The organism is Psychrobacter sp. NG27 (genome assembly GCF_016106655.1).
Classification (GTDB): domain Bacteria; phylum Pseudomonadota; class Gammaproteobacteria; order Pseudomonadales; family Moraxellaceae; genus Psychrobacter.
In genome coordinates this window covers 1-57,671 of record NZ_JADGIN010000002.1, presented here as the reverse complement: position 1 = coordinate 57,671, position 57,671 = coordinate 1, and the positions used below count along the sequence as shown (strand labels likewise).

Below are 57,671 nucleotides of genomic sequence, written 5' to 3'. Positions count from 1 at the left end.
TTACGGCTGGCATCTTGTGCTGAAGACAATGCACCTCTCACACCCAAAGGTGCGGCTTTACAGATCTCTTGTGCCAGCGTCAATGCACGATCGTACTCAGTACCATTAGCTACTACTTCGCTGACTAAATTCAGTCGATCAGCCGTTTGTGCATCAAATGCTTTACCAGTAAGCAGATACGGCATGGCTTTTTGCCAACCTGCTGCCGCGACAAAGCGTACCGTCGCGCCGCCAAAAGGCATGATACCGCGCTGGACTTCCATTTGTGCAAAGTTGCAGTTGTCACTGGCGATGACCACATCACTGTTTAGCATCAGCTCGATAGCTACCGTAAAGCAAGTGCCTTTGACCGCCACGACCACAGGTTTGGTACGCAGCTTTCCACTGATGCCCCATGGGTCAATTTGGTTACCATCAAACTCAAACACACCATCGTTTAGCTTGTCTTGCAGCTCGACCAAATCTAACCCGGCGGTAAAGTGATCACCATGCGCAAATATCAGCGCGCAGCGTAAGTTGTCGTCTTGCTCATAGCGAGTCATCGCATCAGACAACTGACCAATCATATGACTGTCAAAGGCGTTACGTTTATTGGCACGATTGAGTCCGACAAGGCAAACATGGCCTTGCGTGTTATAAGTGATGCGGTTTTCTGTTGCGTTGCTGTCCGTAGTCATGGTTCTGTCCTTGTTGAAATAATCATTATTATGTAATGGGTGGTTATGTCGTTGCGCCTCGATATCCTTGATATATCCTCAGTCGCAGCAATCGGCTATCTTCAATGTAGTTCTGACCAATACAAGTCTTGTAAATGAAGATAAGAATGCAGTAGTGGATTCATAGAAATTTGTCGATAAACCCACTTTTAATATAGACACCCTCGCGCGATAACACAAGCAGTAGAACTGCTACGAATAAAGCTCATATCAATATCAGTTGACCCGATTCATGTTAAGTGTAACCATAAGGAAAATATAGGCATTACTCAGAGCATTTTATGGAATTTTGGCACGGTTTTTTGCTGATTACTACAGTCCACTTACTGGCTGCAGCCTCTCCGGGGCCTGATTTTGTCTTGGTATCGCAGCAAACATTGGCAAAAGGTCGGCGCACTGGTTTGATCTGTAGTCTCGGTATTACTTTGGGCCTTGCCGTACACATTATATATTCGGTATTAGGACTGGCGACGGTCATCGCACATTCGCAGCCGCTATTGACTACTATCAAATGGTTGGGCGGCGGTTATCTGATTTATCTCGGTTGGCAAGGTATCCAAGCCAAACCTAAAAAGCCATCAGATTTAGCCAACTTAACAAATGCAGCAGACTCAGAAGTAAATTCAAGCGCTCACGTTTCACAGGATGCGATTATTAGCCAAACCACATCCCCAGCTAAAAACACCCCTACCCAAAAGTTACCTAGCAATAGCGAATCCACCTTTGCTACGTTGCGTCGCGGATTCCTTTGTAATGTCTTTAATCCAAAAGCACCCGTATATTTCGTCGCGATATTCACTCTCGTATTGTCACCTGATATACCGCTATGGCAGTTGGCCATTTATGGCGTATGGATGATGGTCTTACAAATGGCATGGTTTAGTACGGTCGTAATGCTGCTGTCTATCCCTGCTATTCATCGCCGCTTTCAGCGTTTTGAGCATTGGATCGACCGCGTATTGGGTACAGCGATGATAGTATTGGGATTAAATCTGATTTTACGTAGTCGATAAGACATTCGTTACTCGTGAAATCTGCTAAAATGGTTGATTATATTCAAACATCAAAGCCACACACTATGACCCGTATTCCAGCAAATAGTACACACAGAAACAGATCACCGGCGACCGCCAAAAAACTCGGTCAGCTACATCCGCGTAACCCGCATCAAGGTCGTTATGACTTTGCGGTATTGACTCGCGCGTTGCCTGAGCTTGCCAACCATACGATTACCAACCCTAAAGGCGAGCCGACGATTAATTTCTCGGATCACCAAGCTGTGCGTGTTCTCAATCAGGCGCTATTGGCCCATTATTATGGCGTGAAGTTTTGGGACATTCCAGAAGGCTATTTGTGTCCGCCTATCCCAGGACGTGCTGATTATATTCACTATATCGCTGATTTGCTTGCGCAAACCACTCATGTGAATGCAGATAACACACCGCCGACAGGTAAAGAAATCCACGCCTTAGATATTGGAACGGGTGCCAGTGCCATCTATCCAATTATTGGTAGCCAGAGCTATGGTTGGCGCTTTACCGCTAGCGATATCGATCCAATTTCGGTCAATACCGCTGCCCTTATTTGTGATGCCAATCCAAAGCTAAAAGGTGCGGTAAAAGTCAAATTGCAAACCAATCCTAAGCATATGTTTGCAGGCATCATCGGTCGTCAAGACTACTTCGATGTGGTGGTCTGTAACCCTCCATTCCATGCATCATTAGAAGAAGCGATGGAGTCTAACAGCCGCAAGCAACATAACTTGCAAAGACATCGCGGCAAAAATGAAAACGAGCAAATAAGCCGTAGTTCGTCGAAGACAGGTAACGCTGCACAAAACCTAAACTTCGGTGGTCAGCATAAAGAGCTATGGAGTGAAGGTGGCGAGATTGCCTTTTTGACTAAAATGGCAAAAGAGAGTCAAGATTTTGCAGAGCATGTCGGTTGGTTTACGACACTAGTCTCAAAGTCTGAAAACGTAAAGCCTCTACAGCTATTATTAAAGCAACTTGATGTCGCCCAAATGCGTATTATCGAGATGAGTCAGGGTCAAAAGAGTACCCGTGTATTGGCATGGCGCTTTGGCACTGACGAAGAGTAATCGTTAGCAGCTTCTCTGTTTAAGTTTCACGTGAAACAAAAAAGCACCGCTCTAAAGTTTAGGGCGGTGCTTTTTATTGAGAATAATAAATTTGGAAAACAACTGATAGTCAAAGAAATCTAAAATAGATACAAGGCAGCCGACTGCAGATAGTACAATTCGTACATCTAAGGATGGGTAACGCCGTAGCAATTTAGTAATTCTTTGACTATATTAACTAAAAAACATCACCTTTAACCCAATTAATATAAGCACCAACCCACCTAGCGCTTCTGCTTTATCCTCTAACCATGTGCCAGATCGCCAGCCTAAATAAACACCAAACAAACTAAATCCAGCAGTGATTAACGCTATTATCAAACAGGCTAGCCATGCATTTAGCTCTAGCAGATTGAGTGTAAATCCTGCTGCCATCGCATCGATACTTGTCGCAATGGCGAGTGTAAATAAAGTACGGTGATTGATAGTTTTATGACCGTTATGAATAACTGACATTGCCTCACTATCAGCATTTATAGCGTTACCCTTTGTGTGAAGCGCACTATCCACAGCATCTTCTTCATCCGCAGTAAATATTTCGTAAAGCATCTTTGCGCCGAGAGCGATCAGAATAAATCCACCAATCCAAGGTGCAGCTGCTGCCAACCAACCCAAAAGTGCTGCCCCTAATAGATAACCAATAAGTGGCATCACGCCCTGTGCAATGCCAAAATATAAGGCAGCATAAATAGCCAATCGCAGCAGATAAGACTTACTCTGTTTTTGTGACTTAGCACCCAGACCAATAGCTACAGCGAATGCATCCATTGCTAATGCAATAGCGAGTAATACGACTTCAATCATTTTATTTTTCTCATAAAATAGTCAGTTTTCCGTTTCACGTGAAACAAAAATACCGCTTTGGCATCCAAAGCGGTATTTTTATATCTTATTGACAGCCAACTCTAAATTTATATATCTAGGTTAGAAACAGTCAACGCATTCTCTTCGATGAAGATACGGCGCGGCTCAACATGATCACCCATTAGGCACGTAAACATATGGTCAGCGGCGATAGCATCTTCGATAGTGACGCGTAGCATACGACGGTTTTCAGGATCCATCGTTGTGTCCCAAAGCTGATCAGCGTTCATCTCCCCTAGCCCTTTATAGCGCTGAATGGCTAGACCGCGACGTGCATCGACCATCATTTGCTGCCAGAGATAATCGAAGTCACGTACTGGGATATCTTTCGTCGTACCTGCTGTTGCTTCACGGCGGATAAAGGCATCACTTTCAAGCAACGTGTTCCATTCAGCAGACAAGCGCAACAGCTTGCTGTATTCACCTGAACTAATGAAACTCGCATCCAGTAGATAATGATGAGCCAACTGATGCACATAAACCGTGATACGTGGTAGCCACTGTGCTTTGGTAGATAATGCCTCGCCATCAATAGTGTCTTCAGCCACCACTTCTGGCTTCATACCCAATAGATCAGCTGCTGCTGCATCCATATTTTTTGGCTGTGGTGCATGAATATTGATCAGTTCAATCTCAGGGCTTAGATCGCTACCGAAATGGTCTAACTGCGTTTGCATAGCGTCTTTCCATGCTTGCATAGCAGATTTATCATAAGTCATATCCGTCGTCAGCTTTGGTGTATGCGTCAATGCATCCAAAAGCACCGCTGGGAAACGAATCTGCAAACGGGCTTTGATCAGCTGCGTTTGGTTATAGTCATTCAGTAGTGTCTCAAGCGCTTGGCCAGTGATCGCAGGCGCATCGGCACTGATATGCAGCTTGGTATTGTCAATTGTCGATGAAAGTAAATACGCTTTAAGTGCTTCATCGTCTTTTAGGTATAACTCTTGACGACCTTTTTTGACTTTGTATAGCGGCGGCTGAGCGATATAAACATAGCCACGTTCGATTAATTCAGGCGTTTGACGGAAGAAGAAAGTCAACAGCAACGTACGAATATGCGATCCATCAACATCGGCATCGGTCATGATAATGATTTTATGATAGCGTACTTTGTCAGGATTATATTCATCAGGGCCAATGCCACAGCCAAGCGCCGTAATCAGGTTGCCCACTTCTGCAGAAGATAGCATCTTATCAAAACGAGCACGCTCAACGTTCAAGATTTTACCTTTTAATGGCAAAATGGCTTGGGTTTTGCGACTGCGGCCCTGTTTGGCTGAACCACCTGCAGAGTCACCCTCCACAATATATAGCTCTGATAATACTGGATCTTTTTCTTGGCAATCAGCCAACTTACCTGGCAAGCCTGCGATATCCAAAGTTGTCTTGCGACGCGTCATCTCACGCGCTTTACGAGCTGCATCACGCGCACGTGCCGCATCGATTATCTTACTCGCAATCGCTTTACCCGCACTTGGGTTCTCTAGTAGATAGTCATTAAACTTATCATGCATTGCTGATTCAACAGCTGATTTTACTTCGCTTGATACGAGCTTATCTTTGGTCTGACTCGAGAATTTTGGATCTGGTACTTTTACAGAGACGATAGCAGTTAGACCTTCACGGGCATCATCACCCGTTGCAGCGACTTTTTCTTTTTTGAATAAATTTTCACGATCCATATAGCTATTCAGGCAGCGCGTCAAAGCTGAGCGAAAACCTGATAGATGCGTACCACCATCTTTTTGAGGGATGTTGTTGGTGAAACACAGTACTTTTTCGTTATAAGTATCTGTCCACTGCAGTGCGACTTCAACGCTGATACCGTCGTCTTGTTGACTGGTAAAATGGAAGACTTCGTTGACACCGTCTTTGCCAGCATTGATATAACTAACGAACTCTAGCAACCCACCTTTATGTTCAAACTCGTGACGCTTATCAATGCGCTCATCAGTCAATACAATACGCACGCCAGAGTTCAAAAACGAGAGCTCACGTAAGCGTTTTGCCAAGATGTCATATTCAAAAATCGTACCGGTGAACACATCACTGCTCGGGTAAAAACGAATTTGCGTACCCGTCTGATTCGTGGCTTCCATCTGCTGAATATCGCTATCTGGTACACCATCAGTATAAGTTTGATTGTAATGATAGCCTTCTCGCCAGATATTCATCTCTAACTTTTTAGATAAAGCATTGACCACTGAGATGCCTACGCCATGCAGACCACCTGACACTTTATAACTGTTATCATCGAACTTACCACCGGCATGCAGTACCGTCATGATGACCTGTGCTGCAGATACACCCTCTTCTGGATGGATATCGACAGGGACACCACGACCGTTGTCCATCACACTGACAGATTCGTCTTCATGGATAATGATGTCAATCTGATCACAATGACCCGCAAGCGCTTCGTCAATAGAGTTATCCACTACCTCAAAGACCATGTGGTGGAGGCCTGTACCATCATCGGTATCACCGATATACATGCCAGGACGTACACGTACCGCCTCTAACCCACGTAATACGCGAATATCTTTAGAGCTATAATCAGAGGGTAATACTCCAGGCGCCACAGCTGGCACCGTCGTTGCAGCAATACTATCTGATGTCAGTTGCTCGTGGTCGGTAGGTAATGAATCACTCATGTGTCTTCCTTAATCTAGCCATAATCAGCCGTTTGCTATGGACTCACCACTACGATGATGCCTCATAACTTATTTTAGACTCAACTGTTGTAGTAAAAATCTTCGATACGCATCATTGGCTAAAACATAATTAACCAAAATTTCGTCAGAGATGATATTGACTTAGCGAACACAAAGTCAGTGCTTTATGACTTCACAATCAGCTTCTTTTTTTTAAACATTATTAAAGCTAGCAGAATCAATTAAACACATACTTATCAAACACTTAGAAACCTATAGATAATAAAAAATATCTACATAACACTATTAAACAACTTGCTGAAAACAGGATAAAAATAAAGCCTAATTTTAGCATTTTTTTGCTTCTAAGTCACTGTTTACTGACAGTTTTCTTAGTATGAGTGGCTCTCAAAAAATAAACGATATTGTAGGAAAATAATGGTAGGTACAAAAGAGTTACGAGGTAATAAGTCAGGGTAAAATAGGTAGTATAGGAACATTACTAAAGAGGTTGAATGTTGCCCTGTTTCACATGAAACATATTAGGGTTCGACCATAATTCTTTGACCAACGGTACGATATCATCGGTCAAACTGCTCATAAATACCTGACAGGGTAACTGCGATAAAGTTGATAATAAAATCTCTATTGCCTTACCATCAAGCTCTGCCGTTATGTCGTCTAGTAATACGACTGGCGTAGCTCTAGTATTAAATCCGTCTCTCTGTGAATCAGTATTCTGTTCAGCATTGAGCAATAGCGGTAACTGAGACAACCGTAGTGCTGTGATTAACAACTTTTTTTCGCCACGAGATAACACATTAGCCGCTTGCTCTTTTAGAGTCGGCAATTTAGCACTGACATCGTTTTTTAGCGCTATGCTTGCAGACTCACTACTCACCTCTACTGAATCATCAGAATGCCAATGCACATGAACATCCGCTCGATGGTTGCCGATACGAGTGTATCCCAGCTGCAGATCCTGCTCTAGTCGCTCGTTAAGCTGCACATCTAACGCAATACTCGTATCATAGCCAGCGTTATAGCTTAAGCTCAGCTGTTCAGCATAAGATGGCAGTAACTGCTCAATGCTCTCAGCAAAGTAAGGCTGCCATTCGGTAAATATTCGCTCGCGATAATGATGAATGAGTGCTGCATGGCTACTCAATCCTTTATCCCATGATTTCAACTCAGAAAGCTGCACTTGGGTTAAATGGCGTGATTTTTTTAGTAAACTATTGCGCTGTTTTAGCAGTCGTTGATAAGCAACCCATTGCGGATGAAAGCCTTGTTTCATGTGAAACACTAGCCAATCCAATAGCTGACGACGACTGGCGCTACCTTGTTCTAACATATCCATCGTTGAGGGATCTATCAATAATGTTGGCAGTTGCTCAGTTAGGATACTTTGATTGTAGACAGTCGTCTGATTAAGACGCAAGAGTGTGGTAGCATCAGCTTGTTTTTGGATAGCTAATGTACTGCTATCGTTAAGCTTAGCATGTACAGTAACTGTATTGTGATGATGTTGAATATAGCGCTTGGGCTGGTGATGACGGAAGCTTTTGCCTCTAGATAGAAGAAATATGGCTTCAAGTAATGAGGTTTTGCCACTACCGTTTTCGCCAATAATAACGTTACAAGCAGCATACTGTAGATTGACTTGCGTTAGGTTGCGAAGGTGTGAAATTTGTAGACGTTCAATCATAATACCGATAACCGCCTATTAAAATAGCATATAAAAAGTAGGCATAAGTTGAATAAAAAATATAAGTATAGGAGGCTAAACTCTAAAAATGCAAATCCACTCTAAGAGTAAATTTGCACTTAAATACAGCTCCAATACCCAACTTTACCGCTTTTGTAAAACAGATATCACTATATTCGCATTGGCATAATGACATACTGATGGAATTCATCATTCAGTTGATTGACCAACACTGAAGCGTTTGATTGGCTCATATGCATTTGCAAATCACCTTGGATAACGCCCAGTACATCTTGCAAGTAAGCAGCGTTAAACGATAGCTCCATGGGCTCACCTTGATACTTAGCTTGTATCATTTCCACCGCTTCGTCTTGCTCAGCATTATTAGCACGTACTTCTACCATACCGTCACTGGCAAAGTTAAAGACCACACCGCGAGATTTTTCATTGCTCAAAATCGCAACACGGCGTAACACATCAGTCATTTTTTCTTGGTTAAACAATGCTAGCTTATCCGTATTGCTTGGCATGACACGGCGATAATCTGGGAACTTACCATCGATCAGGCGTGCCGTAAAAGTGACCATTAAATTATCACTCACCTGCCCTGCACTATCAACATCACCGAACGGTAAGCTGACTTGCAGAAACTCACGACCAAAGCTTAAGGTAACTGGATTATCTTTATCTCCGAGCATTTTACCGAGCTCAGAAGCCAAACGCTCAAGTTCAATCACCGCTTTGCGTGGCAAGATAGCCTGCATATTAAGATCAGCGCTCACATCGATGACACTACGCGCTAAAGCCAATCTATGCCCATCAGTTGCAACCGTGGTTAGCTGCTGCTGTGATACATCAAACAACATGCCAGTTAGATAGTAACGCACATCTTGAATGGCCATCGCAAACTGAGTTTTGTGAATCAAATCTGTCAAACGGTTACGGCTGATAGTCAATGGTGTGATATTTTCAGGATTGCCTAGACTTGGATAGTCGTCACTAGGCAAGGTACCCAGTGTAAAACGACTCTTACCACTGGTCAGCAAACAACGCTCATTAGCTTGGGTGGCTAGATTAACTTGCGCTTGCGCAGGTAGAGACTTACAAATATCTTTTAATTTGGTTGCCGGTAACGTCGTTTTACCTGCTTCTATACAAGCACCTGCAGGCAGTTTCAATGTCGATGTCAGTTCCACCTCTAAATCTGACGCGGTTAAGATAAGCTCAGACTCTGAGAGTTGTAGCTTAATATTGCCCAAAATCACCATGTTATGGCGTTTATCAGCGGCTTTGGCGATCAGATTAATAGCTTTTAATAACGACTCTCGATTAATCGATAATTGCATGCTTAGTTACTCTTAATTGAATGATTTTATTATAAAAATGCTAAGTAATGATTTAATAATACTCTGTCTGATAACGATAATCTACAAAGCAGTGATTTGCTTATGTTTTCAATATTATAAACGATATCTATCGACTAAAACACATCACAAAAAGCGCTTTAACCTGCCTGTAACATCAATGCTAACGTCTTGTAGTCTTTATCAAATGCAGGATCTGCCGCTCGTAATTCGTTTATCTTATCACACGCATGCATCACCGTTGTATGGTCGCGTCCGCCAAATGACTGACCAATTTCAGGGAAACTATCACCTGTTAGCTCACGCGACAAAGCCATCGCTATTTGACGTGGTCTGGCGATGCTTCGAGTGCGTTTGCGTCCCATCATATCTTTGATAGTAATATCATAATATTCAGCGACTATCTTTCGAATATTATCCATATTGACGGCTTGCACACGCATGGCGACGATATCTTTTAGCGCATATTGCACCATCTCAAGGGTAATCTGAGCGCCAGTTAAGTTAGCATTAGCAAATACTTGATTTAGCGCACCTTCTAGACGTCTCACATTAGAAACCACATTCTGTGCGATAAATAGAGCACACTCTTTAGGCAACAGCATGCCGTACGAGGCTGCTTTCTTCTGCAAGATTTGTACACGAGTATCAATTTCGGGAGGGTCAACGGCGACTGTTAATCCCCAAGAAAACCTAGATCTAAAACGCTCATCGAATTCCGTCATTTGTGATGGATGACGATCAGAGGCCAAGATAAGTTGTTTATCGCCACTGGTAAAATCTGCAAATAAAGTCAAAAACTCATTACTACTTTTTGTCTTTCCTGCTAATACATGAATATCATCTACAATTAATAAATCCACTTTTTTTATTTTCTTTTTAAAATCTTCTATTTTATTATTTCTTAAAGAATAAACCAATTGATTAATAAATTTTTCAGAAGTGAAATAATAAAAACTTTGATTATTTTTTAAATAGCGATGAGCTACCGAATGCATTAAGTGCGTTTTTCCTAAACCAGAAGGGCCATATATGAATAAAGGATTATGACGATTTTTTGATTGCTTCTTACCAAGCTCATAACAAGCTTTATAGGCCAAATTATTAGACTTACCAGTAACGAATGTCTCAAATGTAAAATCAGGATTTAGGTAACTTAAGGACTTGGCATCAGTAGAATCGAGTAATTCTGCATGACGCATATTGGCATCAACATCTGCTCTAGAATTATGATGATGGATAGATTCAAACTTGTGCTCAGATGGGGTAGGGGCGTGCTCATCTTCTCCAAACAGTGACCCTGACGTTGTTTGGTTATTGTCCTCTACATTACGTCCCGCATTATCGACACGTACAATAACTTCCTCAATACTCCCTTGACTGTGCTTAGTTACTAATTGCTGAATATCTTGTAGATGATTCTTTTTGATGTACGTCACAAAATAATCATTAGGAGCAAGGATGATGAGGGTTTGTGCTTCTTGATGAGCCGATAAAGGCCTCAGCCACATAGTAAATACATTGTCTTTGACGCTGTAACGCAAATCGTTTAGACATTTATCCCAAATATTTGCTGTTTCTATCATGAAAAGTAGTGACCCTATAATCTAAAAAAATAATCGTGTTTTAGTCATATAGACTGTAAATTAACCCTTGATACTGATTGTAGGTATCTGCATAAAAAGCCACACTTTTAAATACTACAAGCTAATATATCAACTAGCGGCTAATCTAACACAAATAGCCTGTGGATAAAACCTTGTTTTTTGTGGATAAGACTGTGGATAGTTTTGTGGATAAATACAAATAATGACTTATCCATATTTAATGCACAGGTTATCCACAGGTTTACCCATAGCGTAGTCATTTGATAATAAAAAGGAAATAGAAGTTAGCCACAGAAAAACAGGCTCCCAATAACAACAATATCTATATATATTAATCAATTATTATTATAGGAATCGCTAAAATCTGTGGATAACTATGGAAACTCACTCACGTTGACTAGCTATAATTTGCAACTGAAGTGACAATTTTTATTGAGATATAATTCATCTGTAAACAAGGGAAATTGAATACCTAGACACTCATATAATTAGTTTATTGACCAGAACTATGCTGAATGGTATAATCCTCCGTTATTACGAATTTAGTCCATTATTTTGATAGGTGAGTTATGAAACGTACATTCCAACCAAGCGTGATCAAGCGTAAACGTACTCACGGTTTCCGTGCTCGTATGGCAACTAAAAAAGGCCGTCAGGTCTTAGCACGTCGCCGCGCTAAAGGACGTCATCGCCTTACTGTATAATCAGTAGATTGCGATGAGCATGGCTAATTGTGCTTGTTGTGTTCTTATTGTTTATAGATTGCGATAGTCGATCCTCACAACTGACACTTAGCCATATATTAAAAGCGCCCGCATCGGCGCTTTTTTTGTCTCTATATTTTGCTATTATTTCTCATATTATCATTCGCTATCCTACTAGGTTGTATTATGCCCAATTCTCTTTTAGCTATACCTGTACCTACCGCTAGATTCACCAAAGAGCAGCGCTTGCTTACGCCTGTAGCCTTTCGTGAAGTATTCGATGCGCCTGAGCGTAAGATACACCAGAGTCATCTAATGGCTTTTGTGAGATCTAATGTTCATGATAAGCCTAGGGTCGGTATGGCTATTACTAAGCGTAAGGTGCCTACTGCTGTTGTTCGAAACTTGATTAAAAGACATATACGTGAGCAGTTTCGTACAAAGTCTTTGGAAATGGAAAATAAAGACATTGTCTTTATTGTTAAAAAATCAATAAAGGATATAAATAAAGAAGAATTAAAAAACCAAATTAATAATATATTTAAAAAAATAGAAAAAAAATAAAATGATTTTTTTATTTAATTCTTTTAAAAAAATATTTTTAATATTTTTATTAAATACCGTTTTGTTCTATCAAAAAATAATAAGTCCCCTGATTCCTGCGCGCTGTCGTTACTATCCAACTTGTTCAAATTATGGTAAACAAGCTTTGACATGGCATGGTCCCCGTGTAGGTAGTTGGTTGCTATTAAAACGTCTTAGTAAGTGTCATCCTCTCGGTGGGCACGGTATTGACTTTGTACCTCTTCCTTTATCTTCTTATAGCTATCAATACTTATCTTCTACTGATATACCAAATAACGTTGTTAAAGGATTGGGTATTTACCGAGACAATAATAGCTATGTTTCACAGCTTAACTATCTGATGAAGTCAGAGTAAAAATGACTATCTTTGGGTATGGATCTTATCCCCAGTGAGTTACCCACAAGTTATCCACACTCTTGGTATCATTTGGGGCAGATTTTTAGTAAAATGATGCACATTTTATGTAAATGACGACGTTTACAGTTTCCTGTATGAGGATAACTGCATAGTGGAGTCATGACACATGCCCTAATTTTTCATTCCCTAATTTTTTAATCTAGGAAAGGTTTATGCAAAAGATATTTCGGGTGATGATCATCATTGCGATGTTAATTACCGCTTATCTGCTGATTTTGGCATGGCGAGATGATTATGCCGATGCACCAGCTGTTGATGCGGTGCCAGAAACTACAAATTCAGTAGGTGCTGACATTCCTTCTACAACGGGTGGAGCAGGCGATATCCCGGTTCAAACATTACCTGTTGATAATGCAGCTGTGACAGCAGCACCTGCCAAAAATGCAGGTCTAATCACAGTAACGACCGATCGCTATGATATAAAAATCAATCCAGAAGGCGGTGATATTGTTTATGCTGCGCTTAAACAGTATGACGCGACGCTCGATAGCGATAAGCCTTTCGTATTGTTAGAAAATAACAGTAATCGTGTATATGTGGCACAGTCTGGACTGATTGGTCAAGATGGTATTGATACAGCAGAAGGTCGAGCGACTTATAACCACACTGCCAATAACTATGTTATGGAAGATGGTCAACAAACGCTGTCTGTACCACTTACTTATAAAAAAGATGGCGTAACAATCACCAAGACCTTTACCTTTACTGAAAACAAATATCCGATTGATATTAGCTACAAAATTCAAAACGCCTCTACCAGTGCTTGGCAAGGCCAGATGTTTGCACAGCTAAAACGTGATGATAGTAAAGATCCTGGTATGTCTGATAAAGGCGCGCTAAGCATGGCGACTTATCTTGGTGGTGCTTGGGGTACCCCAGATGATCCTTACAACAAGCTGAAATTTAAAGATTTTAGCGACGGCGAGTTGACGACGACCAGTGATGAAGGTTGGGTCGGCATTGTGCAGCATTACTTTGTATCGGCATGGACACCTCAAAACTTTACTGGTAAGTTCTTTAGCCGTGAAACTGGTGATGATTATTTTATTGGTTTTAATAGTCAGACTGTCAATGTTGCACAAAATAAGCAGATTACTTTAAATGCGACGCTATATGCAGGTCCAAAAGTCCAGTCTGAACTCAAAGACGTTGCGGTAGGTCTGAATAAAACGGTCGATTACGGTTTGTTATGGCCAATATCGAAGGTCTTGTTTGCTATCTTGGAAGGTGTGCATAAAGTTGTGGGTAACTGGGGTTGGTCAATTATTCTACTGACTATCTTGGTTAAAATTGCACTCATGTGGTTCTCTAATAAGAGTTACTACTCGATGGCGAAGATGCGTGCTATTGCGCCAAGACTAAAGTTGCTCAAAGAAGAGCATGGCGATGATCGTATGAAGATGTCGCAAGAGATGATGGCGATATACAAAGAAGAAAAAGTCAATCCAATGGCCGGTTGTCTGCCTATTTTGATGCAGATGCCTATTTTCTTAGCCCTATACTGGGTACTGGTCGAGAGTGTTGAGCTGCGTCATGCACCGTGGATTTTGTGGATTAATGATCTCTCAGCGATGGACCCGTGGTTTATTTTGCCACTGTTGATGGGTGCATCGATGTTTGTACAGCAGCAGCTGAACCCGCAACCAGCAGATCCAATGCAAGCAAAAGTTATGAAGTTTTTGCCGATTATCTTTACTGCATTCATGCTGTTCTTCCCAGCAGGTTTGGTTCTATATTGGACAGTGAACAACTTGTTTAGTATGACTCAGCAATATATCGTCAATAAGAAAGTCGATGAAGAACAGAAGCGTCGTACAGTAAAAGTGGTCGACTAACTGATTCTGTATTAAAAACGTGATAGCAAAAAAACCATCGATAAACTCGGTGGTTTTTTTATGGGTAGTAAATTGTTATCCACAACTTATCAACATTCAAAAGAAAATTCTACTGATGAGACAGGCTTTCAAAGTTTGCTTTGTCAGTATGAGTTTAGCCGTCTATAATGGGGTTTTTGGCTATTGAGAGTAATTGTGGATTCCTTAGCGATGGCATCAGCCACACCTAATTCTTCTGAAAAATCTAATATATTTGGATCGACCACGATTGCTGCGATTGCGACGCCGCTCGGGCGAGGGGGTGTGGGTGTTATACGCCTGTCTGGTACGCGTGCTTATGATATGGCATGTGCTTTAACAGGTAAATCTGGCTTTACACCACGAATGGCCAGTTTTTGCCGTTTTTATCAAGCAGATGGTACGGTTGTTGATGAAGGCTTGGTGTTGTACTTTAAAGGCCCCCATTCGTTCACTGGCGAAGATGTGATTGAGCTGCAAGGTCATGGGGGCGTGATATTACAAAACCAGCTACTCGCACGTGTGTTTGAACTGGGTGCCAAACAAGCAAGTGCCGGAGAGTTCTCTTATCGTGCTTTTGACAACGATAAATTGGATTTGGTGCAGGCAGAAGCGATAGCTGATGCCATTGATGCGACCAGTGCTGCCGCGGCTAGTAGTGCCATTCGCTCATTAAGTGGTGAATTCTCACAAAAGATAAATCAACTACTCGAGCAATTGATTCATCTTCGCCTGCATGTAGAGGCTGCTATAGACTTCCCTGACGAGGAGGACGTGGATTTCTTATCTGATGGCGTGATACAGAGTAAACTTGAGCAAACACAAGATAAAATCCAGCATGTGTTGGAGACTGCAAAACAAGGCCAGCTCCTACGTGATGGTATCCATGTGGTTTTAGCAGGTAGGCCTAATGCAGGCAAGTCGAGCCTACTCAATCGTCTGGCAGGACAAGAGCGTGCTATCGTAACTGATGTCGCAGGCACTACGCGTGATACGCTACAAGAAACCGTGGTACTCAATGGGCTGACGTTGCATCTTACGGATACGGCAGGATTACGTGAGACAGAAGATACCGTAGAGCGTATTGGTATTGAGCGTGCTCGAACTGCAATTGCACAGGCTGATATGCTACTCATGGTCTACGATGTCACGCGTGATGTTGAAGAAGAAAGCACACCGTTGCAACTGGCAGAGCAGTTATTTGGTGAATTACCACAAGCTAAGCGCCTATTAATCATTGCTAATAAAAGCGATTTATTGAGCGATGATAGTAGCGAGGAGATTGCTGCTGTGACCCAAATTGAAATAAAAAATAGAGGTTATGAGCAAGTTAATGTTTCATGTGAAACAGGTGTTGGCATTGATAATTTAGTCGAAGCACTATGTGATAAAGTAGGGTTTCACCCACCAGAGAATAGCTTGATTGCTCGTACCAGACATCTAGATGCGCTCAGACGGACTGCTAATTTCCTAATAGAAGCACATGAGCAATTAACGGTGTTTGAAGCAGGTGAGTTGGTTGCTGATAGCTTACGTCAAGCACAGCAGAGCTTGGGTGAAATCACGGGTGAGTTCAGCGCTGATGATTTACTAGGCAAGATATTCGGCAGCTTTTGTATTGGTAAATAGACAAAGTATCTACTCAGATCCAATAATAGTTATTGATTTTTTATACCAACTACTCTGTTAGATTTGGCTGTGATAGATAACGACGTTCGCTTTCGATATTAAGATAAGGAAATGCCATGCACTGCCCATATTGTAATGCATCAGAGACTAAAGTTATTGATTCACGTCTGGCTGCTGAAGGGGCTCAGGTTCGCCGCCGCCGCTCGTGTAATAGCTGCCAAGAGCGTTTTACGACTTTTGAGATGGTTGAAGTTGTGATGCCACGAATCATCAAATCAAGTAACAAAATTGAACCCTATGACAATGAAAAGCTGCGTCGCTCCATATTGCTGCCATTGCAAAAACGTCCCATTACTATTGATGAGCAGGAGGCGATGATCAGCCGTATCGAAAAGCGCGTCAGACAGATGGGTGAGCGTGAGATTAGTAGTAAAGTTTTGGGTGAGATTATCATGAGCGAGTTAAAAACGTTGGATGATGTCGCTTATGTGCGTTTTGCCAGTGTCTATCGCGACTTTCAGGACATTGATGCTTTTCATCAAGAAATTGCCAACATCCGCCCAAATGATAAATGAGTTTAATACTCTTATTTGATGAGAGGATGTTGAATAGGCAATAGCATGCTATGTATAGAAACTTCCGCTATTATTGTTAATTACTGATTAAGTCTACTGTTATGCCAACCAAAAACCATTCTCAAAATGCGCAAGATCGTTATTATATGATGCTTGCCATCGAACAAGCCAAAAAGGGCTTGTATACCACCAGACCAAACCCAGCCGTGGGTTGCGTCATCGTTCAGGCAGCAGAGATTGTCGGTCAAGGGTTTCATCCCAAAGCAGGTGAGCCTCATGCAGAGGTTTTTGCACTCAAAGCAGCAGGTGTTGAGACAGTAGGGGCCACGGCTTACGTGACGCTAGAGCCATGTAGTCATACAGGTCGCACGCCGCCTTGTGCGTTGGGTCTCATCGATGCAGGTATAAAACGTGTGGTGGTGGCTGGCCTCGATCCTAATCCACAGGTTGCAGGCCGTGGTGTTAAGCTATTAGAGCAAGCAGGAATTGATGTGACTGTTGGCATACTGAAAGCGCAAGCAGAGTCATTGAATCGCGGGTTTTTAAAGGCCATGCGTACTCAAATGCCTTATGTGAGGCTTAAGATAGCCACCAGTTTGGACGGTCGTACCGCTATGGCATCTGGTGAGTCCAAGTGGATTACCTCGGCAGCTGCCCGTGAAGATGTGCAAAAGCTAAGAGCACAAAGCGGGGCGATTATTACGGGTAGCCAAACAGTGATGACTGATGACCCAAAACTCAATGTGCGCTCAACCCAATTAGGAGTGCCTGCAGAACGTATACCAGCCCCTAAGTTAGTCGTTCTTGATAGACGTGAGCGTCTAGCACATAGTGCGCAGTCTGATTATCAGTTGTGTCGACGTACAGAGACGCTTTACTGGCGCGAGGATAATTTAACGGCGTTGTTAGCAGAGTTGGTCAGTGAGCACCAATGTTATGATGTCTTAATCGAAGCAGGGGCTGGTGTGGCTGGTAGTTTTTTAAGTCAGCAGCTGGTGGATGAGTTGGTTGTTTATCAAGCGCCTTGTCTACTTGGTGCCCAAGCACGGCCCATGGTGGATTTTAATCCATTATCTCTGTCTCAGCAGCTACGTTTTAACATTGATAGCTATGAGCAGTTAGGGTCAGACCTCAAGCTAACCTTGCTTCCCTTGTAGCACTATCTATCACAGAGTTTTTATCCACAATTTATGTTAACTGTGCACTATGTGGGGATAAGTCACTCAGGTTATTAGTGGTTTCATGTGGAACTGTGTATAACTCTGTTTCACATGAAACAAAGAACAGCTAAACTTTTTATTTATTTATAATTAAGTTGATATAAATCAGCTACTTATATTAATAAGCTTAGAAATATATATACTGTGCTAAGTTAAAGTGTATTGTGGATAACTTTATGATTGATAAGGTTTTTAGGTACCTTTGGGTTGACTTATACTTACTTATCCACAATCTATCCTATAGTGGTTTAAAACAAGTAGATGTTTCATCTTTATAGAAAATTTGAATAAGCCACACTAAGTCATAAACTTGAGCCCTTAATAAACCAAAATACGTTGTCCGTAAAGGCAACATAATAATGAGATAAAAGCCTTATGTTTACTGGAATTATAGAAAGTGTTGGAAAGGTTAAATCTATGCAGCCGACAGGCGGTGACATACGTTTGACAGTAGAGTCTGATGATTTAGATTTCAGTGATGTGAAACTGGGAGACTCCATTGCGTCAAATGGTATTTGTCTGACGGTTGTAGCGCTTGGGAGTAATTACTACTCTGTAGATGTTTCACGTGAAACTATTGCTCGAACGGCTTTAGCGACATTGAAGGCAGGTCATACGGTCAACTTAGAGAAAGCCATGCTACCGACGACTCGTTTCGGTGGTCATATCGTAGCGGGTCACGTGGATGGCGTAGGGGTGGTCAGTAAGTTACAACAAGATGCTCGCTCAATTTATATTGAAATTGAGATACCACAAGAGCTGGCGCACTATACGGCGACTAAGGGCTCTATTACTGTGGATGGCATTAGTCTAACGACTAACCTAGTCAGGGATAATATTGTTTCGTTAAATATCATTCCGCATACGGCTCAGGTTACCAATATTGCCAAGCATTGGTTGGTTGGCAATTCGGTCAATATTGAAGTAGATATCGTGGCGCGTTATCTAGAGCGTTTATTAACCAAGTCACAATCTGGAGGTATGAACGCACCGGGCCCGCAGAGTCAAATTACGGAGGCGTTTTTAGCAGACAATGGTTTTATGAAGTAATTGGCTGAATTAGAGAGGATTAAACCTATCTTAACGTTTAATAACTATTTCACTAGGGCACGCTCTAGATAAGCCAGTATTTGTCAGTTTAAATGGTTTGTAGGTTTTGCTAGATACTAAGATAACGAATTTAAGCCTCATCGTTTAAACGGTGAGGCTTTTTAGTGTGATAACCATCAAGAGAGAGATATAAGGCTTTGTAAAACCGTTTCTAGCTCTTTCTTGTTGATCGGTTTTGACAAAAATTCATCCATACCCACTTGCATACATGCCTCTCGATCTTCTTCAGTGTTATTTGCAGTGAGTGCGACGATAGGAATATCATCCTCTTGAGCACGAATTGCTTGGGTGGCCTGTAACCCATCCATTATAGGCATTCTGCAGTCCATCAAAATCAATGAAATATCTTCACGCTGCTCTTTTAATGTATCGAGTGCTTGCTGACCGTCTTCTGCGACAATACTGCGATAACCCAATTTGCTGAGCATTTTGCAGGCTATTTTCTGATTGGTTAAGCTGTCTTCAACCACTAAAATCAGTGGTGACACCATTTGCGTGGTATCTTCTGAGATGATGAGTTCGCTCACGCTTTCCTCGATATTTTTTGTTTGGGTGAACGTCCGTGTCACGGGTAGCGTTAAGCGCATCAGCTCCGAGAGTAGTAGTGCACTGTCTAACGGTTTTGTCAAAAACCCATCACATTGATCCAGCAATAATGAAGGAATGCGGCGTTCATGCTTTGTACTAAACAGAATTTTAGGTAGTGATGTGTTTGCAAGTAAACTGCTCAATGCTTGACGTCTATCGATACTTGTCACTATTTGGTTACTACCGGCTAAGATGGCTCTGGTTGCATCAAATGACGTTAGGGCAAAGGGTTTCTTATCGCTGCTTGAGATATTAAATTTGGCGTCATTACCGACAACGATGGTACTGGTATCATAGTATTCGTAATCCAATAGTAATAAAGGTGCTAGGTTTTTTGCATCGCGCTCGAGTTGCTCTGTAATTTGTTTAATGGCAGCGAGGTCTATAGAAGTATAAATAGCGGCAGTGATAGATAGATGATTACACAGCTGCTGTAAGTGCTCTGCTACCAGTGGTTGGTTCACGACTGCGATAAGATAAATCTGACTCAAATGTGGACTTTGATGATAGACCGGTTGGTAATTTGGGCGACGACAAGGCAAATAAAGATTGAAAATACTGCCTTCATCGACCGTACTGGTTAGCTCGATAAATCCGCCCAACAGTCTTGCAAAGCTATTGACGTTTTTTAAACCCAGTTCTGTCTCAATGGTATTTTGCTCTACCAAGGTATTTTCTTGATGTTGAGATTTGTTCAAAGAAGCCAGTAGCTGATGCTGCTTGGCAGTCGTTATGCCTATACCGGTATCCTGTATGCTAAAGCGTACCCAACAGTCGGCGTCTCCTACTGTAAGGTTATTATCAATAAACTGTAAGGTATTTTGACTACTCTCTGGCATTTGCTCTTGAGTGACTGTTTCAACAATCAGGGCAACGTGACCGAGTGGTGTGAACTTTATGGCATTGTGTAATAAGTTCAATAAAATCTGGCGAAGACGGACATCGTCTGTGTCGATATAGCGTGGACAATTTGGCTCAAAAAAGTAAATCAGCTCAAGACTTTTTTGCCGTATGTCACCTATCAGCATTTCATTGACGTCTTGCCCTAGCTTATAAATATCGATAGGTTCAATATTTAAGCGCGTTTTTCTGACTTCAATATTGCCGATATGTAGCGTATCATTCAGCGCCGTTAGCATGTTTTGACTGGTTCTGATCAGAGTATCTAAGATCTTGCTTTGTCTGTCATCTAACTTATTAGGATCGAGAGGTTCAAGAATATCGATCATGGCTTCTAGCGGTATGCGCAGCTTATGACCAATAACGAATCGAAGTTTATTGAGCTCATCCAGCTTGTGCTGTAGTTTTTTGTTTTGTCGCTGCAACTGCTCATTCTGATTGACAATTTCATTGACGTCGTTAAAAAGAACTGTAAAACCGTGTACTTGTCCATGTTCACCAAACCATGGGGTAATATGCAGTTGGTAAGCTTGTTTGTTTTCTAGTCCATAGACTGTCAGGGTGCGAGCGACTTGTAGACTAGATAAGGTTTGTAATAGTTGCTGAGTGGGCTCATCTCTACCCACGACAAAATCAGTCAGCTCATAACTGTGCTCACTCGTGGGGGAAGGGGCAAATATTTGCTCAAAGCGCTGATTATAAAAACTGATCCGACCACGGCGTACACTCATTAGCATGGGTAGCGGTGCTTGGTCAACCAAACGCTCTAAACGATGCTTTAGCGTCTTGATACGTCGATAGTCATTGTGGAGCTGATAACTGACACGGCTCAAGGCATGACCTAACAACATAAATTCAGCGGTAGATTTTTTTCGCAAGAATGGCGGCGGTGTGTAGGCTTCTTTTGCGTGACTGCTCAAGCTGTCAGTGTATAGCAGCAACTGCTCCCAATTGGCTCGACGACCGAGCATATAAAGTAAAGCCATGATAAAAAGGATGATCGCAGTCATCAGTGGCAGCCAGTAACGATAAGATACCCAGCTAATGACAAGGGGCGCATGCGTTAAGATAATACAAATCTTATGACCGCTTTTGAGGTTGATCGTCCCTTTTAAGTCACTGCTACTGATGACATAGGCACTCTGACCCTTACTATTGGTAGGTATGGTTTTCGTAGCAGGAAAGGTGACAGCCGCAAAGGCTGATTCATCGGAGCGTATATTCTGATGAATATAAGTTTGTCCCGATGGGGTCATCAAAATAAGCTGATAACTGACATCATCCAAAAAAGGCCGCGCCAGAATCTTTTTTATTTCACTATTCACAGGGTCTGTATGTTCAATAATACTGTGCTGTAGTGAGTAGAACGTATCTATGCTGTGTTGTTCGCTATGTTTTTTCATCCCATCAAACAGTGTGGCATAGTACAGTACTAGCATGACCAATAAGGACAAGACATAAAAAATCAGTAAGCGCTGCAATGACTGAAACTGTTGCATGAAAGCGTGGCCCTATATCGACATAATAGAATATAGTAAAATTATAATACCTTTTTATGAGCGCTCAGTGGTCTACAATTTTTAGTGAGTATATTGTTAGGCCAGTGCTTCCCTCAGAATAACAATGGGCTGCCAGTCAGCAGCCACTATCCATATATTATTACTCTATGATAAAGCCAACAGACTGAACAATTCGGGTATTTTCTATTATAGAGATAAATACCATCGTTAGTCATACTCGATTGCCACCATTACAATCATGGCACAACATCGTAAACTCACCTATAATGAGCAAATCAACCTTATATATTGCACCATTATGACGACGATTGCCTCCACTTTTGATCCAGCCAGTTTTTCTACTAAAAATAATAATCCAGCTACTGCCCCAATGAGAGTGGTATTTGCTGGAACGCCTGAGTTTGCAGCGATTAGTCTGGAGTCACTAATCAGTCAGCAAGACGTACTAAATATAGAGATTGTCGCGGTGTACACCCAGCCTGATCGTAAAGCAGGTCGTGGCCAAAAGTTGGCGGCTTCTGCGGTGAAAGAGGTTGCCCTCGCAAACGATATCCCTGTAGAGCAACCACTCACTTTTAAAAAATCTAGTACTGAAGGATTGGCTGCTAGGCAAACTCTGCGAACTTACCAGCCTGATGTCATGATTGTCGCCGCTTACGGATTGATTTTACCTATCGGTGTATTAGAGACGCCTACTCATGGTTGCTTAAATATCCATGCATCGCTATTACCGCGTTGGCGTGGTGCGGCACCGATACACCGTGCGCTATTGGCCGGAGATGATGAGACAGGCATTACCATCATGCAGATGGACAAAGGATTGGATACAGGCGACATGCTTTATAAAGTCAGCGCTAGTATTGAGCCTATCGATACTGCTGCCAGTCTACACGATAAAATGGCTGCGCTTGGTGCAACAACCATCAGTACGGTGCTAAAAGACTTATCTACCTATCAAGCGCAAGCTATCGCTCAAGATGATAGTCAAGCCAACTATGCTGAGAAATTAGTCAAAACGGAAGGCGAAGTTGATTGGTCGCAGTCTGCTGCCGCTATTGAACGCCAAATCCGAGGGCTGACCCCATGGCCGGGCGCTTATACTTTTTTGGCAGGGCAACGTGTCAAAATATTGGCCAGCTTACCTGTGAATGCATCTCAGCAAACTAATGAACCTGCTGGAACTGTGATCAGTGTCGGACGAAAAGCAGTTTTAGTCGCTTGTGGTAAGGATAATGATACCGAGTCTTCGGCTACTACTTTGGCCATTACACACTTGCAGTTTGCGGGTGGTAAGCCAATGACTGCTGAACAAGTTTGCCACGGCAACCAGTTAAATGACGGCGACCAATTTACGACAGAATCAAAATAACTGAACCTAACTTAATGATAGTTAACCCTATCTGCACAAGACGCTATCGATGATACGTCAAGGAAATGAAATTTAATGAGACAAAACAGTACTGCGCCTAGAAACAATAAGCTCAAACCATCAAGCAACCTTATTATGAATGGTAGTGTACGCGTGCGTGTGATTCGTACCTTACTGGCTATTCAAAATGGTCAGTCGCTCTCAAGCGTCCTTGATCCGTTACTAAACAGTCTACATGATGGTGACAAAGGTTTCGCCCATGCATTATTGCTCACGACATTACGCCAGTGGCATGCGCTGGCACGTTTGCTCGATAGCTTAGCAGACAACCCTATCGATGAAGTTGAAGTTCGTACTACTATTCAAGTAGGTTTGGTTCAGCTGATCTATTTAGAAGTGGCTGACCATGCCGCGATTCATGAAACTGTTGAAGCTGCCAAAGAGATTGAGTTTGCTCATTCTACGGGTTTAGTAAATGCTATTTTGCGTAAAGTCGCCAAAAACCCAAGTAAATTCCGTAAGAAGTGCGATAAAAAGCATAGCCTACCGAATTGGCTAGCTTATCAGCTTAAGCAAGATTGGAGCGAGCAGTATGATGAGCTGACACAAGGGTTGCGCCAACCAGCACCTATGTTTTTACGAGTGAATTCTGCGGTTACGTCGGTAGAAGATTATCAGCATGCATTGGATGGGGCAGAAATTGATGCAGATATCGTTGAGCTAACGACTGGCTTTAAGGTAGCGAGCTCGTCAGAGTCTGCCATTTCTACCACGCTATCAACCAAAGGCCTTAGACTACATCAAAGCACTGCCGTCAACGCTTTACCTGATTTTGCTTTAGGAACGGCTAGCGTTCAAGACATGCATGCCCAGCTAGCTGCACCAATCATTAATAAAGCATTGATGGCTAAGCTCATTGCTGAAAGTGCGAATACTGACAGCGACAGTGATGAAAGTAATAATGATGAGCTACATATTTTAGATGCTTGTGCAGCACCTGGTGGTAAATTGGCTCACTGGTTAGAGCTCATAAGCGCTAATGACGAATCATCGTTGTTTCACGTGAAACAAGATAATGCTGAAACGTCACCTGCAATTACTGATATCAAGGTAACGGCTATTGATAATGAAGCACCTCGTATCGAGCGTATTCGTGAGAATTTACAGCGCTTAAATCTGAGTCAGCACAATTTGCAGCAAGCAGATAACAGCATTGCATTGAACATTGTCTGTGCAGATGCAACCAGATGGCAGCATGGCAAGAATAAAAAAGCAGAGACAAATGAGCCAGTATTTGATGCGATATTATTGGATTCTCCTTGTACCGCGACTGGCGTGATTCGTCGCCATCCTGACATCAGTATCTTGCGTACCGAAGAAGACATTGAGCAAACGACACTGCTACAAGCCGATATTTTGCACAATTTATGGCCACAACTCAAAGCTGGTGGTTATCTGTTGTACGTGACCTGTTCTATCTTAAAACAAGAGAACGTCGAGCAAATGCAGGACTTCATCACTCACCATAATGATGCGGTAGCGATTGAGTTTACGGAAGAATGCAGCTGGGGTATCGAACAAGCGATCGGTCGTCAGTGCTTACCGATTGATAGCGCGAGTGGTGATGGTTTCTACTATGCGTTGTTGCACAAAACGGCTGAATAAACCGTTTTTAACTATTGAATAACATTATTGTAGACAGGACAATCTAATGAAATATATCAGTACCCGTGGTCAGACAACGCCGATGGATTTTAGTGATGTGCTTTTGATGGGTCTTGCCCCAGATGGTGGTTTGATGTTGCCTGAGCATTATCCGAATATCGATAGTGCAACCCTTGATGAGTGGCGTACGCTCAGCTATCCAAAGCTTGCGATGGCGATTATGCAGCGTTTTGCGACAGATATTCCTGTGGCTGATTTGCAAGACCTTATTGAACGCACTTATACCACTGAGGTGTTTGGCTCTGACGAGATTGTTCCTGTCCGCAAACTTGAAGATAATTTATATATTTTAGGACTATCAAACGGTCCGACATTGGCATTTAAAGATGTCGCCATGCAGTTTTTGGGCAATGCTTTCGAGTATGTGCTTAAGAAGAAAGACGCGCGTATTACGATCATTGGTGCAACCAGTGGTGATACGGGTAGTGCAGCGGAATATGCACTACGCGGTAAAGAAAATGTCGAAGTGTTTATGCTGTCACCACATGGCAAAATGAGTGAATTCCAGCGTGCGCAGATGTATAGTTTGACGGATGCTAATATTCATAATATCGCTATCGATGGGATGTTTGATGACTGTCAGGACATCGTCAAAGCCCTACAGCAAGATGCTGAGTTTAAAGCCGCTTATAATTTAGGCACGGTAAACTCTATCAACTGGGGTCGTATCCTAGCGCAGATTGTTTACTACTTTAAAGCTTACTTTGCAGTCACGACGAGCAACGATGAAAAAGTCAGCTTTAGCGTACCATCAGGTAACTTCGGTAATATTTGTGCTGGTCACATCGCGCGTGAAATGGGACTGCCAATCGACCGTTTGATTGTCGCAACCAATGAAAACGACGTGTTGAATGACTTTTTTAATCAAGGTGCTTATCAGCCGCGTCCGACTGAAAAAACCTATATCACCTCAAGTCCATCGATGGATATCTCAAAAGCGTCTAACTTTGAGCGTTTTGTTTATCTGTTATTAGAGAAAGATAGCGCCCGTGTCCATGAGTTATTCGAAGGGGTAAAATCTGGTCAAGGTTTCGATCTATCTGAGCTGATGGAAGCGGTTAATACTCGATATGGCTTTGCGGCTGGTAAATCTACCCACAGCGATCGCTTGCAGACCATCAAAGCACTGTATGAACAACACGGTGAACTGGTTGATCCACACACTGCTGACGGTATCAAGGTCGCTAAAGAGTTGCAGAAAAAGGGTGAAATCATTGTTTGTGCAGAGACGGCACTACCCGTTAAGTTTGCAGATACTATCGTTGAGGCTATTGGTCAGATCGATATCGCTCGCCCAGCTCATACCGAAGGATTGGAGAGTTTACCGCAGCATGTAGTCGTGCTAGACAACAATGCTGAATTGGTCGCTGAGCAAATTCGCCAACATGTTACGCCTAATCCAGCCTAAATAATGGCGAGTTTGAGGTTTTTTGAGTGTATCATCCAAGCAAGCTGTATCCGCATAAAAGTTACACCATTGTAATAAAGTGTTTATGATTGTGTTATGGTAGATATAATTGTAATATTAGAAACAGCGTCGGCCATATATCATTGTGCTAGACGCTTTTTTAGAAATCCTACTAGCCAATTATACTGAACCGTTGCCCTATAAGCGTCATAAAAAATTTCTGATATGTCACTGATATCATTGATTTTTATTTGAATTTTAGTCAAGTAAAAATTTTAGAAGTGATAAATCAAATACGATGTATTGTGACGAAAACAGTGGTACATATTGTGGATATAACAATGAAGATGAGCTTAAAAAAGATAGCAAAAGCACTGTTAATCACGACATTTAGCAGTGCCATGCTAATGACCACAGCCCACGCTAACAATCCACCACCTACCATCAAAGCCGATGCTCCTAACCGTTATACCGTCAAAAAAGGTGATACGCTTTGGGACATCTCGGGTCGCTACTTGGACAGTCCATGGCGCTGGAAAGAAATTTGGGCAACCAATAAGCAAATCAAAAATCCAAACCTCATTTATCCCAATGACATTCTTATTCTTTGCGTTATTCAAGGCAAGACACTCATAGGTGTTGATACGGGAGAGGGCTGTGCTGGTATTGAGAAGCAGCTAACAGGTAATGTGGTTGCTAGTACAGTATCAGTGACTTCAACTGCCAATAGCATTCCACCTATTCCATGGTCTGCTATTCAGCACTGGCTTGATAAAACACTCATTGTTAATCCTCAAGACTTCAACACCACTCCTTATATATTGGCTTCTAAAAAAGGCAACTTAATCACGGCAAGTGGTGACAAGATATATGCCAAAGGTGTACCGCTTATCGTCGGTCAGCGTTATGGCATCTACCGTGAAGGTGAGCTGTATGTTGAGCCAAAAACCCAAGAGGTTATCGGATTGGAGGTCACGCAAGTAGCAACAGGTCTGGTGACTTCTACTGAGACCAGTGGCGTTACTAGCTTACAGCTGACTAACAGCTACGGTAAAGAAGTGCGTGAAGGTGACCGTGTGTTTGTAGAGCTGGACAACGCGATTCCACCTGTTTTTTACCCGACCCCTGCAAGCGTCAGTCGCGGCGGTATGATCGTGCGTGTCATGGACTCCATCAGCTCAGCTGCCAAAGGTAGCGTGGTGGCCATCAATCTAGGTAGTTTAGAAGGCGCCAAACCAGGTGATGTACTGACGGTCTATCAAAAAGGTGCTTTGGTGCGCGATACCAAGGACAACGATATGCCCGTACGCTTGCCAAATGAAAAAAGCGGTATGGTGATGGTGTTTAATAGTTTTGATCACATCAGTTATGCTTATGTGCTGGACTCAGAGTTACCGCTCAATGTCGGTGACCAGTTATTGCCACCGCCTTATCTATAAATAAGTAGCACTGCTCTGATATGACCATGATACGTGCGCCCATACGAGACAGATAACCATGACGGCAGTTACCTCTTCCTTATCTGATGATCAGCGCGCTATATTGGCGCTGTGGTACGAGGTGAATGCATCATTAACGGCGTATCACAAGCTCATCACTGCTTTTGGCAATGCACAGTTTGCATGGCAAGCAACTGTGTCAGCTTGGCGACAGATGGGTATTCATCATACTCATCTCAAACGTCACGAGGAGCCCAAGCAAACCTCTGCCAACATCGAAAAAATTCAGCAAGCACTCGTAGATGGACGTTATGGTCTACTGTTTTCCGATCAGCCTGACTATCCTACTCAGCTTTCACAAATCTATGATCCACCGCCATTATTATTTTTTCGAGGTAATAGTGCGCGTCTACACCAAGCTCAAATTGCGATCGTTGGTAGCCGTAAACCCACTGCACACGCCCAAAAAATTACGTTTGATATGGCGCAATATTTAGCGCAGGCAGGTTATATCATTACTAGCGGTCTGGCGATGGGCGTAGATAAACAAGCTCATTTGGGCGCATTGGCGCAGACAGATTTTGACTATCAAGGTCGGACGATTGGCGTGATGGGCACAGGTATCGATGTCAATTATCCCAATCATCGCGATCACTTGTTTACCCAGATTATTGAGCAGGGTGGTTGTATTATCAGTGAGCTGCTACCGCATACTCAGCCGCACAAGCATACATTTCCGCGTCGTAACCGGTTGGTGGCTGGGCTCAGTCTAGCGACGATTGTCACAGAGGCTACTATCCAAAGTGGTTCACTGATTACCGCACGTCTAACCTCTGAGCAAGGCAAGCAAGTGTTTGCGATTCCAAGTCATATCGATAATAACAATGCTGAAGGCTGTCACCACCTGATTCGTGAAGGTGCCACTTTGATTTATCACCCAAAGCAAGTACTAGAAGATGTTAGTGGGCAACTTGAGTATAGTCATCGCTCATATAGTGCCTCGAGTCTCGCTGATAATCTCAATAGCCATCAAGCGACCACCACTCACGCTACTGATGCGCCAAGCATAGAGCCAGTCGCGAGCACAGCCACCAATCAGCAGCCACCTTCTAGTATTAAATCACCTCGTAGCGCAGCGGTTATCCCAGAGCATTTGAATGTTATTTATGATCAGCTTGATTGGCATGGTCAGGATCTAGATGCACTTATAGTATCTACCAAGCTAACTGCACCAGTACTGATTGGACAGTTAATGGAGCTCGAGCTATTGGGTGTGATCAGTGTGCAAGGCGGGCGTTATTTGCGCGTATAAGCCATCTCTACCTCTAAAGCCTCGACCTTTAAAGTAAGTATCCATACTTGTATATGTCTAGAGATACTAGCAGACCAATTTTAGAGATATTTAAACTTCTGCCACTTAGTTATTCTGCTGTGCATGATATTATTGGTGATTCATTTCTACTATCCTGAACTGTGCATACCATGAATCAATCTACTCCGCTTATCACTGACTCTCCAACATTAGCTGCACAGTGGCTAAAAGAGGGAGAGCTGCTCGCATATCCAACCGAAAGCGTTTGGGGTATCGGCTGTGATGCCTACGACGAAGCTGCCGTCCAGCGTATCTTAGACATCAAACAGCGCCCGCAAGCCAAAGGGATGATCGTCATTACCGACAGCGTAGAGCGATTGATACCTCTGCTATCTGCTCTGACTGATGAGCAACGGGCGACCATTACCAAGAGTTGGCAGACAGATAGCGCCAACGATGACCTACACGACAAGCGAGCACAAACATGGCTATTGCCTGTTCCGCACACCCTAACTACTTCCATTCCTACTTGGGTAACAGGTCAGCATCAGACCATCGCTGTCAGAGTGATTGCTCATCCTGTCATTCGTCAACTGTGTCAGCAACTGGTTAGCGTATATAATCCACTTGGCTTGCTCGTTTCGACCAGCTGTAATCCATCAAGCCACCCGCCCGCTAGTACCTTTGAGGCAGCTTATGCTTATTTTGGCGAGCAAATTGGATACTTACAGGCTAAAACCTTGGGCTATACCTTACCCAGTCAAATTCGTGATGCGACGACAGGGCTTGTCATTCGTTAAAGCCAATCGCCCACATTCCTTTACCAAAAGTATGTCAAAGTCATTTTGATATATAGGTCAAAAAAGAAGAGGATGGTTGTATAGGTCGACACTTTATTGAATATGAGATACGACAGCTAGCAGATATAGGGAGTAGGGCATGAATATTTTAATCAGTGGTGGCTCAGGGTTTTTGGGTAGTGCGTTTAGCGAAGAGCTTCAAAGGCGTTATCAACAGGCTGACAGAGACCTAAACGTTACTTGGTTAACTCGAGATAGCAGTCAAGTGCACCCTGACAATATCAACATGATGACTTATGAAAAGCTTGCGACGTCTGATATGAGCTTTGATGTCATTGTAAATTTAGCGGGTGCAGGCATTGCTGATGCGCGCTGGAGTGATGAGCGCAAAGAGCAGTTGCTCGCTAGCCGTATCAAGCCGACTGAGTCGCTGTTAGCATTCATCGCACGCACCAGCATCAAACCCAAATTACTCGTAAGCGGCTCAGCGATTGGGTGGTACGGTACGCAAGGTGATAAACCGTTAACTGAAAGTAGCGATTATGAGTCCGATTTCGCCCATACATTGTGTGATGAATGGGAGCAGCTGGCCATAAAAGCAACTCAATATGATGTCCCTGTGGCTATCGTCCGAACCGGTGTGGTGATTCATCCTGAGGGCGGCATGCTTGGCAAGCTGTTGACACCATTCAAGATGGGTGTTGGTGGGCAGTTGGCTGATGGCAAACAAGTCATGAGCTGGATCAGCCGTGAAGACTGGGTAGCAGCTACAATATTTATCATTGAACAGCACCTTGCTGGCAAGAATGATGAGCGTGCTAATGCTTTGCAGACTGCTAACGATACACCAGCACTCATGTATAACCTGACGGCACCAAACCCAGTGACCAATCATACCTTTACCAAAACACTTGGCGCATGGCTACATCGACCAACGTTTTTTACCTTGCCAGCATTTTTGCTCAAGCTGATGTTTGGTGAGATGTCGACATTGTTGATTGATGGCCAAAAAGTACTGCCGAAAACATTAGAGGATGCAGGTTATGAGTTTAGACAACCAACCCTCAAACAAGCGTTAGAAACTCAAAAATAGCTTCTTATGTTTCATGTGAAACAAAAAACCACTTAGATACTTAGATGAAGAGCTCTTAGATACGCTGTACCTAGATGCAGTGTATCTAAGAGCTATGAATTATTTATGAAAAGTATGTCGCTGACACGGATGCCTATAGATTTCGTATAAGATGAAGCTATTCCTATACGTGTAGATACGACTATGTGGCCTTTTATGATTTTTACTCAGCTGTTAGTGGTGATAACCAGTGTCATGCTTTGGTGGTTTATCAAACCAAAACACACTTTTGGTAAAATAACGCTGGTAGTTGCTGTCTGTATCGTAAGCAACCTATTGCTCATATATGGACTGACTGAGCCCTTGTATGAGCGCTTTCACGTTTATTTGGTGGTTGGTATCTTACAAGGGTTCATGCTCTATACTGCTTTGATAGTGGCGATTATTTGGCTTGTTTACCACCAGCTATTTAAACACTCTTTTTCTCCTAAGCGCCTACGTGTAGTAGCGGTTGTTATTTATATCGGCATTGTTAGTTTAGCGGTATTCAATGCGTATTCGCCTGTGGTACACCACATAACGGTCACGACAAACAAGCTGCTTAATAAACCGATGACCATTGCTTTAGCGTCTGATACCCATCTGGGCAGATGGTTTGGCAATCGACAACTGAATAAACTTGCCAGTCTGATTGCGTTGCAACATCCCGATGTGGTGATGCTGGCAGGTGATATCATGAACGATACGACTTATTATTATGATAAAAACAACATGCATGAGCAGTTATCGAAACTGCACGCACCGCTTGGTGTTTATGCCGTCTTGGGTAATCATGATTATTCAGGAAATCAGGTGAAAATTGCGAATGCTGTGGCTGATGCAGGAATAAATGTCATTGATAATAAAAGTGTCCTGCTTGATGACTCAGTATGGTTAGTAGGTCGATCAGATGAGACCGACCCTATGCGCCCAAAAGCGGCAAAATTACTCACTCAAGTTGATACAAATAAGCCAGTCATATTTTTGGAACACAGCCCAACTGCCATGAATGAAATAAGTGCTTTACCAGTCGATCTACATCTGTCTGGGCATACCCATGGCGGACAAATATTTCCGATGACCATTTTGATACACTGGTTACAGCCGTTGGTGCACGGTGCTAAGCAAATGGATGGTACTGAGTTTTTGGTCACTTCAGGTTATGGCTTTGGTGCAGTACCTTTTCGATTAGGCACGCGCTCAGAGATTTGGATTATTAAGTTGCAGTCTACATCGTAGACTGTATCGTCTTAGCTGTGCTTACTACTTCGATTTTGTAATACCTTCAACAACAATCGTTTTCGCTTACTGTTACTTCCTTTGTCTCTCTTTTTCTTAACGTTAGTTGTTCCAAATTTATCATGTCCAAGGACACTTCATGCGTTACGCATTTTTCATCACCATTTTTTTATTGTTGCAGTTGTTTAGTGCCGGTACGGCCTTGAGTTTACAGTGGTGGTTAGCGCCGTGGTTCTCAGTAATGCCGATATCAATCGCATGGATTGGTGTATTCACCGTGACCAATGGCTTGCTACTGCTAAGTGTCAAAAGAGTATTTGCTAACAGTTATCGCTGGATCAGTGGCTGGATGTTGGTCATGCACTTTATGCTACTGACGGCGTTTTTCACCAGTCTACTTTATGGTGGATACTGGCTGGCAATGTCATGGGTAGATATGCCGTTAAACGAATCGTCTGTGATGGATGTTGTCCTACGCATGCTAGCGCTCGCGATATTTGCTGGACTGTTTGTATACGCACTATACAGCGCCTATGTGCCTGTCACTCGCAAACTGTCCATCAACATTGACAAGCCTTTAGCAAAACCGCTACGTATCGCTGTTGCTAGTGATTTACACATTGGGCGATTATTTGGTAGTGGGGCGATAGATAGATTGAGTCGTATGATGACGAATTCTGAGGCAGATATATTGCTGATGCCAGGTGACATCATGGATGATAATACAGAGGCTTTTTCTGATTATGATATGCAAAAGAACTTGGCAGAGCTGTGTGGCAGTGTCCCTTACGGCGTCTATGCGACACTAGGTAACCATGATCTGTATGGCCATGAGCAGCCGATTAGTCATGCGCTTCGTGATGCAGGCGTACAATTACTCAATGATGAGGCGGTGTGTATCGAGCACGCTGGGCAGTCTATTTGGATCGTTGGACGTTTTGACAATCATAAACGGCAGCGAGTCGCGACCACTGAATTATTGGCAGACATAGATACCGCGTTGCCGGTGCTATTGTTAGATCATAGGCCGAGCGATATCGTTGAGCATAGCCAGTTACCAATCGATCTACAGGTGTCAGGGCATACCCACAATGGGCAGGTTTTCCCCGCCAACTCTATCGTAAACGCTATCAATCGGCTAGGCTATGGTTACGAAGCAATCGGCAAAGGACACTTTGTTGTGTCATCTGGTTACGGCTTTTGGGGTATTCCGTTCCGCTTGGGTTCACGCTCAGAGATTTGGTTGATTACCGTTTCTGGTCAGAACGATTAGTTGGTAATTGATATCTGATAGGTAGTAGAAAGCAGTAATTATCGACTATGCCACGAGCTGAGATCTTATATTAATGACTTCACGTACGAAGCCGCCAAAACCATTGATGATATCTTTAGTTTCTTGACCCAGACCTTGATGCACGCTCATAAAATGAATAAAACCATGCGGTGCACCCAGTATCGTCTGCGTCTTAACAAAAACCCCGTATCCTGTTAATTGTTTGGCATAAGCGAATGCTTCGTCACGCAATACATCTAATTCAGCAGCAACAATATAAGTGGGGCATACTTGACTGTTGTCACCGAGCATAGGGGCATTGAGGATATGCTGGCGTGGTAGAGGGCTGTCCTTTAGACAAGCAGCACCGAATACGGCCACATCCGCATGATCCAATAGTAAACCCTCGCCATATAATTCCCAGCTTGGATAATCAGTCTCAATATCAGTGACTGGATAAAGGGGCATTTGTGCCAGTGGTGCTGGTAGCTCGTTCAGCAAATCAAACATTTTTTGGCCTTCTACGCCTAAATCTAGCCAAGCTGATTTTGAAGGTGCAGATAGCTGCTGCGCCATCAGCGTGGACAGACCACCACCCGCACTATCACCTGCGAGGACGATACGCGATGATAACGCGCCTAATGCATGGCAATGCTCAGTGAGCCAAGCATAAGCGGCAATACAGTCTCTGAGTGCGGTGGGCGCAGGATATTCAGGCGCCAAGCGGTAATCCACACTGACCACTGGCCAGCCAGTCTGCTCACAAACTGCATGACAGAACTCATGATGTGTATCGACATCACCAATGCAGAACCCACCACCATGAAAGAACAACATGACGGTTTCATCAGGGTTATGAGAACGCCCTTTTCTAGAACCAATTTTATTGGTTCTTGCTTGATAGCAGCGCACGGTCATATCGTCATCATCGGCATTGGCTATGGTTTTATCTTCCCAATGGACAGATTTTTCGCCTCTCTTTGTAAAGGGTTTGATATTACTTAACATATGGTTGCCAGCTTGCTGCCATACTCTCGGTGCCTGCATGGCCACTGCATCTGCGGTAAAACGCTTACGAAGCTCATGCATCGGCGTAAGCTCTAGCGGTGTTTTGAGATGACTGTTGACAGCAAGGATCAAACGCAGATGAGCATTGGCATGTAGATACTGCTTTGAATGTGGTCCCTTTAAATAGGCAATCAAACTCTCTAGTATCGGCGTTGGCAGATAACTAAGGCTTTTCATTGCGTAATGCAAAGTATGTGGTTGGTAGTTTGTCATTGGGTTGTAGCTGAGCATTTTTTCTTTAACGCTCAGGCGCTTTTCTTGAACACTGCTTTCTTTTGTTTCGCTACTTGTCTCATCGTTCGACGCCAAATGCAGCGCCATCAATGTTTTGTTAAGTAGGGTATTGATTGATGATACTGTTGAATTAGACATAACATCTCTCAGGACGGTTTTTAAGTGCTTGTTGTTACATCAACGCACACTTTAATGTAAGTAATAATATTTGTAGCAATAATAAGGTAGTAGGGTGTAAAGCAGGGTGTTATTTGGTAATACCGTGGATAGTAATAGTAAAGTATTTAGATTAATTGACGCTTTTTTGTACATTTTGTTAGCGAATATTGAGATCCATTGACACAACTAGCAAACACTGTGCGCATTTTATAAACAGTGTTGTGAGTATATTTGTCGTAAATGCGAAAAAATCCTTGGTTTTAGGCTTGAAATTTATACCCATCACCTTTATCAAGCAGCTATTGAAGCGTATTAATAAAAACAATCAGTAAGAACCGTTAAACATTGAATGAAGACACAGTAAGACTAGCGCTTGGCTGATCTGCGGTGTCTAAAATCACTCTCTATTATTGACATTCCAAGGAGCTATCATGAGCGAGCAAACCCCGAACCCTGAATCTGTTGACCAAAACGTAGTACATGACAACATTGAGCACAGTGACAGTATCTTAGAAGAAACTATGAAAGAGTTTGATCCACAGAATAACTCAGGTGAAGCAGCTACTATTGAAAACGAAATCAATCTTGATACGTTTACAGCTCGTATTGCTGAATTAGAAGGCGAAGTAAAACAAGCTAAAGAAGGCACAGCCCGTGCCAACGCCGAAGCTTACAATGCGCAAAAGCGCATGGAGCAAGAAGCGGATAAGAGCAAAAAGTTTGCACTACAGAAATTTGCTAAAGAGTTATTAGACATCGTCGATAACTTAGAGCGAGCCATGGAAAACGCGGATGCCAACGATCCTGTCGCTGAAGGCGTGCAACTCACGCACAAAGCATTGGTTGCCGTACTGACCAAAAATGGTGTAGAAGTGGTCGATCCACAAGGCGAAAAATTCAATGCTGACTTCCATGAAGCGGTCGGTATCGACCCAGAAGCTGCCGCTGATACTGTAGGCACAGTATTGCAAAAAGGCTATAGCTTGAATGGTCGTCTATTACGTCCTGCCATGGTACGTGTGGGTCAATAATATTTTTTTGGGCTAAACCTTACTAATATAAAGGTTTTTCACAAAAAATCACATGAAACACAGTTTTTGCATGATGATTGCCTTGAAAAAACCAACAGGCAAACCGATATATAGCAACAAGTGACCGACTATGGTCTGGATAGATAAGTATTTATATTTACAATAAATTAGGAGCAATTGATTATGGGTAAAGTAATTGGTATTGATTTAGGTACGACTAACTCGTGTGTAGCAGTGATGGAAGGCGACAAAGTCAAAGTCATCGAAAATGCTGAAGGTACTCGTACCACACCATCAATCGTCGCTTACAAAGATGACGAAATCCTTGTTGGTCAGTCAGCCAAGCGTCAAGCAGTAACCAACCCAAACAACACATTGTTTGCGATCAAGCGTTTGATCGGTCGTCGTTTTGATGACAAAGTCGTGCAAAAAGACATCGGTATGGTCCCTTACAAAATCGCTAAAGCTGATAACGGCGATGCATGGGTAGAAATCAACGGTAAAAAGCTTGCACCACCACAGGTTTCTGCTGAAATCTTGAAAAAAATGAAAAAAACAGCAGAAGACTATCTTGGTGAGAGCGTGACTGAAGCAGTTGTAACCGTACCTGCTTACTTCAATGACTCACAGCGTCAAGCAACCAAAGATGCTGGTAAAATCGCTGGTCTAGATGTAAAACGTATCATCAACGAGCCAACTGCCGCTGCACTTGCTTATGGTATGGACAAAAAGCAAGGCGATAGCACTGTTGCTGTATATGATTTGGGCGGTGGTACATTCGATATCTCAATCATCGAAATCGCTGACGTAGATGGCGAGCAGCAGTTTGAAGTACTAGCGACCAACGGTGATACTTTCCTAGGTGGTGAAGACTTTGACTCAGCATTAATTGACTTCTTAGTTGCTGAATTCAAAAAAGACCAAGACGTCAACCTAAAAGGTGACTCTCTTGCGATGCAGCGTCTAAAAGAAGCGGCAGAAAAAGCGAAGATTGAACTATCAAGCGCGCAAAGCACTGAAGTGAACTTGCCATATATTACTGCTGATAGCAGTGGTCCTAAGCATTTGGTTGTAACGATCAGTCGCTCAAAACTTGAGAGCTTAACTGAAGAACTAGTACAGCGCACTATGGGCCCTTGTAAAATTGCGCTTGAAGATGCAGGTCTAAAAATCGGCGATATCGATGACGTTATCCTGGTTGGTGGTCAGACTCGTATGCCACTAGTACAGCAAAACGTACAAGCATTTTTTGGTCAAGAGCCACGTAAAGACGTGAACCCTGATGAAGCAGTAGCTGCAGGCGCTGCGATTCAAGGTGCCGTATTGTCTGGTGAGAAGACTGACGTATTGCTACTTGATGTGACGCCATTGACTTTAGGTATCGAAACGATGGGCGGTGTGATGACGCCAGTGATCGAGAAAAACACCATGATTCCTACCAAGAAATCACAGGTATTCTCAACGGCTGAAGACAACCAGCCAGCAGTAACGATTCAGGTATATCAAGGTGAGCGTAAAATTGCTAACCAAAACAAACAGCTTGGTCGTTTTGACTTGACTGACATTCCACCAGCACCACGTGGCCTACCGCAAATCGAAGTGTCTTTTGACATCAATGCTGATGGTATCATGAACATCTCTGCGACAGACAAAGGTACTGGTAAAGCACAAAGTATCCAAATCAAAGCAGATTCTGGTTTGTCGGACGAAGAAGTCGAACAAATGGTTCGTGATGCAGAAGCCAATGCTGCTGAGGATGAGAAATTCGCTAACCTAGCGCAAGTTCGTAACGAAGCAGATGGTCGTATCCATGCGGTACAAAAAGCATTGAAAGAAGCCGAAGATAAAGTCACTGATGAAGAAAAATCATCAGTAGAAACGGCCATCACTGAGCTTGAAACTGCGGCGAAAGAAGATGACCATGACGAAATCAAAGCCAAGCTTGAAGCATTAGACAATGCATTCTTGCCAGTCAGCCAAAAGATTTATGCTGATGCAGGCGCTGGCGCAGAAGGTATGGATCCAAGCCAGTTCCAACAAGGTGCTGACGATGCAGGTAGCAACCAAGCTGATGACGACGTCGTTGATGCTGAGTTCACTGAAGTAGACGAAGACAAAAAATAATACCAAATCCAAAAACGCGATTAGCTGCGTCAAACTTGCTTAGTCTACTCAATGTAGCATTTACGCTCGTTTTCCTTGCTACTCAAGTTTTTAAAAATGGTAGAATCGATACAAATCGATAGTTAGTTAAACTAAAAAACGCACCCTTCGGGGTGCGTTTTTTTATGGCTGCTATTTTTACTAGCTATTGCTTCTACTATAAGTTGCATGATTAAGGTTTAAATGCACTCACTATTAGCACCTCATAAGTCAAGTATACACAAAGCGCGCCCTCGTCATTCTGTCCTGAAAACTGTTGCCAATAGTCTGACTCAAACTGTTGCAGACGCGCTTTTGTCCATCGAAAAGGCTGTGTGTCATCTGGCAATATTTGCATTTGATTGGTAGATACACCTGTCAACTTCATGTGTTTTAATACTGCATAGGGGCTGATAAATGGTAAATCAAAACGCTGAATGGAGAGAATGCTATTCTCAAAACCAGCCTCTGCCAGTGCTATCTGCCATTCACTGACATCAGGATAGTTGAGACCTTGAGCAGTCAGTGCCTTAATTTGCAAAAAATTATCTGGCGTGAAGGTGCTAAGGAGCAGCTGACCTCCCGATTGTAACCGCTGCGCTGATTGCGCTATAAAACTGAGTGGATTATCAAACCACTGTATGGCATTGGCACTGATGATTAAACTATGATTTTCTCCTAAGTCCATGGTCTCAGCATCACCAATCCTGATAGTCGCAGTTGGCAAGATAGCCTGTAATGTAGGGGCTTGCTTTGCGCACAATTCATTGATAGTCCACTGTGAGCTATCTATCTGCATCGCCATCAATCGAGTCAACTGACCTGTCCCTGCACCCACTTCTAATATGCTATCTTGCTTAGTATCAGCAATGCTACTGAGTAAAGACTGACAGACTTGTAGCTGAATACTGGCATGCTGGTCATAGTCATTTGCATTGGCAAAATGTTGAGCGATGCTTTGTTTTCTGGACGTGAGGTTCGAGGATGTGGTACGCGTTTTCATAATATTTATGGCATCCAAATAGGCCGAATTTCAATTGATAGTATGATTGACTGATTAATGAAAGCTGATGCATAAGCGCTTGCTGCAGTGTGAGATGTAGAGCTTGAGACTAAATACTATAGTTGCTGAATAAGACGGTCACAGTCCTCGTCAGTCAACTGAGCATTCATCACCAATCGAATACGAGCAGTATTCGTAGGCACGGTGGGTGGCCTGATGGGCAAAGCGTAAAATCCTGCTGCTTGAAATTGCGCTGCTTTGGCAAGGGCGTCTGCATTATCCCCTAATATATAGGGCACGATAGGCGAGCCATAAACAATGTCTTGAATGTTTGACGATGCAGGGTGTCGCTGTTGTATCGCTTGACTGACCCTGATGGATAAATGGGCGAGATGCGCGCGTTCATTGGTCAGTGTGGGCATTTTGGCTAAAACAAATCGCGTCCATGCGTGATTGATTGGTGATAGAGCCGTGCTATAAATGAGAGGTCGCATGGTGTTTATTAACCACTGTTTGACGACATCATCACACATGATATACGCACCCATTGAAGCAAATGCCTTGCCAAACGTCCCAACCAAATAATCAATCTCAGCCAATGTGCGAGTTTCTTCTGCCAATCCGAGTCCTGTGTCACCCAGCACACCAATAGCATGCGCCTCATCAACATACAGCTCGATACGAGCGTCTTTGGCTTTTAATGCGACCAGTTGAGGCAAATCAGCACGATCCCCATCCATACTAAATATGCTTTCGGTAACGATAATGATGCGTTCAATGGTAGGGTCGGCTTGTTCAATCAGTCGAGCCAGATGCTCGTAATCATTGTGACGATAACGGCGATAGGTCACTAGCTTATTCTGAATCAAGCGAAGTCCATCGATAATACTGGCATGGACCAGTTTGTCCGCCAAAATAAGCGTGTTGACAGGTAGTGACGTGAGAGCTGGTAAGAGTCCAATGTTGGCATGATAACCACTATTAAAGACAAGTACCGATTTCGCTGTCGATAGCACCTGTTTGTCCGCTGCATTTTGATACCAGCTTTGCAATCCAGTTTCTAAGGCATCGAGCTGGACGTCGTTGCCAGTGAGCAGCCGCGATGAGGTAGCACTCATCTTTGGTAGAGTATCCTCGGTCAACTGCCCTAGTTGGTCGAAAAACTCAGTCTGAAGTTCAGGGGTGCTACCCAATCCAAGGTAGTCATTACTGGCGATGTTTAATAGAGTTTTGCCATCACTGATGACATAGCGCCCTTGATGTTCGATTTTTGGTAATTTGCGATATTGCTGCTTATCTTTTAATTGCATAATCTCAGTTTGGAGACGCTTATGAATAGAGATAGGCATAAAAAATTGTCCTTTTTATTATTTATCTAAGTAGTAAAGCAAGTAGATAGGCAGCAAAATGAGTAGGGAGTATTACACAAAACCTAGAGATGTAACAGAAAGTTTCATATCTCGTCCTTTGTAACGTTCACACTGATAAACGCTTTCAAATCTTAACTTGGCTACCGCCAAACACAGACAGTGTTTCTGAAATAGTTTGTTACTATGTATCCATCGTTAGCAGACAAGACGATAGGGTCAAAAGCCCATATAAATAAATAACTTGTTTGTCAAAAAGTAACTCAAGGAGCTCATCATGAAAACTTTACAGAAAACTCTACTAGCACTAGCAACTGGTTCTTTACTAACAGTGAGCGCGCAAGCTGCCGTTAATTATGGCAGTGGTTACACTGGTCAACCATATGTCGGCGCTAAAGTCGGTCAATTCGATTTAGATGTTGATGGCGCTGATGAGCCAACTGCATATGGTGTCTACGCTGGTTATAACTTCGATCCTAACTTTGGTATGGAAGTTGAATATGTTGGTTCAGATGATGCTGACTATAGAGGCGGCGACATCGATGCTAAGACATACGGCGCTTATGGTACTTACCGTTATGCATTCCCAAACAGCGGCTTATACGCAAAAGGTAAGCTAGGTGTTGCAAAAACTGAAGTAGAAGCTAACAACACTAACTTTGCTGGTGCCTCTGACTTCTCAGACGACGATACTAACATCGCTGGTGGTGTAGGTCTTGGTTACGCAGTAAACTCTGACTTCAGTGTTGAAGCTGAATATGACATGTTAGGTAGCGATGCAGATCTTATGACTGTTGGTGCCCAGCTAAAATTCTAATTTATTAGAAAACAAGATTTTAGCTAAACAGCTATAACAAAGAAACGATCACTTTAAGTGGTCGTTTTTTTTGTCTAAAATTTACGATAAGCTTCTATCCCACTCGTTCATCAATACCTAATGGCTAATATATCATTACCGTTAAAGCATTGTTATCTTTGAAAATGTGCTACATTAAAAGCTAGAATCTCACAGACAAGAGGGACAGGTGCGATGGAGATACTTTGGATGATTGAACCTTGGCATTGGCTGGTATTAGGATTTGTACTGCTAATCGTTGAGATGTTTGTACCCACATTTGCAAGCCTATGGTTTGGTGCAGCTGCCATCATCGTTGCTGCGCTTTCGTGGTTATTGCCAATCTCTATCGTTGCCCAAGTCATTATTTGGCTAGTACTCTCTGCTATATTTTTGTTGGCATGGTTTAAGTTTATCAAACCATTATCAGTAGATCGTACCAAAGCTGGGCTTGGTGGTAGTGTGATCGTCGGCGAGGTTGGTATGATTATCGAGCCGCCGCAATTGGATCGAGCAGGTATGGTCAGGTTTAGCGTGCCTATCGTCGGCGCTGCTGAGTGGGTGTGCCGGACGAGAGGAGAGCAAGTGGCAGTCGGTGATAGAGTGGTCGTGACCGATATCGTTGGCAACGAGCTGATTGTGAGCAGTATGAAGTCGCAGGCAGCGATGCATAAAAGTATGCAGGTATAATAATAGGGATGAGTTATGGAAAGCTTTAGTATCGTAATGATCGTATTGATTGCACTGGTGGTATTAACCGTGTTTAAAGGCGTGCGTATCGTACCGCAGGGTTATAAATGGGTCGTGCAGCGATTGGGTAAATATAGTCAAACGCTGGAGCCGGGGTTAAACCTGATTATTCCTTATGTCGATGATGTGGCTTATAAAGTCACCACCAAAGACATCGTGCTTGATATTCCATCACAAGAAGTCATTACTCGAGACAACGTGGTGATTATCGCCAATGCAGTGGCTTATATTAATATCGTGCGCCCTGATAAAGCAGTGTATGGCATCGAAGATTATGAATACGGTATCCGTAATCTGGTGCAGACCTCACTGCGCTCAATCATCGGTGAAATGGATCTGGATAGTGCCTTGTCTAGTCGTGACGAAATCAAGATGAAGCTAAAGCACGCAATCTCAGAAGATATCGCTGATTGGGGTATCACGCTAAAGACAGTAGAGATTCAAGATATTAACCCATCGCAAACCATGCAGGCATCAATGGAAGAGCAGGCGGCGGCAGAGCGTCTACGTCGTGCCACAGTGACCCGTGCTGATGGACAAAAGCAAGCGGCTATCCTAGAAGCCGATGGGCGTCTAGAGGCCTCACGTCGTGATGCTGAAGCGCAGGTAGTGCTAGCGAGAGGTTCAGAAGAGTCGATTCGTTTGATTACTAATGCCATGGGCACAGAAGAGATGCCGATTGTCTATTTGCTTGGTGAGCAGTATATCAAGGCAATCCGTGAACTGGCTGAATCTGATAACTCAAAAATGGTGGTGTTACCTGCTGATATTTTAAGTACCGTAAAAGGTATGGTGGGTGATAAGTTAAAAGTGTAGGAACTATTATTTCAGATAAAAAAAGACCTCAAGCGAGGTCTTTTTTGTGCCATAAATCCAGAGTTGCTTTCTAAAGTTATTTTTTAACATTGCTTCTTAAAGCTGCTTTAAATAACTTTCGAAAAGCGATTTTTATGCTTTGTCTCAAGATACTTATCAAAGACCATCGCAACGTTTCGACCCAATAAGCGTCCACGTGGTAAAACACGAATACCAGCGGCATCCATATCGATGAGCTTATCGTCTTGCATGGGACCGAGTTGTGATATTTCATCGATGAAGTATGTAATTGCATCGATACCGAATTTCTGGTTCACATCTTTAAAATCAACATAGTCATGACAGAGCAAGTTCATAATGACATATTCACGTAATCGATCTTTGATTGACGTCTTAATGACTTTTACCGCTGGCATGACAGTAGGGTTGATTTTTGCCATATCAATATTGGCTTGATAGGCTTGCAGATCCGTATCGTTCTGCAATATATAGCGGGTATTGGCATTGGCAATCTGACTGATAGATGAGACTCCGAATCCTAATAGATCGCAGTCACCCATGATGGTATAACCCTGAAAGTTGCGATGTAATTTGCCCTCGCGCTGTGCGACAGCGAGTTCATCATCAGGCTTAGCAAAGTGGTCAATACCGATATATTGATAGCCGGCTTCGCTCAATGTATTGATGGTATTGCCAAGCATCGTAAGCTTCGCTGCTGGATTGGGTAGGTCTTCATCTTTAATCTGACGTTGAGCTTTAAAGCGCTCAGGCAGATGCGCATAGTTAAACACCGACAGACGATCTGGTGACATCTCTATGATGCGCTGTACTGTTTGGTTAAAGGTATCAGGCGTTTGATGTGGTAAGCCATAAATCAAGTCGATGTTAATAGAATGAAAGCCGAGTTCGCGTGCTTCATTGAGGACGTTTTCAATCAATTCTGCGGAATGCACACGATTGACAGCGATTTGTACGGTTTCATCTAAATCTTGCACGCCCAAGCTAATACGATTAAAGCCCAGATTACGCAAAACTTTTAGCGTATCTTCACTCAGCTCGCGTGGGTCAATCTCAATAGAGTAATCGCCTTCATCTTCTGGCAAAAATTCAAACTGCGTCTGCAAAAACTCCCAAAGCTGAACCATCTCTTCGTCACGCAAAAACGTAGGTGTACCACCGCCCAAATGTAGCTGCTTGACCAATGGTTTGCTGCTACCTTCAGGCGCCGATAATAAGCGACGCTTGTGATTGATTTCAGCAATTAGGTACTGTAAATAATCGCCCGAATCGCTATTTTTTTTAGTGATAATTTTATTGCAAGCACAGTAGTAGCAAAGATGACGACAGAATGGAATATGAAAATATAGCGACAGTGGTGCACGCGCTTCACGGTTCTGTAGAATTTTGGTCTCAAGACTGTCAGCGATTGGTGCGAACTCTAAAGCCGTTGGATAAGAGGTATATCGTGGCCCAGAACGATTGTACTTATTGATGATCGCTTCATCAAATGTAGGTAGATGTTTGCTCGTAATACTACCGCGCATACTGGCATAAGGATTGTCTGGTTGCATGACAGGACGTGTCGTGGTCGGCTGCTCTCCGGCGCGATTGTAAGGCTGCTTGATATGGTCAGCACTATTAGAATTGTTTTGTTCTGATTGCTCTGTCATGCGATATTCCTCGTTTTGACCATATATATTGCTAGAGTGTATTTGGTTCAAGGGTAGCAATTGAAACCGTTCTTTTAAGACCATTTCTCTAGCAATATTTATGTCTAAATAGACAGTGGCTAGTATAACAAATCCTTGTTAATAGTGGGGTGAATAGCGAGTGCTCTTAAATATAAAAGCAGGGCTATTATTTAGATATAAAAAACCCCAGAATTATTCTGAGGTTTTGTATCTATACTTATATATTTCCTTTCTACACAGGCTATTCTCTTAGTTGAAGGATATTGCCAACAGCTTTATTTTTGACTTCAGTCTTGCTAAAAGGCAAACGTATCCAGTCTTTATCTGAGTAACGACGCGTTTGGTCGCGGTGATACGGACGAGTACTGTCTGACGCTTGTGAATAGGCTAATAGCGCTTCTACAACAGGCCCTTTACTATCAAAAGTAACGGTTTGCATATAGGTAGGCCCATTAGTGATTGGTTTATAAGTACCATTCTCGTTTAATCCTGGGCCTTGAGCGACGTTAAAGATACCTTCACGTCCAAGTCCGCCATGCATCGAGATTTTTTCATCGTTATTACCAGCATCGATGACGTATTGTAAATCAGCCAAAGACGCATCAAGGGCTATATTTTTATCATTAAAGAAGGCAATTGCATCTCCCAATGCTACACGCGTGCTGTCATTGATTATAAGGCCACGAGGGGTATTAACTGGGTCGTTAATATCGAATTTCACACTGAATACATTGTCAGTGGTTTCAGTAAAGTTGACCTTACGCCAAAACTCTCTGAACACATGAGCGCCTTTGCTATCAAGATTATTGCGGCGATCCCAGTTACTTAAAACCGCACAAGCCTGCGTGGCATTGACCATGCTACCATTGCTCAATGGCATCACTGGATTAGCTGTACAATCTGCCAATACATCATCGAGCACCAGCTCAGCAACATAACTTCGATTGCCATAGACGACGTCTTGCATATTATCTAGGTTGAATGTATTGCCACCAAGTTGATCTTTATTACTCAATCGATCTGAGATTTGCGTTAGTCCCATACGAGAACGCATAAGTAGTGGCACACCATCTACTGCATTAGGTCCTAAAAATGGTGATAGGCGGCGACGCAGCAGCGGTGAGAATCCAGTCAATGGCTGCTTAGGGTTGCTCAGCCAGTAGCTGTCATTTGAGTTGGCAACATAGTCATTACGAATTAAAAAAGGCAAGTTTGAGCGTCCGAAAATACCTGCTTGTGGCGAGTCGGTATCATTGCCCCATTCACAGGCAGCCGTGGCCCCGTTAAGTGCTGGCAAGTCAGAAGCAATCAATGCGCCAAGGAATGGACCAGCATTGGTACTACAGGCTTCTAACTGTTCTTTGGTAACATGCGGTACGGTTGAGATATCAGCATACAGTGCTTTGCCGTATCGGTCAGTTGCAATAGTATTAACGAAGCCAAGACCAAGAGTATCTTGCATTCTATCGACCAAATCTTCGACGCTGCTTGCTTTATTCATACTGCGCCATTGGTTCAGCGCGCGCGGATTTTCAGAAGCCGCATCACGGATAGTATAAGCAAGATTGTTATCACCCCAGTTAGGTAGTTGTCCATTCAGCGCTTTTACATTTAGCATAGGCCCATACTGGGATAAATAGATGGGACGAACCAACGTTTGATTGTTTGGCAATTGAATAGTCACATCGACCTGTTCGATATCACGCTGCTCAAACACACCCTCACTGTTTTGATAGTTGTATTTCATAGGATTGCCATTTACCAGACTGAGCTGATAGAGGGTAAAGCGTTTGGCCGTCGATACAGTATGGCTCCACGCCACGTCTTTATTGAAACCGATATTGACAAATGGCTGGCCTTGTTGGGCGGCGCCCATCACATCGAGCTCGCCTGGCATGGTCAGATGAAACTCATAAAAACGCTGCACGCCTTCCCAAGGTTCATGCGGATTACCATATAAGACGCCACTGTCAGTGCCGGTTACTTCGCTACCAAATGCATAAGCATTACTGCCACCTTCCATCGCATTGATCGTTGAATCATCAAACTCAACTACTGGCTCTGGACTGACAGTACGCATGCGACTGCTGTCCATAATAGTATTTTGAGCAGGTGGCGCTGCCGCTACGATAGTCCCAACAAAGTTAGACAATCCGCCACGTAGATTGGCTTTGCCATATACTGTCAGAAGGTCGTCAATCGTGATCTCACGTACCCATTCTGCCCCAGCACAATCAGGGTTGAGGTTAGCCGCGCCTTTATCTCGTAGGTATCGGCTATAGCCAGCAGCGTAGCCAGTGACTGCGTCTATAACTTCAGGATCTTGAGCGGCCAAAAACTCAGCACGTCTTTCTGGAGAGTTGTACCACGTATAGAAGACATCGCTGGCCACATCGCCTTCGTCGCCTAGATACAGCATGCTTTGTCCACTAGCTACAACGATTTCTCGTGCTAATGAGCAGATATTGTCCTCGGCAAAGGCGTAACCTACGCCGTAACCAAGCCCTTTATAATCCTTTGCAGTGATATGTGGTATACCGAATTCGGTGCGTTGAATGTCTGCTGAGTATGTAGATTGAGAAGTAGTTGAGTCGTTATCGTTGTCTCCGAAACAACCTGACAATCCTAGAGAGACTGCCACTGTAAGTAGCGCGAGCCTAGGCACACGCTGATTAAGCATATCAATGCTCATAAGCTTATCCATCCATGGTTAGTTGGTGTGTATAAAGCCGTAGAAAACAGCAATCACCGAGCTTTATATGATCAATAAAATCCTTTTATTGCCAATGCTCTTTCTAATTCCGGATGTCTTATACTGAATTAGATTTCTAGAATATTCCGCTATAGCTGGTATATCTAAGAGGTATTGAGTAAACCAAAAATTCAGGTCAGACCGGACGACGCGTAAGAGCATCTACCCATCATATAACAGTAAACGGCATCTACACCAGCAATAAAACACGACATTTGCGCGTTGATAAATAATACTTTATTATCAATGACACTCTGTATTAGGAAGATGCTGATGTCGTTTGCTCAAGTCTATACCCGTTCGGTCGTCGGTCTGCATGCACCTAAGGTCATTATTGAGGTGCACTTGTCGCAAGGTTTGCCTGCACTGACCATTGTCGGTCTGCCAGAAGCAGCGGTACGTGAGAGTAAGGATAGAGTCCGTTCTGCGATACTGAATTCTGGCTTTCAGTTTCCCAATCGCCGCCTCACTATTAACCTAGCGCCTGCGGATTTACCCAAAGATGGCGCAAGGCTAGATTTACCGATTGCTATCGGTATTTTGGCAGCCAGTGATCAGCTCGATCCAGACGTGCTATCAGGGTTTGAGTTTATCGGTGAATTGGCACTAAACGGAAACTTGCGGCAAGTGACAGGCAGTTTGGCAGTAGCTCGAGCGATTAAAGCGGAAGGGTTGGCTGCAACGTCAACGAGTAGTAATGAGCAACCATTAAGCGAGCAGCGGCCAAGAGAAGCATTAACATCAGTCAAGTTAATCGTGCCAATAGATAACGGGGCAGAAGCCAGCCGTGTCGAAGGAGTGGAGATATTAGGCGCTCAAAGTCTCAAAGCCGTTTGTGATCATCTGCAGTCGTTAGCGAATCCAAGCGCACACTATGAGTCTTTGGGTATTGTCACACCCAGTCCAACACCGCAGCATATGGGTTATCAAGTGGACTTGGCCGATGTCAAAGGTCAGCATCATGCACGGCGTGCATTAGAGATTGCGGCGGCAGGTGGGCACTCGATATTATTCACAGGGCCGCCCGGTTCAGGCAAGACACTAATGGCATCGAGGCTACCGACTATTTTGCCTGACCTCAGTGACGAAGATGCGTTAGAGGTAGCCAGCACATATTCAGTCGCAGACAGCGATTATGACTATGGTGCACGGCCGTTCAGGCAAGTTCATCATACGATATCAGCCGTGGCATTGGTTGGTGGTGGTTCACGTCCAAAACCTGGTGAGATTACCCTTGCGAATAAGGGCGTATTGTTCCTTGATGAATTGCCAGAATTTGATCGTACGGTGTTAGAGGTATTACGGCAGCCATTGGAGGCCAAGCAAATCACCATTAGCCGTGCCAATTCACAAATGACTTTTCCCGCTAATTTTCAATTGGTCGCTGCTATGAACCCCTGTCCATGTGGTTATGATGGCGATACATCAGGGCGTTGCCGCTGTCGACCCGAGCAGATTAAACGCTATCAAGATAAACTATCAGGACCGCTATTAGATCGTATTGATTTGCATATCACCGTGCCAGCGTTGCCAATTGCTGACTTACAAAATGCTCAGGCTGGAGAAACCTCCGAACAAGTGAGGGTAAGGGTAGCCGCCGCTCATAAAAATCAGATGCAGCGGCAACAAAAGGTCAATAATGAGCTAAGCCCTAGCGAGATTGATAAATATATCCAGCTAGGAGAAAGCGAGCAGCAGCTATTACAGCTTGCTCAGCAGCGCTTAAACTTGTCCGCTCGTGGCTATCATCGAGTATTACGAGTGGCACGTACCATCGCAGACCTTGCTGACAGTGTAGATATAACGAGTGTCCATGTGTCTGAGGCACTGAGCTATCGTAGCAAATAATCATACTTATCTAAGCCAGTGTTCACAACTATCTTATTACTATACTATAGAGGTGAAGTATGGGTTAAGCCTTGTCTCTCATAATCCAAGTCACCAAATCAGCGAAACCATCAAACGCTTCGGTAGGATTTAGCTCACGAATATCTTGCCCGTAGTTATAGCCATAAGACAATCCAAGCGTGTCCATATTGGCATTTTGTCCGGCTAAGATGTCGTTTTTAGAATCACCAATCATAACGGCTTGTTCTGGAGAAACATTCAACGCTTCACAGACATGCAGTAGCGGCGCCGGATCAGGCTTTTTGGTCGAGAGGCTATCACCGCCAAGCACTTCGCTGAATAAGTCCTGCCAGCCAAATGACTGCAATATCTTCGGTACAAAGCGAATGGGTTTATTGGTCACTAATGCCAGTGTATACCCCGCGTCCTTTAGTTTCTTTAGTCCGTTATCGACATCTGGGTAAGCGACGGTTTTGCTGCCACTGAGATTTTTGTAAGCATCAAAAAATATTTGCTCCGCGTGATCAGCTTCCTCGACCGTCAACTCGCCTTCTAGCACTTTTACCTTACCCACTAGCGCTCGCTCGACCAATAATCTTGAGCCATTGCCTATCCAGTTGCGTATCGTCTCGATAGGGTAGGTCTCTTTGCCTAGCGTGGTTAGCATAGCGTTGGTCGCATCAGCCAAATCAGGCACACTATCGATTAGCGTCCCGTCGAAATCAAAAATCAAAAGTTGCTTATCCATTATCCCTCGCTATTGAAAACAGTTATATTTGTTATGTGGGTTGTATCGCGCTTTATGTCATACCTTAGTATAATCGTATTTTAAGGCTAGAAAATTTACTTTTTCAATGTTCAACATACTCTAATGAACAGAAGCAATCATTCGACATCTTTATAGCGTTCGCGATGCTTGGCTTTCATTTTTAGATAATCTTCGTTTTTACGACACTCATCCCATTTTTGTTTAAATATGCGCGCTGACTCTGCTTTGATAGGATCTTCGACTTGCCGTGGCAGCTCTTCTCGCCCATGTGCACCGCTTTGGCCTTTTTTATCATCAGGGACGGCACCTTTGTATTTTTTGCCACCTTTATGATTGGCATAGCGACGGGCACGGGTATAGCCCATCTGAATAAATTTGCGCGCCATATCGGCACCGACAAAGTCATCTGCGATCAGATAGTCTAAGAACATCTGATAAATAGTGTCGCTACTTTCTGTTGCTATATCGGGAGTAGCAAAGCGCCAGTGGGGAAGTATTTCAGATTTGTATGGCTCAACCAGTAACACGCCTTGTTCGCCACGTCCGACACGATACAATTCTGGCTGTGCACGCAAATCTAAATGCTTATAATCCAAGTCGTAATCAAACTCTCTCATAACCTCACCTGATTAAGATATTGATGTTTAGTATACTGAGCCAAGTTGTTGAAAAAACAGCTTAGAAATGTTGTTCAGCTGTGACTATTAGGAAGCCAATCATCATGAATAGAACACCCATCACTTATTTGACTCTCATGAAGCCATTAAAAAATTTACTCATGTTAATGACAGTATTAATGAGCGTACTAACGACCAGTGCAGCTCATAGCGCTTGGTTTGAGCGTTTGATTCCAGAAGGTCAGACTTATACTGTGCGCGAGATAGATCGTGATTTAGCATTTGTGATTGATGGGTTTATTTATGATGCTCGTACATCTTGTTTTTTAGCAGTGGGCGAGCGAGTGATATTTTTTGAAGGACGTCATGGTATTGATTACCGTGCGACGGTTTATGATTTGGACTCGCGTGAGCGTTGTGAGTTACTATTAAGAAAGCGTTTGTGATAAGTAAGAAAGCGCTGATAGTCATTCCACTATAAAAATATTACTGCGTTAATCTTGCTTGAAGCATTTAATATACATCTGAGCATGCTACCTAAACATAAAAATCTAAGCATAAAAAAAGCCCCAAACATAAATGTTTGGGGCTTTTTAGAATTCTTAAACGATGGTGGCTCGAGGCAGGTTCGAACTGCCGACACACGGATTTTCAATCCGTTGCTCTACCGACTGAGCTATCGAGCCGTCTTCGTTGAGGCGCTATTAAACTAAATATACGCACTGCTGTCAAGCAGTTTTTTCATTATATCTAATAAAAGACGATAAATAGTCAGATATGGGCAAAATTAAACATTCTAGTCTCAGTTTAGTCTTTGACTCGCAGTAACTCATACTCGCTCATAATACGATAAATATCAGTATCTGCAGGCACAAACTCACGCACGCCTTTTTTTACTTCGGCATCATAAACCAGTTTAATAAACTTGGCATCTATAGCACGGCCGCGATTCTGTTCATGCACCGTTAGATACTGCAAGCGCTTAGCATTGGTCTGCCCATCATCAAAACAGGCGACAGCAGCGATCGGCTTGTCATTAAACATACCGACATAGAGATACTGTCCACGTTTAAAGCCTTGCTCAACGAGACTGAGTACATCGGCACCACTGGGCTGAGTATTATCGCTGTCATATAAAGCCTGCAGGCGCTCAGAGAGTTCATTATCACGTGCAGGTTTTTTAATCAGTGGTGCATCCAAACTATTGATGGCGATCGCTTCTAAAGGCATAGTAGTTCCTATAAACAGAGGGTTTCTATGATGTGAGACATCATAATGTCATAGAGTATGGTGTCGCAAATTGTCGCGTTATAGCATTAGCGTGCGTCATGATTGATAATACTGAACACACTATTTTAGCAGAATGAGGTAATTTTGTGCGTGGTTTACGGCTTGGACATAGCAGTAAATGTTAGGGTTTGCTATGATGAAGACAGACAATGCCTAGGGCGTGTCCTCAATTCAATCGATAGTCATCTAAATGGGTTAAAAATGGCTAAATCTTGCCAAACGGCGTCAAATAGCTGACTAATATCTCGATATTATCTGCGCTATTTTCCTTGTTTGACGGCAATTTATCTTATTTTTATCACCATTTTTAAAGTGAGGACACGCCCTAGTAGGCATAAATCCTAATATTATTCGTATCATACGTAAACATTGATAGCTTTTTTAAATTTTTCATTATTCCCTTATTTAAAGACTCGGGCGTATTTTCGTCCTATTTTATTGACCACTTTTCACTGATAAAAAACTGATAGAGAGTAGCCATGACAGCCAATGCAACTGAGCAAAATGCACCAAAAAATGCAAACTTACACGGTCGCCCTGAACGTATCGCGACCGTTGAGCGTATCACTGCCGAAACGCAAATCACTTGTACCGTCAATCTTGATGGGACTGGTCAAGGCACGGTAGACACTGGCGTACCATTTTTGGATCATATGATCGATCAAATCAAGCGTCACGGTTTGTTTGACTTGGACATCAAATGTAACGGCGATACCTTTATCGATGATCATCATAGCGTCGAAGACACTGGGATTACGCTTGGCCAAGCATTTAACAAAGCGCTAGGCGATAAAAAAGGCATTCGTCGTTACGGGCATTTTTATGCGCCACTTGATGAAGCGTTGACTCGTGCGGTTGTCGATCTATCAGGTCGTCCTGGTCTACACATGGATATTCCGTTTACCCGCTCGCACGTGGGTCGTTTCGATGTTGATTTGTTCAGTGAGTTTTTCTACGGCTTCGTCAATCACTCGTGGATGACCGTGCATTTAGACAATCTCAAAGGCAAAAATAGCCATCACCAAATTGAGTCGACCTTTAAAGCTTTTGCTCGCGCCCTACGTATGGCTTGTGAATATGATGAGCGTGCGTTAAATACATTGCCATCGACTAAAGAGGCTTTCTAAGGCGCATTTAAGGCTCTTCTACGGTGTCAGTCAAGCTTGGCGTACTAGCTGTACAGCCTGCGCTTGACTTCTTTGTAGCAAAACCTTATCTACACCTTGGTAATAGCCAACAATATAAATGGTCAATAATATAAATAGTACAGTAGTCAAAATATTTAAAAATGAGAACCAATCGATGACCAAAATTGCACTATTAGATTATGGTATGGGTAATTTGCATTCCGCCAGTAAAGCGTTGTCAGTGGTCGGGGCAGACGTCTCTATCACCAATGACCCCAAAGTCGTTGCTGCGGCAGACAAGATCGTCTTCCCCGGTGTCGGTGCCATGCGTGATTGTATCGCTGGCATGCAAGATGCTGGGATTGATGAGGTCATACGTCATGCAGTATTCAACAAGCCAGTTATGGCCATCTGTGTAGGCATGCAGGCATTGTTTGAGCAGTCAGCGGAAAATGGTGGTACAGATTGTCTTGGCATCTTAAAGGGTAGTGTAGAAGCATTTGACCCTACTTGGAAAGACCAGCAAGGCGCAACCATCAAAGTACCACATATGGGCTGGAATACCATCAGTGGTATGGACTTTGACCATCCGTTGTGGACAGGTATCGAAGACAACGCGCATTTTTACTTTGTACACAGTTACTACTGTGAGCCTGCCGATAGCGCGCAAGTGGCCGCCGTTTGTGATTATGGTCAGCCGTTTTGTGCCAGTGTTATCCAAGATAATTTATTTGCGACTCAGTTCCATCCAGAGAAAAGCCATACCGCTGGCTTGCAGCTGTTAAAAAACTTCGTCGACTGGGATGTATAAAAAGACGATAAACGTGAATTGAATGTTTAATTTAGCAGAAGGCAGATTATCCATTGTATAATCTGCCTTTTTTGTTCTCAGATTTTATTATCAGCTGTCAATTTTTAGCCACCACTTTTTAGTCATATTGTTTATAGTCGATTCAATTTAAAAGTAGTACAAGACAACCGAGTGTAGATGTATATGTGATACTTCAAGCGAGGTTAACGCTGTAATACTTTTATAGTGGGATGGCTATAGTGATACGCTCAGTGGTTCTCTGCTCGCCTATATTTGGAATATCTCAGTGGATTTTACCGCCTTTAAGATGAATGTTGTTGAAACAACTGGCCTTGCCAAAGATGCGCTACATATCTATGTTGGCATCGGTGTCTACCTGCTTTGCCTCATGGTGCTACGCCCTATGATTAGAAGCCAAAATCTTAGATCGTTTGTCGCTCTAATCGCCGTGACCAGCATTGCATTGTTGGGTGAGTATCTGGACAATCGAGAGACGATTGAATCGCTAGGCCTAACGGGTTTAAGCCGTGAGCAGCTGACCGCCAGCATCCGTGATTTGATCAATACCTGCATGCTGTCTTATGTGCTCTATGCATTGAATACATGGACGACATTCTTTCACCCGACCAGCAACAAACCAAAATCATTAATCAAGCGACATAAAAAAACGGACTATTAATAAGTCCGTTTTTTCTGTAGTTTAAAAAATGCCTAGTTTACTGCTTGAGAAGACGAATACAGCTAATACCACAGCAATGCTCGGCAGTATTGAAACCTTACTCCATCCGAAAGGCAAAGCATAAGCCAGTTTTGGATAAAAGGGACAGACATAGACAAATAGGCTATCTTCTGAAATTATCGCTTTTGCTGTGACCTTTCTAATTCCGTTCTCACCAAACCTACGCACTCCTCCAAAAGCATTTAATAATGTACTGGTATAAGTGATACCTTTGAACTCATAGTGATACTTAACAAAAAGCTCATGTACATCACCCAGATAAGAGGTTCTAGCAGAGGTAATCACTATTCTCTTATCTAGAACTTTTGCAGGTGTTTGTGGGAAAAATAAAAATGCAAAGTCAGTCATGATGGCTATTAAAATAAACACCAAAAAAATAGCTGAAAATATAAAGATGCCATACAACAAAAATATTGGGTACATAGCTATCAGACCCTAGGTTGATATACTTACTATATTTATTAACTATTAAATATTAGCCTCATCATACAACTCACGCACCACTTCACCAATGACTCTAATACCATCAGTCAGCGTCTGCTCGTCAGCAGCGATACTCATACGAATACACTCATGTGCATGCTGATAATCACTGACATCGACACCAGGGAAGAAATATTCGCTTGGCACAATAAGCGTGCCTTTTTCTTTTAGGCGCTCATATAGATCCAACGTGCTAATCGGCAAGTCTTTAAACCATAGCCATAAGAAAATCGCGCCTTCAGGCTTATGAATCATCAATGGGTAATCACCCAAGGCTTCTTTTAACAGCTTCACGGCAAGGGTCGCCTGCTTTTGATAAAACGGCTTAATCTCATTATCGGCTAACTGCTTGATACGGTCATTCTCTACCAATGGCGTGGCAATCGCTGCACCAAAGCGTGTCGGTGCTAGATTCACTACCGCATTCATTGCGCTAACGGCTTCGATGACTTTCGAATCGGCAACGATAATACCCGTACGCATACCGGGCAAGCCAATCTTCGACAGGCTAAAGCACAGGATCGTATTGTCATCCCACGTCAAATGCGCGTCTGAATAGATGATATTAGGGAAGGGCATACCGTAGGCATTATCGATGATAAGGGGTATGTCATAACGTTTGGCAATCTCGGCCAAATGCGCCATTTCGTAATCAGTCAGCACGTTGCCAGTCGGGTTAGTCGGGCGTGAGCAGCAAATCGCGCCGATACGGCCCTCGATCAGCGCTGGCAAGTTCTCTAATGCGTCAAAATCCACACGATATTTAAAGAAGCCTTCTTCACCATCATGAGTCACTTCATCGATATGTGGCAATACCGCTGCGAAATGCTGTCCTTCGACATGCACGTCGCTATAGCCGATATACTCAGGGGTCAATGGCAGTAGAATGGATTTGTCTACAGCTCCACTCTTTTCATCAGCGAAAGCGCCGCCAAATAGATTAAACAGATAGAAAAAAGCATTCTGTGAGCCGTTGGTCAGGGCGATATTTTCTGAGGTGAGGTTCCAATCATAATGACGGTTAAAGAAGCCAACCAAGGCATCGATAAAGGCAGAATCACCTTGCGGGTTAGAGTAATTCGCCATGCTGATAATCGCGCTACTATTTGCTTCACCCGCATCGTTATCAGTGCCTAGCGCCTTGTACGTCTCCAAAAACAACTCATTCACGGCATCAATTTTGGCAGGGTTACCACCGCCCAGCATGTTAACTGGCTGATCGCTTTTTAGCGCGTCGCCTAGATCGTCCATCAATTGTGAGATGCCAGTAGGCTGGGTAAATTTTTGACCGAACTTTGAGAATTTCATAAGACTACCATGCTGTTTTGGAGGATGTTGTAAGAAGGGATTTGATTGATAAAAGTTAGGCTAGTATAGCAAATGAGGGCTAGGTAATCCCCCCAATAAATAAGCAAACTAAGCAAAATGAAGAGGCTGATTTTGGTGCTGACTGGGTATGGTGGATTGGAAGTGATGATAAGGGATGGGTAGCTTTCGCTGTACAAGCAAAGAAATATAGTACCAAAAATGACACGTATAACTCATTGGCACATAAGGTAAAAGGTGTTTCTCAGAGTGATATATTAGAAATCTATGCTGATTCTATTCAAGCCGTACCAATATATGCTTTATATAATTATGTTCTAAGAAAAAATTTTAGGCCTGGTATAGCAGGATTAAGATTTAATTACTCAGAAAATATGTATGGAGTTACGTTAGCTTCTTTAAACGTGGTTAAGGAAGCTATGAATACGAGAGGGTGTCGAAATTTTAAATTCATAAATAATAAAGTTAGTACAATTACCTTACCAGACCTAATTCGTGAGACAGAGGCCTATTTAGCTAACTATGCGAATAGTAAGAATAAAAGCAAGCTATTTGAGGCATACCCTACAGTTCACACTGATATTCTTACTAATGAGCCTATTAAGACAAAAATATTTGTAGTTAGTTCAAGGGAGGAAGAGGTTGAAATTCAGGTATATGCTAAACGTCAGCTAATAATAAACATTGATAATGATGGCTGACCTATAGAGTAGTCTGTGAGATTCTGTTGATAAAGGATATCGTGAAATACTTTTAATTAAATAGGTTTTATAGCAAAGCTAGACGTTAATTGAAGGCACAGTTTAGCGCTGATAACAGTAGTTAACCTAATGAAGTAGCCAAATTATAGCTATAGTCTCGTTGAAAATTGCAGGTAATACAAAACTAAAAAACCCCTATTATGAACTGACCCCCAAATGTTGGACGGTTTAAGTTTATTTCAAGGACTGAGTTCTGTATTGCACAGGACTCAGTCCTT

At 43.0% G+C, this 57,671-nt stretch carries 47 protein-coding genes and 1 tRNA gene (1 of these 48 running past the window's edge); 30 read left to right on the top strand and 18 right to left on the bottom strand.

What is annotated here, in order from left to right:
• A protein-coding gene (locus IP485_RS03670) for a crotonase/enoyl-CoA hydratase family protein (RefSeq protein ID WP_198326047.1) crosses the window boundary here: on the bottom strand, positions 1-677 show its 5' portion. It extends 124 nt beyond the left edge of the window; the window shows 677 of its 801 coding nt (coding positions 1-677); the start codon lies at positions 675-677; its stop codon lies off the left edge, out of view.
• Positions 678-997: 320 nt separating this feature from the next.
• Here IP485_RS03670 and IP485_RS03665 point away from each other — a divergent pair, with 320 nt between their 5' ends.
• Positions 998-1,729 (top strand): LysE family translocator, encoded by a 732-nt coding sequence (locus tag IP485_RS03665; protein ID WP_198326046.1) that lies wholly within the window; start codon positions 998-1,000, stop codon positions 1,727-1,729.
• A 29-nt stretch (positions 1,730-1,758) separates the two neighbouring features.
• A complete protein-coding gene (gene rlmF / locus IP485_RS03660; protein ID WP_198326448.1) occupies positions 1,759-2,817 on the top strand; it encodes a 23S rRNA (adenine(1618)-N(6))-methyltransferase RlmF in 1,059 nt (352 codons plus the stop codon).
• Positions 2,818-3,030: 213 nt separating this feature from the next.
• Here the strand turns inward: rlmF and IP485_RS03655 are convergent, their stop codons facing one another.
• From IP485_RS03655 to dnaA, 5 genes are all read right to left on the bottom strand, one after another.
• Positions 3,031-3,660, bottom strand: a complete 630-nt coding sequence (locus IP485_RS03655) for a manganese efflux pump MntP family protein (RefSeq protein ID WP_198326045.1) — start codon at positions 3,658-3,660, stop codon at positions 3,031-3,033.
• 107 nt (positions 3,661-3,767) lie between these two features.
• On the bottom strand, positions 3,768-6,377 hold the full coding sequence (gene gyrB / locus IP485_RS03650; RefSeq protein ID WP_227686405.1) for a DNA topoisomerase (ATP-hydrolyzing) subunit B: 2,610 nt from the start codon (positions 6,375-6,377) through the stop codon (positions 3,768-3,770).
• 502 nt (positions 6,378-6,879) lie between these two features.
• Positions 6,880-8,085 carry a DNA replication/repair protein RecF gene (gene recF / locus IP485_RS03645; RefSeq protein WP_198326044.1) on the bottom strand — a complete coding sequence of 402 codons (1,206 nt, stop codon included), beginning with the start codon at positions 8,083-8,085 and terminating at the stop codon, positions 6,880-6,882.
• A 170-nt stretch (positions 8,086-8,255) separates the two neighbouring features.
• Entirely contained in the window at positions 8,256-9,431 is a 1,176-nt protein-coding gene (dnaN, locus tag IP485_RS03640; RefSeq protein WP_198326043.1) for a DNA polymerase III subunit beta, read from the bottom strand.
• A 158-nt stretch (positions 9,432-9,589) separates the two neighbouring features.
• Entirely contained in the window at positions 9,590-11,035 is a 1,446-nt protein-coding gene (dnaA, locus tag IP485_RS03635) for a chromosomal replication initiator protein DnaA (RefSeq protein WP_198326042.1), read from the bottom strand.
• 590 nt (positions 11,036-11,625) lie between these two features.
• Between dnaA and rpmH the strand changes: the two genes are divergently transcribed.
• The 8 genes from rpmH (at position 11,626) to IP485_RS03595 (ending at position 19,090) form a co-directional block, all read left to right on the top strand.
• Positions 11,626-11,760: a 50S ribosomal protein L34 gene (rpmH, locus tag IP485_RS03630; RefSeq protein WP_007394757.1), complete on the top strand. Its 135-nt coding sequence runs from the start codon at positions 11,626-11,628 to the stop codon at positions 11,758-11,760.
• 186 nt (positions 11,761-11,946) lie between these two features.
• Positions 11,947-12,324, top strand: coding sequence for a ribonuclease P protein component (rnpA, locus tag IP485_RS03625; protein WP_197174907.1), 378 nt, complete (start codon positions 11,947-11,949; stop codon positions 12,322-12,324).
• 1 nt (position 12,325) lies between these two features.
• Positions 12,326-12,700, top strand: a complete 375-nt coding sequence (gene yidD, locus IP485_RS03620) for a membrane protein insertion efficiency factor YidD (protein ID WP_198326041.1) — start codon at positions 12,326-12,328, stop codon at positions 12,698-12,700.
• Positions 12,701-12,915: 215 nt separating this feature from the next.
• Positions 12,916-14,598: a membrane protein insertase YidC gene (gene yidC / locus IP485_RS03615; RefSeq protein WP_198326040.1), complete on the top strand. Its 1,683-nt coding sequence runs from the start codon at positions 12,916-12,918 to the stop codon at positions 14,596-14,598.
• Between the two features lie 210 nt (positions 14,599-14,808).
• Positions 14,809-16,245 carry a tRNA uridine-5-carboxymethylaminomethyl(34) synthesis GTPase MnmE gene (mnmE, locus tag IP485_RS03610; RefSeq protein ID WP_198326446.1) on the top strand — a complete coding sequence of 479 codons (1,437 nt, stop codon included), beginning with the start codon at positions 14,809-14,811 and terminating at the stop codon, positions 16,243-16,245.
• A gap of 116 nt (positions 16,246-16,361) precedes the next feature.
• Positions 16,362-16,820, top strand: coding sequence for a transcriptional regulator NrdR (nrdR, locus tag IP485_RS03605; RefSeq protein WP_198326039.1), 459 nt, complete (start codon positions 16,362-16,364; stop codon positions 16,818-16,820).
• Positions 16,821-16,921: 101 nt separating this feature from the next.
• Positions 16,922-17,977 carry a bifunctional diaminohydroxyphosphoribosylaminopyrimidine deaminase/5-amino-6-(5-phosphoribosylamino)uracil reductase RibD gene (ribD, locus tag IP485_RS03600; RefSeq protein WP_198326038.1) on the top strand — a complete coding sequence of 352 codons (1,056 nt, stop codon included), beginning with the start codon at positions 16,922-16,924 and terminating at the stop codon, positions 17,975-17,977.
• A gap of 438 nt (positions 17,978-18,415) precedes the next feature.
• On the top strand, positions 18,416-19,090 hold the full coding sequence (locus tag IP485_RS03595; RefSeq protein ID WP_198326037.1) for a riboflavin synthase: 675 nt from the start codon (positions 18,416-18,418) through the stop codon (positions 19,088-19,090).
• Positions 19,091-19,266: 176 nt separating this feature from the next.
• Here IP485_RS03595 and IP485_RS03590 read toward each other — a convergent pair whose 3' ends face one another.
• Positions 19,267-22,137: a response regulator gene (locus tag IP485_RS03590; protein ID WP_198326036.1), complete on the bottom strand. Its 2,871-nt coding sequence runs from the start codon at positions 22,135-22,137 to the stop codon at positions 19,267-19,269.
• Between the two features lie 319 nt (positions 22,138-22,456).
• Between IP485_RS03590 and fmt the strand changes: the two genes are divergently transcribed.
• The 9 genes from fmt (at position 22,457) to IP485_RS03545 (ending at position 33,834) form a co-directional block, all read left to right on the top strand.
• Positions 22,457-23,527 carry a methionyl-tRNA formyltransferase gene (gene fmt, locus IP485_RS03585; protein ID WP_198326035.1) on the top strand — a complete coding sequence of 357 codons (1,071 nt, stop codon included), beginning with the start codon at positions 22,457-22,459 and terminating at the stop codon, positions 23,525-23,527.
• 75 nt (positions 23,528-23,602) lie between these two features.
• Positions 23,603-25,192 (top strand): transcription antitermination factor NusB, encoded by a 1,590-nt coding sequence (locus IP485_RS03580; RefSeq protein ID WP_198326034.1) that lies wholly within the window; start codon positions 23,603-23,605, stop codon positions 25,190-25,192.
• Positions 25,193-25,238: 46 nt separating this feature from the next.
• Positions 25,239-26,660, top strand: coding sequence for a threonine synthase (gene thrC / locus IP485_RS03575; protein WP_198326033.1), 1,422 nt, complete (start codon positions 25,239-25,241; stop codon positions 26,658-26,660).
• Between the two features lie 341 nt (positions 26,661-27,001).
• On the top strand, positions 27,002-28,099 hold the full coding sequence (locus IP485_RS03570; protein ID WP_227680481.1) for a LysM peptidoglycan-binding domain-containing protein: 1,098 nt from the start codon (positions 27,002-27,004) through the stop codon (positions 28,097-28,099).
• Positions 28,100-28,157: 58 nt separating this feature from the next.
• A complete protein-coding gene (gene dprA / locus IP485_RS03565; protein WP_198326032.1) occupies positions 28,158-29,411 on the top strand; it encodes a DNA-processing protein DprA in 1,254 nt (417 codons plus the stop codon).
• A gap of 170 nt (positions 29,412-29,581) precedes the next feature.
• Positions 29,582-30,211, top strand: coding sequence for an L-threonylcarbamoyladenylate synthase (locus IP485_RS03560; protein WP_198326031.1), 630 nt, complete (start codon positions 29,582-29,584; stop codon positions 30,209-30,211).
• Positions 30,212-30,350: 139 nt separating this feature from the next.
• A complete protein-coding gene (locus IP485_RS03555; protein WP_198326030.1) occupies positions 30,351-31,304 on the top strand; it encodes a TIGR01777 family oxidoreductase in 954 nt (317 codons plus the stop codon).
• Between the two features lie 195 nt (positions 31,305-31,499).
• Complete coding sequence (locus IP485_RS03550) at positions 31,500-32,561, top strand: metallophosphoesterase (RefSeq protein WP_227686404.1); 1,062 nt, start codon at positions 31,500-31,502, stop codon at positions 32,559-32,561.
• A 139-nt stretch (positions 32,562-32,700) separates the two neighbouring features.
• Positions 32,701-33,834 (top strand): metallophosphoesterase, encoded by a 1,134-nt coding sequence (locus tag IP485_RS03545; protein ID WP_198326028.1) that lies wholly within the window; start codon positions 32,701-32,703, stop codon positions 33,832-33,834.
• A gap of 45 nt (positions 33,835-33,879) precedes the next feature.
• Here the strand turns inward: IP485_RS03545 and IP485_RS03540 are convergent, their stop codons facing one another.
• Positions 33,880-35,274: an alpha/beta hydrolase gene (locus IP485_RS03540; protein ID WP_198326027.1), complete on the bottom strand. Its 1,395-nt coding sequence runs from the start codon at positions 35,272-35,274 to the stop codon at positions 33,880-33,882.
• Between the two features lie 452 nt (positions 35,275-35,726).
• Between IP485_RS03540 and grpE the strand changes: the two genes are divergently transcribed.
• Complete coding sequence (grpE, locus tag IP485_RS03535) at positions 35,727-36,326, top strand: nucleotide exchange factor GrpE (RefSeq protein ID WP_197174923.1); 600 nt, start codon at positions 35,727-35,729, stop codon at positions 36,324-36,326.
• Between the two features lie 183 nt (positions 36,327-36,509).
• Complete coding sequence (gene dnaK / locus IP485_RS03530; protein ID WP_194363300.1) at positions 36,510-38,450, top strand: molecular chaperone DnaK; 1,941 nt, start codon at positions 36,510-36,512, stop codon at positions 38,448-38,450.
• 211 nt (positions 38,451-38,661) lie between these two features.
• Here the strand turns inward: dnaK and IP485_RS03525 are convergent, their stop codons facing one another.
• Both IP485_RS03525 and IP485_RS03520 read right to left on the bottom strand, forming a co-directional pair.
• Positions 38,662-39,471, bottom strand: coding sequence for a methyltransferase domain-containing protein (locus IP485_RS03525; protein ID WP_198326026.1), 810 nt, complete (start codon positions 39,469-39,471; stop codon positions 38,662-38,664).
• A gap of 116 nt (positions 39,472-39,587) precedes the next feature.
• Positions 39,588-40,820 (bottom strand): 8-amino-7-oxononanoate synthase, encoded by a 1,233-nt coding sequence (locus tag IP485_RS03520; protein WP_198326025.1) that lies wholly within the window; start codon positions 40,818-40,820, stop codon positions 39,588-39,590.
• Between the two features lie 295 nt (positions 40,821-41,115).
• Between IP485_RS03520 and IP485_RS03515 the strand changes: the two genes are divergently transcribed.
• The 3 genes from IP485_RS03515 to IP485_RS03505 all read left to right on the top strand — a co-directional run bounded on the left by IP485_RS03515 (position 41,116) and on the right by IP485_RS03505 (position 43,239).
• Positions 41,116-41,655: a porin family protein gene (locus tag IP485_RS03515; RefSeq protein WP_194363298.1), complete on the top strand. Its 540-nt coding sequence runs from the start codon at positions 41,116-41,118 to the stop codon at positions 41,653-41,655.
• Positions 41,656-41,883: 228 nt separating this feature from the next.
• A complete protein-coding gene (locus IP485_RS03510) occupies positions 41,884-42,363 on the top strand; it encodes an NfeD family protein (protein ID WP_198326024.1) in 480 nt (159 codons plus the stop codon).
• Positions 42,364-42,378: 15 nt separating this feature from the next.
• Positions 42,379-43,239, top strand: a complete 861-nt coding sequence (locus tag IP485_RS03505) for an SPFH domain-containing protein (protein WP_194363297.1) — start codon at positions 42,379-42,381, stop codon at positions 43,237-43,239.
• Between the two features lie 107 nt (positions 43,240-43,346).
• On the opposite strand, the gene hemN is transcribed toward IP485_RS03505, so the two are convergent.
• Complete coding sequence (gene hemN / locus IP485_RS03500; RefSeq protein ID WP_198326445.1) at positions 43,347-44,810, bottom strand: oxygen-independent coproporphyrinogen III oxidase; 1,464 nt, start codon at positions 44,808-44,810, stop codon at positions 43,347-43,349.
• 361 nt (positions 44,811-45,171) lie between these two features.
• Positions 45,172-47,622 (bottom strand): penicillin acylase family protein, encoded by a 2,451-nt coding sequence (locus IP485_RS03495; protein ID WP_198326023.1) that lies wholly within the window; start codon positions 47,620-47,622, stop codon positions 45,172-45,174.
• A 333-nt stretch (positions 47,623-47,955) separates the two neighbouring features.
• Between IP485_RS03495 and IP485_RS03490 the strand changes: the two genes are divergently transcribed.
• Complete coding sequence (locus tag IP485_RS03490) at positions 47,956-49,530, top strand: YifB family Mg chelatase-like AAA ATPase (protein WP_198326022.1); 1,575 nt, start codon at positions 47,956-47,958, stop codon at positions 49,528-49,530.
• Positions 49,531-49,594: 64 nt separating this feature from the next.
• On the opposite strand, the gene IP485_RS03485 is transcribed toward IP485_RS03490, so the two are convergent.
• Positions 49,595-50,278, bottom strand: a complete 684-nt coding sequence (locus IP485_RS03485) for a phosphoglycolate phosphatase (RefSeq protein ID WP_198326021.1) — start codon at positions 50,276-50,278, stop codon at positions 49,595-49,597.
• Between the two features lie 137 nt (positions 50,279-50,415).
• Entirely contained in the window at positions 50,416-50,916 is a 501-nt protein-coding gene (locus tag IP485_RS03480) for a DUF4385 domain-containing protein (protein WP_198326020.1), read from the bottom strand.
• A gap of 104 nt (positions 50,917-51,020) precedes the next feature.
• Here IP485_RS03480 and IP485_RS03475 point away from each other — a divergent pair, with 104 nt between their 5' ends.
• Complete coding sequence (locus IP485_RS03475; RefSeq protein WP_198326019.1) at positions 51,021-51,362, top strand: hypothetical protein; 342 nt, start codon at positions 51,021-51,023, stop codon at positions 51,360-51,362.
• 164 nt (positions 51,363-51,526) lie between these two features.
• On the opposite strand, the gene IP485_RS03470 is transcribed toward IP485_RS03475, so the two are convergent.
• Both IP485_RS03470 and IP485_RS03465 read right to left on the bottom strand, forming a co-directional pair.
• A tRNA-Phe gene (locus IP485_RS03470) sits at positions 51,527-51,602 on the bottom strand.
• A 121-nt stretch (positions 51,603-51,723) separates the two neighbouring features.
• Positions 51,724-52,146 carry a hypothetical protein gene (locus tag IP485_RS03465; RefSeq protein ID WP_198326018.1) on the bottom strand — a complete coding sequence of 141 codons (423 nt, stop codon included), beginning with the start codon at positions 52,144-52,146 and terminating at the stop codon, positions 51,724-51,726.
• Between the two features lie 539 nt (positions 52,147-52,685).
• Here IP485_RS03465 and hisB point away from each other — a divergent pair.
• From hisB to IP485_RS03450, 3 genes are all read left to right on the top strand, one after another.
• A complete protein-coding gene (gene hisB, locus IP485_RS03460; protein ID WP_194196305.1) occupies positions 52,686-53,333 on the top strand; it encodes an imidazoleglycerol-phosphate dehydratase HisB in 648 nt (215 codons plus the stop codon).
• Positions 53,334-53,508: 175 nt separating this feature from the next.
• A complete protein-coding gene (gene hisH / locus IP485_RS03455) occupies positions 53,509-54,144 on the top strand; it encodes an imidazole glycerol phosphate synthase subunit HisH (protein ID WP_198326017.1) in 636 nt (211 codons plus the stop codon).
• 286 nt (positions 54,145-54,430) lie between these two features.
• A complete protein-coding gene (locus IP485_RS03450) occupies positions 54,431-54,823 on the top strand; it encodes a hypothetical protein (RefSeq protein WP_198326016.1) in 393 nt (130 codons plus the stop codon).
• Between the two features lie 21 nt (positions 54,824-54,844).
• Here the strand turns inward: IP485_RS03450 and IP485_RS03445 are convergent, their stop codons facing one another.
• Positions 54,845-55,306, bottom strand: coding sequence for a hypothetical protein (locus IP485_RS03445; RefSeq protein WP_198326015.1), 462 nt, complete (start codon positions 55,304-55,306; stop codon positions 54,845-54,847).
• Between the two features lie 45 nt (positions 55,307-55,351).
• Positions 55,352-56,674, bottom strand: coding sequence for a valine--pyruvate transaminase (locus IP485_RS03440; protein WP_198326014.1), 1,323 nt, complete (start codon positions 56,672-56,674; stop codon positions 55,352-55,354).
• A gap of 86 nt (positions 56,675-56,760) precedes the next feature.
• On the opposite strand from IP485_RS03440, the gene IP485_RS03435 reads away from it, so the two are divergent.
• Positions 56,761-57,393 carry a DUF6615 family protein gene (locus IP485_RS03435; RefSeq protein ID WP_320159118.1) on the top strand — a complete coding sequence of 211 codons (633 nt, stop codon included), beginning with the start codon at positions 56,761-56,763 and terminating at the stop codon, positions 57,391-57,393.
• Positions 57,394-57,671 lie beyond the last annotated feature (278 nt).

Coding starts and splice junctions, on each gene's coding strand:
- IP485_RS03545 (WP_198326028.1), top strand. CDS start 32,701: ATGCGTTACGCATTTTTCATCACCATTTTTTTATTGTTGCAGTTGTTT.
- ribD (WP_198326038.1), top strand. CDS start 16,922: ATGCCAACCAAAAACCATTCTCAAAATGCGCAAGATCGTTATTATATG.
- IP485_RS03550 (WP_227686404.1), top strand. CDS start 31,500: ATGATTTTTACTCAGCTGTTAGTGGTGATAACCAGTGTCATGCTTTGG.
- rpmH (WP_007394757.1), top strand. CDS start 11,626: ATGAAACGTACATTCCAACCAAGCGTGATCAAGCGTAAACGTACTCAC.
- dprA (WP_198326032.1), top strand. CDS start 28,158: ATGACGGCAGTTACCTCTTCCTTATCTGATGATCAGCGCGCTATATTG.
- IP485_RS03555 (WP_198326030.1), top strand. CDS start 30,351: ATGAATATTTTAATCAGTGGTGGCTCAGGGTTTTTGGGTAGTGCGTTT.
- gyrB (WP_227686405.1), bottom strand. CDS start 6,377: ATGAGTGATTCATTACCTACCGACCACGAGCAACTGACATCAGATAGT.
- IP485_RS03570 (WP_227680481.1), top strand. CDS start 27,002: ATGAAGATGAGCTTAAAAAAGATAGCAAAAGCACTGTTAATCACGACA.
- IP485_RS03595 (WP_198326037.1), top strand. CDS start 18,416: ATGTTTACTGGAATTATAGAAAGTGTTGGAAAGGTTAAATCTATGCAG.
- hisB (WP_194196305.1), top strand. CDS start 52,686: ATGACAGCCAATGCAACTGAGCAAAATGCACCAAAAAATGCAAACTTA.
- hemN (WP_198326445.1), bottom strand. CDS start 44,810: ATGCAACCAGACAATCCTTATGCCAGTATGCGCGGTAGTATTACGAGC.
- IP485_RS03485 (WP_198326021.1), bottom strand. CDS start 50,278: ATGGATAAGCAACTTTTGATTTTTGATTTCGACGGGACGCTAATCGAT.
- rlmF (WP_198326448.1), top strand. CDS start 1,759: ATGGTTGATTATATTCAAACATCAAAGCCACACACTATGACCCGTATT.
- IP485_RS03440 (WP_198326014.1), bottom strand. CDS start 56,674: ATGAAATTCTCAAAGTTCGGTCAAAAATTTACCCAGCCTACTGGCATC.
- nrdR (WP_198326039.1), top strand. CDS start 16,362: ATGCACTGCCCATATTGTAATGCATCAGAGACTAAAGTTATTGATTCA.
- IP485_RS03540 (WP_198326027.1), bottom strand. CDS start 35,274: ATGTCTAATTCAACAGTATCATCAATCAATACCCTACTTAACAAAACA.
- IP485_RS03525 (WP_198326026.1), bottom strand. CDS start 39,471: ATGAAAACGCGTACCACATCCTCGAACCTCACGTCCAGAAAACAAAGC.
- yidD (WP_198326041.1), top strand. CDS start 12,326: ATGATTTTTTTATTTAATTCTTTTAAAAAAATATTTTTAATATTTTTA.
- IP485_RS03505 (WP_194363297.1), top strand. CDS start 42,379: ATGGAAAGCTTTAGTATCGTAATGATCGTATTGATTGCACTGGTGGTA.
- IP485_RS03655 (WP_198326045.1), bottom strand. CDS start 3,660: ATGATTGAAGTCGTATTACTCGCTATTGCATTAGCAATGGATGCATTC.
- IP485_RS03590 (WP_198326036.1), bottom strand. CDS start 22,137: ATGCAACAGTTTCAGTCATTGCAGCGCTTACTGATTTTTTATGTCTTG.
- grpE (WP_197174923.1), top strand. CDS start 35,727: ATGAGCGAGCAAACCCCGAACCCTGAATCTGTTGACCAAAACGTAGTA.
- IP485_RS03495 (WP_198326023.1), bottom strand. CDS start 47,622: ATGAGCATTGATATGCTTAATCAGCGTGTGCCTAGGCTCGCGCTACTT.
- IP485_RS03490 (WP_198326022.1), top strand. CDS start 47,956: ATGTCGTTTGCTCAAGTCTATACCCGTTCGGTCGTCGGTCTGCATGCA.
- IP485_RS03475 (WP_198326019.1), top strand. CDS start 51,021: ATGAATAGAACACCCATCACTTATTTGACTCTCATGAAGCCATTAAAA.
- IP485_RS03520 (WP_198326025.1), bottom strand. CDS start 40,820: ATGCCTATCTCTATTCATAAGCGTCTCCAAACTGAGATTATGCAATTA.
- dnaN (WP_198326043.1), bottom strand. CDS start 9,431: ATGCAATTATCGATTAATCGAGAGTCGTTATTAAAAGCTATTAATCTG.
- IP485_RS03445 (WP_198326015.1), bottom strand. CDS start 55,306: ATGTACCCAATATTTTTGTTGTATGGCATCTTTATATTTTCAGCTATT.
- thrC (WP_198326033.1), top strand. CDS start 25,239: ATGAAATATATCAGTACCCGTGGTCAGACAACGCCGATGGATTTTAGT.
- rnpA (WP_197174907.1), top strand. CDS start 11,947: ATGCCCAATTCTCTTTTAGCTATACCTGTACCTACCGCTAGATTCACC.
- IP485_RS03480 (WP_198326020.1), bottom strand. CDS start 50,916: ATGAGAGAGTTTGATTACGACTTGGATTATAAGCATTTAGATTTGCGT.
- fmt (WP_198326035.1), top strand. CDS start 22,457: ATGACGACGATTGCCTCCACTTTTGATCCAGCCAGTTTTTCTACTAAA.
- recF (WP_198326044.1), bottom strand. CDS start 8,085: ATGATTGAACGTCTACAAATTTCACACCTTCGCAACCTAACGCAAGTC.
- IP485_RS03560 (WP_198326031.1), top strand. CDS start 29,582: ATGAATCAATCTACTCCGCTTATCACTGACTCTCCAACATTAGCTGCA.
- yidC (WP_198326040.1), top strand. CDS start 12,916: ATGCAAAAGATATTTCGGGTGATGATCATCATTGCGATGTTAATTACC.
- IP485_RS03580 (WP_198326034.1), top strand. CDS start 23,603: ATGAGACAAAACAGTACTGCGCCTAGAAACAATAAGCTCAAACCATCA.
- dnaK (WP_194363300.1), top strand. CDS start 36,510: ATGGGTAAAGTAATTGGTATTGATTTAGGTACGACTAACTCGTGTGTA.
- mnmE (WP_198326446.1), top strand. CDS start 14,809: ATGGCATCAGCCACACCTAATTCTTCTGAAAAATCTAATATATTTGGA.
- IP485_RS03515 (WP_194363298.1), top strand. CDS start 41,116: ATGAAAACTTTACAGAAAACTCTACTAGCACTAGCAACTGGTTCTTTA.
- IP485_RS03465 (WP_198326018.1), bottom strand. CDS start 52,146: ATGCCTTTAGAAGCGATCGCCATCAATAGTTTGGATGCACCACTGATT.
- dnaA (WP_198326042.1), bottom strand. CDS start 11,035: ATGATAGAAACAGCAAATATTTGGGATAAATGTCTAAACGATTTGCGT.
- IP485_RS03665 (WP_198326046.1), top strand. CDS start 998: ATGGAATTTTGGCACGGTTTTTTGCTGATTACTACAGTCCACTTACTG.
- IP485_RS03510 (WP_198326024.1), top strand. CDS start 41,884: ATGATTGAACCTTGGCATTGGCTGGTATTAGGATTTGTACTGCTAATC.
- hisH (WP_198326017.1), top strand. CDS start 53,509: ATGACCAAAATTGCACTATTAGATTATGGTATGGGTAATTTGCATTCC.